This window comes from Oscillibacter valericigenes (assembly GCF_021531915.1).
GTDB classification, from domain to species: Bacteria; Bacillota; Clostridia; order Oscillospirales; family Oscillospiraceae; genus Oscillibacter; species Oscillibacter valericigenes_A.
In genome coordinates, this window is record NZ_JAFBIV010000011.1 from 1 (window position 1) to 56412 (window position 56412).

Annotated in this window: 56 protein-coding genes, 1 other RNA gene and 2 other annotated features (1 of these 59 only partly in view); of the genes, 30 read left to right on the forward strand and 27 right to left on the reverse strand. The window is 60.1% G+C overall.

Translation table 11 applies throughout. From position 1 onward, the window contains the following. Positions 1 to 123: 123 nt before the first annotated feature. A complete protein-coding gene (rpoD, locus tag JQM66_RS08410; protein ID WP_407946013.1) occupies positions 124 to 1356 on the reverse strand; it encodes an RNA polymerase sigma factor RpoD in 1233 nt (410 codons plus the stop codon). Between the two features lie 211 nt (positions 1357 to 1567). Further along, positions 1568 to 3352 (reverse strand): DNA primase, encoded by a 1785-nt coding sequence (dnaG, locus tag JQM66_RS08415; RefSeq protein ID WP_235229431.1) that lies wholly within the window; start codon positions 3350 to 3352, stop codon positions 1568 to 1570. A gap of 225 nt (positions 3353 to 3577) precedes the next feature. Here dnaG and JQM66_RS08420 point away from each other — a divergent pair, with 225 nt between their 5' ends. Beyond that, positions 3578 to 4171: a 4'-phosphopantetheinyl transferase family protein gene (locus JQM66_RS08420; protein ID WP_235229432.1), complete on the forward strand. Its 594-nt coding sequence runs from the start codon at positions 3578 to 3580 to the stop codon at positions 4169 to 4171. 130 nt (positions 4172 to 4301) lie between these two features. Here JQM66_RS08420 and gdhA read toward each other — a convergent pair whose 3' ends face one another. Next, a complete protein-coding gene (gdhA, locus tag JQM66_RS08425; RefSeq protein ID WP_235229433.1) occupies positions 4302 to 5651 on the reverse strand; it encodes an NADP-specific glutamate dehydrogenase in 1350 nt (449 codons plus the stop codon). A gap of 298 nt (positions 5652 to 5949) precedes the next feature. On the opposite strand from gdhA, the gene JQM66_RS08430 reads away from it, so the two are divergent. Both JQM66_RS08430 and JQM66_RS08435 read left to right on the forward strand, forming a co-directional pair. Further along, positions 5950 to 6510: a phosphoribosyltransferase family protein gene (locus JQM66_RS08430; RefSeq protein WP_235229434.1), complete on the forward strand. Its 561-nt coding sequence runs from the start codon at positions 5950 to 5952 to the stop codon at positions 6508 to 6510. A 79-nt stretch (positions 6511 to 6589) separates the two neighbouring features. Next, positions 6590 to 8008 carry a hypothetical protein gene (locus JQM66_RS08435; RefSeq protein WP_235229435.1) on the forward strand — a complete coding sequence of 473 codons (1419 nt, stop codon included), beginning with the start codon at positions 6590 to 6592 and terminating at the stop codon, positions 8006 to 8008. Positions 8009 to 8054: 46 nt separating this feature from the next. Here the strand turns inward: JQM66_RS08435 and JQM66_RS08440 are convergent, their stop codons facing one another. From JQM66_RS08440 to ruvX, 3 genes are read right to left on the reverse strand one after another with little or no spacing between them, the layout of a single operon-like run. Then, positions 8055 to 8588 carry a chromate transporter gene (locus JQM66_RS08440; RefSeq protein ID WP_235229436.1) on the reverse strand — a complete coding sequence of 178 codons (534 nt, stop codon included), beginning with the start codon at positions 8586 to 8588 and terminating at the stop codon, positions 8055 to 8057. Further along, the gene (locus JQM66_RS08445; RefSeq protein WP_235229437.1) at positions 8575 to 9174 is read right to left on the reverse strand and encodes a chromate transporter; all 600 of its coding nucleotides are present in this window, start codon (positions 9172 to 9174) and stop codon (positions 8575 to 8577) included. Before JQM66_RS08445 ends, JQM66_RS08440 begins: the two co-directional genes overlap by 14 nt. Before the next feature lie 10 nt (positions 9175 to 9184). After that, positions 9185 to 9601, reverse strand: a complete 417-nt coding sequence (gene ruvX / locus JQM66_RS08450) for a Holliday junction resolvase RuvX (protein WP_235229438.1) — start codon at positions 9599 to 9601, stop codon at positions 9185 to 9187. 286 nt (positions 9602 to 9887) lie between these two features. Here ruvX and rpmG point away from each other — a divergent pair, with 286 nt between their 5' ends. From rpmG to rplL, 7 genes are all read left to right on the forward strand, one after another. Next, positions 9888 to 10037 (forward strand): 50S ribosomal protein L33, encoded by a 150-nt coding sequence (gene rpmG / locus JQM66_RS08455; protein WP_021747855.1) that lies wholly within the window; start codon positions 9888 to 9890, stop codon positions 10035 to 10037. 32 nt (positions 10038 to 10069) lie between these two features. Continuing rightward, positions 10070 to 10285, forward strand: a complete 216-nt coding sequence (secE, locus tag JQM66_RS08460; protein ID WP_235229439.1) for a preprotein translocase subunit SecE — start codon at positions 10070 to 10072, stop codon at positions 10283 to 10285. 12 nt (positions 10286 to 10297) lie between these two features. Continuing rightward, positions 10298 to 10822: a transcription termination/antitermination protein NusG gene (gene nusG, locus JQM66_RS08465; RefSeq protein WP_235229440.1), complete on the forward strand. Its 525-nt coding sequence runs from the start codon at positions 10298 to 10300 to the stop codon at positions 10820 to 10822. Between the two features lie 109 nt (positions 10823 to 10931). Next, on the forward strand, positions 10932 to 11357 hold the full coding sequence (gene rplK / locus JQM66_RS08470) for a 50S ribosomal protein L11 (protein ID WP_235229441.1): 426 nt from the start codon (positions 10932 to 10934) through the stop codon (positions 11355 to 11357). Between the two features lie 93 nt (positions 11358 to 11450). After that, the gene (rplA, locus tag JQM66_RS08475) at positions 11451 to 12143 is read left to right on the forward strand and encodes a 50S ribosomal protein L1 (protein ID WP_235229442.1); all 693 of its coding nucleotides are present in this window, start codon (positions 11451 to 11453) and stop codon (positions 12141 to 12143) included. Between the two features lie 80 nt (positions 12144 to 12223). Then, positions 12224 to 12354 (forward strand) — a sequence feature (ribosomal protein L10 leader region). A 33-nt stretch (positions 12355 to 12387) separates the two neighbouring features. Then, complete coding sequence (gene rplJ, locus JQM66_RS08480; protein ID WP_235229443.1) at positions 12388 to 12921, forward strand: 50S ribosomal protein L10; 534 nt, start codon at positions 12388 to 12390, stop codon at positions 12919 to 12921. A 49-nt stretch (positions 12922 to 12970) separates the two neighbouring features. After that, positions 12971 to 13342 (forward strand): 50S ribosomal protein L7/L12, encoded by a 372-nt coding sequence (rplL, locus tag JQM66_RS08485; RefSeq protein ID WP_235229444.1) that lies wholly within the window; start codon positions 12971 to 12973, stop codon positions 13340 to 13342. A 91-nt stretch (positions 13343 to 13433) separates the two neighbouring features. Here rplL and JQM66_RS08490 read toward each other — a convergent pair whose 3' ends face one another. From JQM66_RS08490 to JQM66_RS08510, 5 genes are all read right to left on the reverse strand, one after another. Then, positions 13434 to 14168, reverse strand: a complete 735-nt coding sequence (locus JQM66_RS08490) for a DUF554 domain-containing protein (protein ID WP_235229500.1) — start codon at positions 14166 to 14168, stop codon at positions 13434 to 13436. Further along, positions 14165 to 14899, reverse strand: coding sequence for a tRNA threonylcarbamoyladenosine dehydratase (locus tag JQM66_RS08495; protein ID WP_235229445.1), 735 nt, complete (start codon positions 14897 to 14899; stop codon positions 14165 to 14167). The genes JQM66_RS08490 and JQM66_RS08495 overlap by 4 nt, the downstream gene beginning before the upstream one ends. A gap of 66 nt (positions 14900 to 14965) precedes the next feature. After that, positions 14966 to 16531, reverse strand: coding sequence for a peptidylprolyl isomerase (locus JQM66_RS08500; RefSeq protein WP_235229446.1), 1566 nt, complete (start codon positions 16529 to 16531; stop codon positions 14966 to 14968). A gap of 339 nt (positions 16532 to 16870) precedes the next feature. Then, a non-coding RNA gene (ssrS, locus tag JQM66_RS08505) (6S RNA) lies at positions 16871 to 17071 on the reverse strand. Between the two features lie 22 nt (positions 17072 to 17093). Continuing rightward, on the reverse strand, positions 17094 to 17378 hold the full coding sequence (locus JQM66_RS08510; protein WP_235229447.1) for a DUF1292 domain-containing protein: 285 nt from the start codon (positions 17376 to 17378) through the stop codon (positions 17094 to 17096). A 292-nt stretch (positions 17379 to 17670) separates the two neighbouring features. Between JQM66_RS08510 and JQM66_RS08515 the strand changes: the two genes are divergently transcribed. The 4 genes from JQM66_RS08515 (at position 17671) to selD (ending at position 23088) form a co-directional block, all read left to right on the forward strand. Then, positions 17671 to 20349 carry a transglycosylase domain-containing protein gene (locus JQM66_RS08515; protein WP_235229448.1) on the forward strand — a complete coding sequence of 893 codons (2679 nt, stop codon included), beginning with the start codon at positions 17671 to 17673 and terminating at the stop codon, positions 20347 to 20349. 116 nt (positions 20350 to 20465) lie between these two features. Further along, complete coding sequence (yqeC, locus tag JQM66_RS08520) at positions 20466 to 21131, forward strand: selenium cofactor biosynthesis protein YqeC (protein WP_235229449.1); 666 nt, start codon at positions 20466 to 20468, stop codon at positions 21129 to 21131. Continuing rightward, on the forward strand, positions 21125 to 21919 hold the full coding sequence (gene yqeB, locus JQM66_RS08525; protein WP_235229450.1) for a selenium-dependent molybdenum cofactor biosynthesis protein YqeB: 795 nt from the start codon (positions 21125 to 21127) through the stop codon (positions 21917 to 21919). The genes yqeC and yqeB overlap by 7 nt, the downstream gene beginning before the upstream one ends. A gap of 128 nt (positions 21920 to 22047) precedes the next feature. Continuing rightward, positions 22048 to 23088, forward strand: coding sequence for a selenide, water dikinase SelD (gene selD, locus JQM66_RS08530; RefSeq protein ID WP_235229451.1), 1041 nt, complete (start codon positions 22048 to 22050; stop codon positions 23086 to 23088). A gap of 41 nt (positions 23089 to 23129) precedes the next feature. Here selD and JQM66_RS08535 read toward each other — a convergent pair whose 3' ends face one another. Continuing rightward, positions 23130 to 24356, reverse strand: a complete 1227-nt coding sequence (locus JQM66_RS08535; protein WP_235229452.1) for a serpin family protein — start codon at positions 24354 to 24356, stop codon at positions 23130 to 23132. 172 nt (positions 24357 to 24528) lie between these two features. Between JQM66_RS08535 and JQM66_RS08540 the strand changes: the two genes are divergently transcribed. Next, the gene (locus JQM66_RS08540) at positions 24529 to 25380 is read left to right on the forward strand and encodes a polysaccharide deacetylase family protein (RefSeq protein WP_235229453.1); all 852 of its coding nucleotides are present in this window, start codon (positions 24529 to 24531) and stop codon (positions 25378 to 25380) included. Between the two features lie 76 nt (positions 25381 to 25456). On the opposite strand, the gene JQM66_RS08545 is transcribed toward JQM66_RS08540, so the two are convergent. Together JQM66_RS08545 and JQM66_RS08550 are read right to left on the reverse strand one after the other, a co-directional pair. Further along, the gene (locus JQM66_RS08545) at positions 25457 to 26374 is read right to left on the reverse strand and encodes a ketopantoate reductase family protein (protein WP_235229454.1); all 918 of its coding nucleotides are present in this window, start codon (positions 26372 to 26374) and stop codon (positions 25457 to 25459) included. 53 nt (positions 26375 to 26427) lie between these two features. Next, positions 26428 to 27273: a 4Fe-4S cluster-binding domain-containing protein gene (locus JQM66_RS08550; protein ID WP_235229455.1), complete on the reverse strand. Its 846-nt coding sequence runs from the start codon at positions 27271 to 27273 to the stop codon at positions 26428 to 26430. A gap of 266 nt (positions 27274 to 27539) precedes the next feature. On the opposite strand from JQM66_RS08550, the gene JQM66_RS08555 reads away from it, so the two are divergent. After that, positions 27540 to 29360 carry an FtsW/RodA/SpoVE family cell cycle protein gene (locus tag JQM66_RS08555; protein WP_235229456.1) on the forward strand — a complete coding sequence of 607 codons (1821 nt, stop codon included), beginning with the start codon at positions 27540 to 27542 and terminating at the stop codon, positions 29358 to 29360. After that, a complete protein-coding gene (locus JQM66_RS08560; RefSeq protein ID WP_235229457.1) occupies positions 29347 to 30714 on the forward strand; it encodes a penicillin-binding transpeptidase domain-containing protein in 1368 nt (455 codons plus the stop codon). Before JQM66_RS08555 ends, JQM66_RS08560 begins: the two co-directional genes overlap by 14 nt. Before the next feature lie 287 nt (positions 30715 to 31001). On the opposite strand, the gene JQM66_RS08565 is transcribed toward JQM66_RS08560, so the two are convergent. From JQM66_RS08565 to JQM66_RS08575, 3 genes are all read right to left on the reverse strand, one after another. Further along, complete coding sequence (locus tag JQM66_RS08565; RefSeq protein ID WP_235229458.1) at positions 31002 to 31838, reverse strand: MetQ/NlpA family ABC transporter substrate-binding protein; 837 nt, start codon at positions 31836 to 31838, stop codon at positions 31002 to 31004. A gap of 89 nt (positions 31839 to 31927) precedes the next feature. Beyond that, entirely contained in the window at positions 31928 to 32671 is a 744-nt protein-coding gene (locus JQM66_RS08570) for a methionine ABC transporter permease (protein ID WP_235229459.1), read from the reverse strand. Then, entirely contained in the window at positions 32664 to 33704 is a 1041-nt protein-coding gene (locus JQM66_RS08575; protein WP_235229501.1) for a methionine ABC transporter ATP-binding protein, read from the reverse strand. The genes JQM66_RS08570 and JQM66_RS08575 overlap by 8 nt, the downstream gene beginning before the upstream one ends. 70 nt (positions 33705 to 33774) lie before the next feature. After that, positions 33775 to 34015, reverse strand: a binding site (T-box leader). 238 nt (positions 34016 to 34253) lie between these two features. Between JQM66_RS08575 and JQM66_RS08580 the strand changes: the two genes are divergently transcribed. After that, positions 34254 to 35090, forward strand: a complete 837-nt coding sequence (locus JQM66_RS08580; protein WP_235229460.1) for a DUF368 domain-containing protein — start codon at positions 34254 to 34256, stop codon at positions 35088 to 35090. A gap of 26 nt (positions 35091 to 35116) precedes the next feature. Here JQM66_RS08580 and JQM66_RS08585 read toward each other — a convergent pair whose 3' ends face one another. Continuing rightward, positions 35117 to 36406, reverse strand: coding sequence for a methionine gamma-lyase family protein (locus tag JQM66_RS08585; RefSeq protein ID WP_235229461.1), 1290 nt, complete (start codon positions 36404 to 36406; stop codon positions 35117 to 35119). A 154-nt stretch (positions 36407 to 36560) separates the two neighbouring features. Between JQM66_RS08585 and JQM66_RS08590 the strand changes: the two genes are divergently transcribed. Continuing rightward, positions 36561 to 37199 carry a CatA-like O-acetyltransferase gene (locus JQM66_RS08590; RefSeq protein ID WP_235229462.1) on the forward strand — a complete coding sequence of 213 codons (639 nt, stop codon included), beginning with the start codon at positions 36561 to 36563 and terminating at the stop codon, positions 37197 to 37199. Positions 37200 to 37241: 42 nt separating this feature from the next. Here the strand turns inward: JQM66_RS08590 and JQM66_RS08595 are convergent, their stop codons facing one another. The 7 genes from JQM66_RS08595 to JQM66_RS08625 all read right to left on the reverse strand — a co-directional run bounded on the left by JQM66_RS08595 (position 37242) and on the right by JQM66_RS08625 (position 44567). After that, positions 37242 to 38153, reverse strand: a complete 912-nt coding sequence (locus JQM66_RS08595) for a C40 family peptidase (protein ID WP_235229463.1) — start codon at positions 38151 to 38153, stop codon at positions 37242 to 37244. Positions 38154 to 38185: 32 nt separating this feature from the next. Then, positions 38186 to 38488: a hypothetical protein gene (locus tag JQM66_RS08600; protein ID WP_235229464.1), complete on the reverse strand. Its 303-nt coding sequence runs from the start codon at positions 38486 to 38488 to the stop codon at positions 38186 to 38188. Positions 38489 to 38639: 151 nt separating this feature from the next. Next, on the reverse strand, positions 38640 to 38894 hold the full coding sequence (locus JQM66_RS08605) for an IreB family regulatory phosphoprotein (protein WP_235229465.1): 255 nt from the start codon (positions 38892 to 38894) through the stop codon (positions 38640 to 38642). Between the two features lie 141 nt (positions 38895 to 39035). Then, positions 39036 to 39182 (reverse strand): hypothetical protein, encoded by a 147-nt coding sequence (locus JQM66_RS08610; RefSeq protein ID WP_235229466.1) that lies wholly within the window; start codon positions 39180 to 39182, stop codon positions 39036 to 39038. Between the two features lie 44 nt (positions 39183 to 39226). Then, complete coding sequence (gene pheT / locus JQM66_RS08615) at positions 39227 to 41917, reverse strand: phenylalanine--tRNA ligase subunit beta (protein WP_235229467.1); 2691 nt, start codon at positions 41915 to 41917, stop codon at positions 39227 to 39229. Positions 41918 to 42282: 365 nt separating this feature from the next. Next, a complete protein-coding gene (gene pheS / locus JQM66_RS08620; RefSeq protein WP_235229468.1) occupies positions 42283 to 43308 on the reverse strand; it encodes a phenylalanine--tRNA ligase subunit alpha in 1026 nt (341 codons plus the stop codon). 362 nt (positions 43309 to 43670) lie between these two features. Then, positions 43671 to 44567: a helix-turn-helix domain-containing protein gene (locus JQM66_RS08625; RefSeq protein WP_235229469.1), complete on the reverse strand. Its 897-nt coding sequence runs from the start codon at positions 44565 to 44567 to the stop codon at positions 43671 to 43673. A gap of 210 nt (positions 44568 to 44777) precedes the next feature. Between JQM66_RS08625 and JQM66_RS08630 the strand changes: the two genes are divergently transcribed. The 7 genes from JQM66_RS08630 (at position 44778) to nrdR (ending at position 51151) form a co-directional block, all read left to right on the forward strand. Beyond that, entirely contained in the window at positions 44778 to 46319 is a 1542-nt protein-coding gene (locus tag JQM66_RS08630) for an NAD(P)H-hydrate dehydratase (RefSeq protein ID WP_235229470.1), read from the forward strand. A 22-nt stretch (positions 46320 to 46341) separates the two neighbouring features. Beyond that, complete coding sequence (locus JQM66_RS08635; protein WP_235229471.1) at positions 46342 to 46944, forward strand: hypothetical protein; 603 nt, start codon at positions 46342 to 46344, stop codon at positions 46942 to 46944. 34 nt (positions 46945 to 46978) lie between these two features. Next, the gene (alr, locus tag JQM66_RS08640) at positions 46979 to 48145 is read left to right on the forward strand and encodes an alanine racemase (RefSeq protein ID WP_235229472.1); all 1167 of its coding nucleotides are present in this window, start codon (positions 46979 to 46981) and stop codon (positions 48143 to 48145) included. A gap of 542 nt (positions 48146 to 48687) precedes the next feature. Continuing rightward, complete coding sequence (locus JQM66_RS08645) at positions 48688 to 49056, forward strand: type II toxin-antitoxin system PemK/MazF family toxin (protein ID WP_235229473.1); 369 nt, start codon at positions 48688 to 48690, stop codon at positions 49054 to 49056. A 403-nt stretch (positions 49057 to 49459) separates the two neighbouring features. After that, complete coding sequence (locus JQM66_RS08650) at positions 49460 to 49966, forward strand: hypothetical protein (RefSeq protein WP_235229474.1); 507 nt, start codon at positions 49460 to 49462, stop codon at positions 49964 to 49966. A gap of 73 nt (positions 49967 to 50039) precedes the next feature. Further along, the gene (locus JQM66_RS08655) at positions 50040 to 50570 is read left to right on the forward strand and encodes a hypothetical protein (protein ID WP_235229475.1); all 531 of its coding nucleotides are present in this window, start codon (positions 50040 to 50042) and stop codon (positions 50568 to 50570) included. Positions 50571 to 50695: 125 nt separating this feature from the next. Further along, the gene (nrdR, locus tag JQM66_RS08660) at positions 50696 to 51151 is read left to right on the forward strand and encodes a transcriptional regulator NrdR (protein WP_235229476.1); all 456 of its coding nucleotides are present in this window, start codon (positions 50696 to 50698) and stop codon (positions 51149 to 51151) included. A gap of 7 nt (positions 51152 to 51158) precedes the next feature. Here nrdR and JQM66_RS08665 read toward each other — a convergent pair whose 3' ends face one another. Then, positions 51159 to 51542, reverse strand: a complete 384-nt coding sequence (locus JQM66_RS08665) for a DUF4363 family protein (protein ID WP_235229477.1) — start codon at positions 51540 to 51542, stop codon at positions 51159 to 51161. Beyond that, on the reverse strand, positions 51539 to 52222 hold the full coding sequence (locus JQM66_RS08670) for a DUF421 domain-containing protein (protein WP_235229478.1): 684 nt from the start codon (positions 52220 to 52222) through the stop codon (positions 51539 to 51541). Before JQM66_RS08670 ends, JQM66_RS08665 begins: the two co-directional genes overlap by 4 nt. 383 nt (positions 52223 to 52605) lie before the next feature. Here JQM66_RS08670 and glmS point away from each other — a divergent pair, with 383 nt between their 5' ends. The 4 genes from glmS to JQM66_RS08690 all read left to right on the forward strand — a co-directional run. Beyond that, positions 52606 to 54444 carry a glutamine--fructose-6-phosphate transaminase (isomerizing) gene (gene glmS, locus JQM66_RS08675; protein WP_235229479.1) on the forward strand — a complete coding sequence of 613 codons (1839 nt, stop codon included), beginning with the start codon at positions 52606 to 52608 and terminating at the stop codon, positions 54442 to 54444. A gap of 122 nt (positions 54445 to 54566) precedes the next feature. After that, entirely contained in the window at positions 54567 to 55382 is an 816-nt protein-coding gene (locus tag JQM66_RS08680) for a MerR family transcriptional regulator (RefSeq protein ID WP_235229480.1), read from the forward strand. Positions 55383 to 55475: 93 nt separating this feature from the next. Then, entirely contained in the window at positions 55476 to 55817 is a 342-nt protein-coding gene (locus JQM66_RS08685) for a PadR family transcriptional regulator (RefSeq protein WP_235229481.1), read from the forward strand. Continuing rightward, a protein-coding gene (locus JQM66_RS08690) for a permease prefix domain 1-containing protein (RefSeq protein WP_235229482.1) crosses the window boundary here: on the forward strand, positions 55810 to 56412 show its 5' end (the start). Its footprint extends 834 nt past the window's final position; only the first 603 of its 1437 coding nucleotides appear in the window; the start codon lies at positions 55810 to 55812; its stop codon lies off the right edge, out of view. Before JQM66_RS08685 ends, JQM66_RS08690 begins: the two co-directional genes overlap by 8 nt.

Genomic DNA, 56412 nt, shown 5'->3' on the forward strand with positions numbered 1-56412 from the left:
TCTTGAGACGCGTGCCGGTATTAAGCCCTTATAGGGCTTACTCAAGCCTCCGGCTTAGCCGGAGGTTTTGACTGCTTTACACTTGACTTGAAAAGTCGAGTTTCAAATTTTCCGGCTATGGGCCTAGTTTAGAAAATCTTTCAGCTTTTTGCTTCTGGAGGGGTGCCGCAGCTTTCTCAGGGCCTTGGCCTCGATCTGACGGATGCGCTCACGGGTGACGTTGAACTCCTTGCCCACTTCCTCCAGGGTGCGGGTGCGGCCGTCCTCGATGCCGAAGCGCAGCTTCAGCACCTTTTCCTCACGGGGCGTCAGGGTGGACAGCACGTCCATCAGCTGCTCCTTCAGCAGGGTGAAGCTGGCGGCCTCGCTGGGCTCACTGGCGCCCTCGTCGGGGATGAAGTCGCCCAGATGGGAATCCTCCTCCTCGCCGATGGGGGTCTCCAGGGAGACGGGCTCCTGGGCGATCTTCAAAATTTCCCGGACCTTCTCCACGGGCATGTTCATTTCGGCGGCGATCTCGTTGGGGGAGGGATCGTGGCCCAGTTCCTGCAGCAGCTGGCGGCTGACCCGGATGACCTTGTTGATGGTCTCCACCATGTGGACGGGGATGCGGATGGTACGGGCCTGGTCGGCGATGGCACGGGTGATGGCCTGCCGGATCCACCAGGTGGCGTAGGTGGAGAACTTGAAGCCCTTGGTGTAGTCGAACTTTTCCACGGCCTTGATCAGGCCCAGGTTGCCCTCCTGAATCAGGTCCAGGAACAGCATGCCGCGGCCAACGTAGCGCTTGGCGATGGAGACCACCAGACGGAGGTTGGCCTCGGCCAGCTTCTGCTTGGCCTTCTCACCGGATTTCAGGTCCTTTCGCCAGGCGGCCTCCTGCTCGGCGGTCACGTCGTCGGTAGACTCTCCGGCCTCACGGCGGTTCTCCAGATCCGCCAGCTTTTCAGTGGCGATGTTGCCGGCGGTCAGGGCCTGGGCCAGGACGATCTCCTCATCAGGAGACAGCAGGGGGACCTTGCCGATCTCCTTCAGATACATGCGGACGGGATCGTCGATGGAGAAGTTGTTCACCAGGGAGTTGGGATCTACCAGCTCCTCTTCCTCTACGTCGGCGATCTCCTCGGCGGCGGGCTCAGCGTCGCCCAGGTCCGGCAGCAGTAGGTCCTCGCCGGTGCTGATGTCGATGTTCAGGGCCTCCAGGGAGTCATACAGCTGGTCCATCTGCTCGCCTTCCAGGTTCAGGTCGTCCACGACTTCCATCAGCTCAGAGGACTCCAGTTTGCCTTTCTTCTTTCCCTTGGCCAGAAGCTCCCGCAGCTTTTCCTGGTTGATGAGCCAGCTGGCGGCAGGCAGGGCGGCGACCTGCTTGTCATCCAGACGGACGATGCCGGCCTTCTTGGCCTCCTCATCGGTCATAATGTGGGGGGCCTCCGGTTCCGCTGCGGCGGCCTTCTTGCCAGACTTTTTGGAGGGCTTGGCAGATGCCTCCTTTTCCTTCGCCTCTGCGGCGGCCAGCAGAGCGTCTGCCTGCTGCTCCAGCTCCTCAGGAGTCAAATCTTTTTTCTTAGCCATACTGCTTTCCTCCAGTACCCTTCTTGTCTTTGTATTTTTCTGTGGCAGCCAGCAGGGGGTCGATATCTTTGCCGGCACGTTTTTTTGCTTCGGTTTTCACAATGTGTATGTAATCCGCCAGAGCCCGCTGTGCGTTCTGGGACGATTCGGGCTGTTGACAGATCGCGGCGATGTGACTGGCCTCCTCGGTGCCCAAGGCACCGGACAGAAGCCCGGGCGACATGGGGCGCCCTTCCTGATGGGCTGCCCACAGCAGGGCAAAAGCCCGGCCCAGCAGGGGAGAGGAGAACTCCTCTTCCTTTAGAGGCGATTCCTCCGGAAACAGGCTGTCATCCATCATCAGAAGCCGCAGGATGCCCTCCTCCGCACGGGCGGAACGAAGGTTATCATAGCGCAGGGACCGCTCCTTGGGCTGCAATTGCGCCGCCGGGTTCAGATCCTTCCGCAGCTCAGCCCGTTTCTCCCGGGCCATCCGCCGCTTGAAGGCCCGCTGGACCTCCAGCTTCATGGCCTCCGGCGTGATCCTGGCCAACTCGGCGGCGCGGGCGGAATAGATCTCCCTCTCCACCGCATTTGGCAGGGAGGACAGCAGTCCGCTGATCTCCTCACAATAGGTCACCCGGGCTTCGTCACTGGCGAGGTCGTATTTCCCGGCCACCTGGGCCATGCGGAACTCGATGCCGTTCTCACTGCCGGTCAGCAGCCGCTCAAAGGCGTCAGCCCCCTGGAATTTGATGAAGTCATCGGCGTCCTGCTTTACGTATTCTCCGTCCACCAGCCGCCGGGGCAGCTGCAGAACCTTTACGGAGAACTCGGAATTGTTCAGAATCTGCAAAGCCCGCTCCGTGGCGATCTTGCCGGCGTTGTCGTTGTCGTAGCACAGCACCAGCTCTTTCGTAAAACGGCTCAATAGCCGGGTCTGTTCCACCGTCAGGGCGGTGCCCATGGAGGCCACGGCGTTGTCGAATCCCGCCTGGTGGAGGGTGACAATATCCAGGTTGCCCTCGCAGAGGATGATGTTGGGCCGCTTGGTCTTCTTGGCCAGATTCAGACCGTACAGCACCCGCCGCTTGGAGTATACCGGCGTCTCCGAGGAGTTCATATACTTGGGCTCGGATTTGTCCAGCACCCGGCTGCCGAAGGCCACCACGTCGCCCCGGGTGTCGATCACCGGCAGCATGAGGCGGTTGCGGAACTTGTCGTAGAAGCCGCCGTTCTTGTTCTGGACGATCAGGCCCGCCGCCAGCAGCTCTGCCTTGGTGTAGCCCTTTTTGGTCATGGCGTTCAGCAGCGTATCCCAGGAATCCAGGGAGGCACCCATGCCGAATTTCACGGCGGTGGACTTTTTGATCTGGCGCTTGTCCAGATAGGCCTGCACCGCCCGGCCCTCCGGCTGCTGGAGCAGCTGGTAGTAAAAGCGGGCGGCGTCCCGGTTCAGGTCCAGCAGACGCTGCCTGCGGCGGCTGGCCTCCCGGTCACCCTCTTCCTCGGGGACCTCCATGCCGGCCCGCTTGGCCAGGAAGCGGATGGCGTCGGGGTAGGTGAGGTTTTCCTCTTCCATAATGAAGTTGACCACGCCGCCGCCCTTTTTGCAGCCGAAGCAATAATAGATCTGCTTGTCCGGGGACACGGAGAAGGAGCCGGTCTTTTCACTGTGAAAGGGGCACAGGCCGAAGAGGTTGGCGCCCTTGCGGGTCAGCTGCACATAACTGCCCACCACGTCCACGATGTCACTGCGAGCCATCAGCTCGTCCAGAAATTGTTGGGGGAATGCCATGGACGCGGGCCTCCTTTCGGTCAGTTTAGCCAAGATTCCCGTTTCCCATACAAGAAAAAAGGGCCTTGGACGGGTCCTTCGGGTGAACGATATTTAGTTATACCCCGCAGATTTTGAAAATCCTCTTTTTTTTCACAAAAATTTTGAAAAAATTTTGTCAGGATGATTCATTTACAGGATCAGGAACATCTCATACAATAAAATTTTACGAGAGGGGGGAGCAGAATGGCCGTCAACTTGTGGGCTGCACACTTCAACCGGACCATGGGACCGGGGGAGATGCAGCGCTTACTGCCCTTGCTGCCGCCGGAGCGGCGGGAGCGGCTGCTGCGTCTCCCGGCGGAGAAACGGCGGGAGCCGCTGTGTGCCTGGCTGCTACTGCGGCTGGCCCTGCGGGAATCATTCGGCTGGACGGAGCTGCCCCCTGTGGCTCTGACGGACCGGGGCAAGCCCTTTTTCCCGGACCATCCGCAGGTGCAGTTCAACTTGAGCCATACGGAGGGCGCCGTGCTGGCTGGAGTTTCGGATTGTCCCATCGGAGTGGACATCGAACGGATTCGCCCTGTAGCTCCCCGGCTCATGGAACAGATGGGAGCCGATACGGAAGAAGCATTTTTTAGGACCTGGGTCCGGCGGGAGGCCCGGACCAAGTGTAGCGGCTGGGGCATCGGCGCCATGCTGCGGCAGGAGCCGCCTCTGGAGTCGGGAGAGTGCTGCCGGGAACTGGATATTTTTTCGGGCTATGCCGCCTGCGCGGCCAGCCGGGGCGGGCCGATCCCCGAAACCGTGCGCATCTGCTCTGTAGAGGAGCTGCTGTGAGCACATACCGCCGCAGATATGCAGTGCAAGTCCGGTACAGGACGAAACGGACAGAAAGCCACCGGGCGGGATATTTCCCGCCCGGTGGCTGGATTCATATAGGTGGTTGAATTTATAAAAAGTGAAGGGATCAGAAGATGCCCTGGGCCATCATGGCGTCGGCTACCCGCTGGAAGCCTGCGATATTGGCTCCGGCCACCAGGTCGTAGCCCAGACCGTACCGTTCTGCCGCCTCCACGCTCTGCTGGTAGATGGTGTTCATAATGCGGTGCAGCTGGGTGTCCACCTCCTCGGCGGTCCAGACCAGCCGCTCACTGTTCTGGGCCATCTCCAGGGCGGAGGTGGCCACGCCGCCGGCGTTGACGGCCTTGCTGGGGGCCACGGTGATGTGGGGCTGGGCCATAAGGAATTTCAAGGCGTCGTTGGTGGTGGGCATATTGGCAACTTCAATGTAGTATCTGGCGCCGCTGGCCGCGATCTGCTTGGCCTGCTCCATGTGAACGTCGTTCTGCATGGCGGAGGGCATGCAGATGTCCACCGGCACCGCCCAGGGCTTCTGACCGGGGAAGAACTCCACGCCGAACTTATCCGCGTAGTCCTGGACCCGGTCACGGCCGCTGGAGCGCATTTTCAGCAGGTATGCGATCTTTTCTTCCGTCGCCACGCCGTCAGGGTCATAGATATAGCCGTCGGGACCGGAGAGGGTCACGACCTTGGCGCCCAGCTGGGCGGCCTTTTTGCAGATGCCCCAGGTGACGTTGCCGAAGCCTGCGCAGGCAATGCGTTTGCCTGCGATGTCCTCCCCATCGTGGCGCAGGACGTTCTGCAGATAGTAGACGGCGCCGTAGCCCGTGGCCTCGGGCCGGATACGGGAACCGCCAGAGGCAAAGTCCTTGCCGGTGAGCACGCCGTTCTCCCAAACGCCCTTCAGGTGGCGGTATTCGCCGAAGAGGTAGCTGATTTCCCGGATACCGACGCCCACATCCCCGGCGGGCACGTCCACATCGGGACCGATGTAGCGGTAGAGGGACCGCATGAAGCTCTGGCAGAAGCGCATGATCTCGGCGTCGGATCTGCCGGTGGGGTCGAAGTCGCTGCCGCCCTTGCCGCCGCCGATGGGCAGACCGGTGAGGGCGTTTTTGAAGGTCTGCTCGAAGGCCAGGAATTTCATGCTGCCAAGGTCTACGCTCCGGTGGAAACGCAGGCCGCCCTTATAGGGGCCGATGGCGCCGTTGAACTGGCAGCGGTAGCCGGTGTTGGTGTGCCAGGAGCCGTCGTCCGCCATCCAGCAGACGCGGAAAACAAAGGTCCGTTCCGGCTCCACCATGCGATTGAGAAGGTCTGCTTGTTCATACTCGGGATGCTGTGCAATGACGGGTTCCAGGGAAGAAAATACCTCTTCAACGGTCTGAACGAATTCAGGCTCGTGGGCGCTGCGCGCTTTGACGCTTTCGATCACACTGGCAAGGTACGCGTTCATCATCCATCCTCCTTGTTATGAAGTTGTCAGACAGTCTGGGTCCGGTGGTGGTTCCTCCTGATTTGATTGTAGCATTTGTCCATATGGGAAACAACAGAAAACGGAGAAATGTCCACTTTCCACTCTCAGAAAAAAGGGCGACCTTTTTGTGCAGTTCGACGGAAAAGGTTGACCTTTTTTGCGGGGCGCCAAAAAAGGGGAAGCGGGGCACGGATGATTGACTTTATCGTCAGAATCGGTATAATGTTTTTGGAATCATTAGCCCCTGATGGGCTTATATTTAAGGGAGGCGTTTTATATGCATACCTATTCGATGAACATTGCCGGTCTGGAACGGGAACTTCCCATCTGCAAGGTCACCGATGACCTGTACATCGGCGCGTTCATTTGCTTCGGCGACGCAGAGCTGACGGTGGCCTGTGCCCGGGAGCTTTTAAAGCTGGTCCCGGCAGACAGCTATGACTATCTCTTTACGGCGGAGGCCAAGAGCATTCCCCTGATCCACGAGATGGCCCGCCAGTCCGGTGCCAAGAAGTACTTCATCGCCCGGAAGGGTCCCAAGGCCTATATGCCCGACCCCATCCATGTGGAGGACCAGTCCATCACCACCGCGGGAGTCCAGAAGCTGTATCTGGGCCGGGACGACGCGGACCTGATCCGCGGCAAGCGCATCCTCATCATGGACGACGTGATCTCCACCGGCGGCTCTCTGCTGGCTATGGAGGCCCTGGTGAAGCAGGCCGGCGGCATTGTGACCGGCAAGGTGGCGGTCCTGGCGGAGGGCGACGCCCAGAAGCGGGACGACATCAAGTTCCTGGCTCCGCTGCCCCTGTTCAACGCGGACGGAACTGTAAAGTAATTATACATAACAGTGAAAAAACGGCGCATCCCTGACCGGGCGCGCCGTTTTTTATCCGGTTGTTTTAGGAGAGGGAGTTATGAAAAAGAAAACGGTATATTGGGTGCCAAAGATCGGCGTCCTGACGGTCCTGGCAGCGTTGTTCATGGCGGCCTCCGCCGTGCTGCGCCTGATTTGGGCCGGGGGAGAGACCGGGGTGACCAGGGGACTGTTCTGGTTCCAGATCGTGCTGCCCCTGCTGGCCAACGTGAGCTTTGAGATCATTCTGTTCCGGGATGGCCGGGACCGCCTGTACCGCACCGCTGTTCCGGTATGGCTGGGCTGTGTGTTCTTTGCTGTAAAGGCACTGGGCTTTCCGTCCATGATCCACACCATCCTGTGCCTGTGCCTCTATGCCCTGGTGGCCTTCCTGTTTACCGCCACGGTGACCGGGTATGTGGGGACCCAGAAGCTGCTGTGGCCCCTGTTCGGCCTGCCCATGCTGTACCATATTTTTGTGGAGGACACCCAGAAGGTGGGCTGGCCTCTCCATGACTGGCTGCCGGAGCTCAGTGTGCTGTGCTGCATGGCGGCGCTGCTGTGCCTGTCCCTGGCTATGAAAAAGAAGCCGGTGGAGGAAGGGGAATACCTGAAGCGCTTCGGTGACCGGAACGATGGTCGCCGCCTGCGGGGCTTGTCTCCCATCTTCGCCGTGTCTCCCTACCTGATGAAGACCCGCAACACCTCCCAGAATTTCATCGAGGACCATATGGAGATCTCGGCGGTGGAGCGATATATCGTGGAAAAGCGGAAGGCCGGCATGAAGTATTTCGGCATCCTCCACGTGCTGCTGGCGGCCTACGTCCGCACCTGCGCCCGGTATCCGGGGCTGAACCGATTTATCGCGGGCCAGAAGATCTTCACCCGGGACCGGGAGATCGAGGTCAATATGACCATTAAAAAGGAGATGTCCACGGATTCTCCCGACACGGTCATCAAAGTGACCTTTGATCCCGCCGATACCCCGGAGGCGGTCTATGAGCGCTTCAACGAAAAGGTGCGGGAGGTAAAGGACGCTCCGGCGGATACCGGCTTCGACAAGCTGGCGGGGGGCTTCAATCTGATCCCCGGCCTGCTGCTGAAGTTCTTCGTGTTCCTGCTGCAGGCGATGGACTATTTCGGCCTGCTGCCCCGGTTCCTGACCAAGCTGTCCCCCTTCCACGGGTCCCTGTACATCACCTCTATGGCGTCCCTGGGCATCCCGCCTATCTACCACCACCTGTACGATTTCGGCAATGTGCCGGTGTTCTGCTCCTTCGGCAAGAAGCGCCGGGTGTGGGAGATGAAGCGGGACGGCAGCCCGGTGCTGCGGAAGTACATCGACTGCAACTTCGTCACCGACGAGCGCATCGTGGACGGCTTTTACTTTGCGTCTGCTCTGCGGTATCTCCACAATCTGATGGATGACCCCTGGCAGCTGGATGAACCGGCTGCGGAGATCGTTCGGGATGAAAACTGAAACAAGGACCGTTCTCCGATGTGGAGAACGGTCCTTTTGATATGGTTCAGCGGATCAGCACCAGGCCCAGCAGGGCGGAGGCTGCGATGACGATGGGGATGCTGACCTTCCATTTCAGCAGCGCTGCCAGGGCAGCGGTGCCGATGACCAGGGCGGGCAGGCTGACACCGCCGGCAGGGGCGGCGTAGTTGGTCATGGACAGGGAACACACAACCGCTAGGATCAGACCCAGGCAGATGGGCCGGATACCGGACATGGCCTTCTGCATGAAGGAGGAGTCCCGGAACTTCTCAAAGGCCACGGCGGCCGCGGCGCAGAGCAGGAAGGTGGGGGAGAGGACCCCCAGGCTGGCGGAGAGCGCGCCCAGGAAGCCGGCCACCCGGGTGCCGGCAAAGGTGGCGCAGTTCAGCCCCAGGGGGCCGGGGGTCATCTCCGCGATGGCCACGATGTCGCTGACCTCGGAGAGGCTCATCCAACCGTGGGAGAGCATCTCGTGATTGATGAGAGGTACCATGCTGAGCCCGCCGAAGCTGGTAAAGCCAATCTTGCAGAAGGACCAGAACAGTTCAAGGAGTACCATCAAAGGACCCTCCTTTCCGCCGCTCCCGCCAGGTGCTCCACAGGAAGCCCAGCAGGCCGCCCAGCAGGACGATGGTGATGCAGTTCATACCGAAGAACAGATACAGCACAAAGCCCAGCAGCAAAACGACATAGCCGAAGCGGTCCGTCAGGGCGGCCTTCCGCAGACCCAGGGCTGCGGAGGCGATGATGGGGGCCACCGCCGCCCGGACGCCCACCATGGCCCGGCTGACGTAAACGTTGTCCTTTACCTGGGCATAGCACCAGGTGACGACCGTCAGGATCAGCAGGGGCGGGATGCACATACCCGCCACACAGGCAAGGGCGCCGGGGAAGCCCGCCGCATGATAGCCGAACAGGTAGGACACGTTGCCGATCATCAGGCCCGGCAGGCTGCGGCCCACGCTGGTGATGTCCAGCAGCTCCTCCTCCGTAAGCCACTCCCGTTTCTGCACATATTCCTTCTGTATCTGGGCCACAATGGGCCAGCCGCCGCCGAAGGTATAGCAACCGAATTTGAAAAATTGCCAGAACAGGCCGGGGACCCGGCCCTTCCGGTGAGCCTTTGTCTCTTGTGGTGTTTCCATGATATGCCTTTCAGTGGTTCTTTTTATAGGTGAGGTATCCCTCCAGGATCAGGGAGGCCGCCACGGCGTCCACAACCTTTTTCCGCTTTTTGGCGTTTTTGCCGCTGCTGAATAAGATTTGGTGGGCATCGATGGTGGTGCGGCGCTCATCCCAGAGGACCACGGGCAGGGAGGTGGTCTCCTCCAGCAGAGTCTTCATGGCCCGGGCCTTTTCCGACCGGGGACCACGGGTGCCGTCCATGTTGATGGGGTGGCCCAGCACCAGCTCCTCCACGCCGTGCTCCTTTGCAAGGGCGGCGATGCGGTCCGCCACCACCTCGGGGCGGTAGGCGTCGATAACGGTGGTGAAGCCCGCCAGAAAGCCGGTGGGGTCGGAGATGGCGATGCCGGTGTGTGCGTCGCCGTAGTCGATAGCCATGATGCGCATAAAAATGCCCTCTCTTTTTCGTTTGTTCCCCCGCAGAATATCATATTTTGAACAGGGGTGCAAGGGCGTGAGCGGGACGCAAAAAATGTAAAAATTTTTCTGAAAAAGCGGTTGACCTTCCGTTTGACTTATGGTACAATCTCTCTTACCTGTGAAAAAGGGCTTTCTTGTTGTGCGCTTTTTTCGCTTTTCAGGCCACGGCGGAAGGAACCTTACAGAAGGCAGGGAGGCAGTCGGTATCCCCGGCGCAGCCGAGAGGATACCAATAATAAGGAGGTGCCGTTAGATGCGCGTAAAAGTGACCCTGAGATGCAACGAGTGCAAGCAGAGAAACTACAATACGATGAAGAACAAGAAGAATACCCCGGACAAGCTTGAGCTGAATAAGTATTGCCCCTTCTGCAAGAAGCACACGCTCCACACCGAGACCAAGTAATGGTCAAAACGATTAAGAAAGGCGTGTAAAGTATGGCAGAAGAAGTCAAGAAGAAGAGAGACCGCGGTCTCTGGTTCCGTGAGATGAAAAGCGAACTGAAAAAGGTCGTGTGGCCCAACAAGCAGACGGTGCTGAAGAATACCGGCACGGTGCTGCTGTGCTCCTTGGCCATCGGTGCCTGCATCTGGATCTTCGATTTCGTGGCGACCTCCGCCGTCCAGATGATCCTGAACGTGTTCGGTGCTTAAGGAGTAGCGGATATGTCAGACAGCGCGAAGTGGTATGTGATCCATACCTATTCCGGCTATGAAAATGCCGTCAAGACCAGCATTGAGAAGTTCGTCACCGGCCGCGGCATGGAGGATATGATCCTGCGGATGGAGATCCCCATGGAAACGGTCACTGAGGTCACCGATTCCGGCGCCACCAAGGAAGTGGAGCGGAAGGTGTTCCCCGGCTATGTGCTGATCAAGATGGTCATGACCGACGACACCTGGCATCTGGTGCGGAATGTCCGCGGCGTCACCGGCTTTGTCGGCAGCGCCAACAAGCCCATCCCCCTGACGGAGGAAGAGGTGCTTGCCATGGGCATGGAAAAGCACGAGATCGTGGTCAAGTACAATGTGGGCGACCATGTGAAGATCGTGGACGGCCCACTGGCCAGCTTCACCGGCGTGGTCGAGGAGATCGAGCCCGAGAAGAACCGGGTCAGCGTGATGGTCTCCATGTTCGGCCGCGAGACGCCCGTGGACCTGGAGCTGGATCAGGTCGAGGTCCAGAACTGAGTAAGCAAACGCGCCGGACGCTTCCGGCACAAGTGGGAGGGACCCTCCGGTCCCGCCAAGGACGGACCTTCGTCCGCCACCACATTTATGATTTAGGAGGTGCTACTCCGTGGCACAGAAAATTACTGGTTATGTGAAACTGCAGATCCCCGCAGGCAAGGCAACTCCCGCTCCCCCCGTTGGTCCCGCTCTGGGCCAGCACGGCGTGAACATTGCCGCCTTCACCAAGGAATTCAATGAGCGCACCAAGAACGATGTGGGCATGATCATCCCCGTCGTCATCACCGTGTACGCCGACCGTTCCTTCTCCTTCATCACCAAGACTCCCCCCGCGGCTGTCCTGATCAAGAAGGAGTGCAACATCGAGTCCGGCTCCGGTGTTCCCAACAAGACCAAGGTTGCCACCATTTCCAAGGCTTCCATCCAGAAGATCGCTGAGATCAAGATGAAGGACCTGAACGCTGCCAACCTGGAGTCCGCCATGAGCATGATCGCCGGTACCGCCCGTTCCATGGGCGTTGTCGTTGGCGACTGATCCCTGACTATCAACAGCGGAGCGGCATCCATGCCGCTTCATACAGTGGGAGGAACTTAGAGTCCGAAGAACCACTATGAGGAGGAAATAACATTGTTTAGAGGCAAGAAATATCAGGAGAGCGCCAAGCAGATCGACAAGAACACTCTGTACGAGGCTGCTGATGGCATGGCTCTCATTTGCAAGACCGCCAGCGCCAAGTTCGACGAGACCGTCGAGCTGCACGTGAAGCTGGGCGTTGACTCCCGTCACGCTGACCAGCAGGTCCGTGGCGCCATCGTGCTGCCCCACGGCACCGGCAAGACTGTTCGCGTGCTGGTGTTCGCCAAGGGCGACAAGGCCGACGCTGCCCGCGAGGCCGGTGCCGACTATGTTGGCGATATGGATCTGGTTGAGAAGATCCAGAAGGAAAACTGGTTTGAGTTCGACGTGGTCGTCGCCAGCCCCGACATGATGGGCGTGGTCGGCCGCCTCGGTAAGGTCCTGGGCCCCAAGGGTCTGATGCCCTCTCCCAAGGCCGGTACCGTGACTCCCGATGTTGCCAAGGCTGTGAAGGAAGTCAAGGCCGGTAAGATCGAGTACCGTCTGGACAAGACCAACATCATCCACTGCCCCATCGGCAAGGTGTCCTTCGGCCCCGAGAAGCTGACCGAGAACTACAACGCTCTGATCGGCGCCATCTTGAAGGCCAAGCCCGCCGCCACCAAGGGCCAGTATATCCGCAGCTGCGTCGCCGCCTCCACCATGGGCCCCGGCGTGAAGTTCAGCACCGCTAAATTGGTCTGATGACCAGCCCCTTTCCCGGATTTGCGGGAATTCGGGCGAAAAATGTATATAAAAGTGTTGACATTTTTCCAATACTTTTATATAATACCAGATGCGTTCCAAAGACAGCAGGTGAGGGGAGACTCTCGTAAGTCCTGCCGAGGGCGGCAAAGTTGATTTGCTATCCGTCCTTGTGTGTCTTTGCGCACAAGGACGGTTTCCTTTTTTGAACGCACCTACAAATTTCCTGGAGGTGAAACCTAGAATGCCTAACGCAAAGGTCTTATCTGAAAAGCAGGCAATCGTTGCCCAGCTGACTGAGAAGATCCAGAATGCCACCGCCGGCGTCCTCGTCGACTACAAGGGCATCACCGTTGAGGAAGACACTGCTCTGCGTAAGGAGTGCCGCGAGAACGACGTGGATTACGCCGTTGTCAAGAACACCCTGCTGCGCTTTGCCCTCAACAACACTGGTCTCAGCGAGCTGGACGACCTGCTGAACGGCACCACTTCTCTGGCTCTGTGCTCTGACCCCGTGGCTCCCGCCCGTGTCATGGCCGACTACGCCAAGAAGCTCAACGGCAAATTCGAGATCAAGGGTGGTTTCATGGACGGCAAGGCTGTCGACCTGAACACCATCAACTCTCTGGCTTCCATTCCCCCGCTGCCTATCCTGCAGGCTCAGGTCCTGGGCACCATGCTGGCCCCCATCACCGGTCTGGCTGTTGTCCTGAAGCAGATCGCCGAGAAGAACGGCGCTTCTGCCGAGGCTGCCGAAGAGGCTCCCGCCGCCGAATAATCAGACGGCAACACACTTATTTAAATTTAACAATTAGGAGGCAAATACAATGTCTGAGAAGATTACCGCTATGATCGAAGAGATCAAGGGCCTGACCGTTCTGGAGCTGTCCGAGCTGGTCCACGCTCTGGAGGAAGAGTTTGGCGTTTCCGCCGCCGCTATGGCCGCTCCCGCTGCTGGCGCTGCTGCTCCCGCTGCTGAGGAGAAGACCGAGTTTGACGTGGTCCTGACCGGCTTCGACGCCGCTGCCAAGATCAAGGTCATCAAGGCTGTCCGTGAGATCACCGGCCAGGGTCTGGCCGAGGCCAAGGCTACCGTCGAGGGTGCTCCTTCCACTCTGAAGGAAGGCATCTCCAAGGACGACGCCGAGGCTCTGAAGAAGCAGCTGGAAGAGGCTGGCGCCAAGGTCGAGTTGAAGTAATTTACTTCATCTGTCTGAAAAATCCCTGTCCGTTCTGGACAGGGATTTTTTTATACGAATGAAAAAGAGCCGCTTTCGCGGCTCTTTTTATTCACATGAACATGCACAGCAAAATGGGCAGGAAGATAGCCGGGACCAGGTTCATGACCTTGATCTTGGTCAGGTCCAGCATGTTCAGGCCCAGGGCCACGATCAGCAGCGAACCCACGCAGGTCATCTCCGCAATGACCGCATCCCCCAAGAAGGGGGAGAGGAAGGAGGCTGCCAGGGCGATGACGCCCTGGTACAGAAACACTGCCACAGCGGAAAAGGCTACGCCGACGCCCAGAGAGGCGGCAAAGACGATGGAACTGATACCGTCCAGCAGGGACTTGGCGAAAAGGGTGGCGTGGTCGCCGGTAAGGCCGTCCTGCAAAGCACCTACGATGGCCATGGCGCCTACACAGAACAGCAGGCTTGCCGTAACAAAGCCATCAGAGATGGAGGGACCGGCGCTGCCGTTTTTTACAAGATGCTCCGTCTTTTTCTGGACCCAGTCGCCCAGGTGGCGCATCCGCTTGTCCAGGTCCAGCAGCTCGCCGATAATGGCGCCGATGACCATGGATAGAATGGCGATCAGGGTGTTGCTGCCCTTGAAGCTGCCGCTGATGCCGATATACAGCACGCACAGGGCTACGCCCTGCATGATGATGGTTTGGAGCCGCTGGCCCAGGGAGGCGCTTCCGGCGGGGAGGCGGCTGGAGAAGCGGCCGGCCAGCCACTTCAGCAGCAATCCTGCCGCGGAGCCTGCCAGAACGGCCAGGGCGTTGACGATGGTACCTGTCAGCATAAAGGTGTTCTCTCTTTCTCAAGGATATCGCGGACCACGGCGCTGCCCAGCAGCAGTCCCGCCGTGGCGGGGACCCAGGGATTGCTGGCCGGGACACTACGGCGGCCCGGGGGAGGAGTTTCCAGCTGGATAGTGGGTGCGGGCTCCTCGGGGCTGAATACCACCTTCTGATGGTGGATACCCCGGTTTCGAAGTTCCTTCCGCATAACCCGCGCCAGAGGGCATCCGTAGGTCTCAGAGATGTCCGCCAGCCGCAGTTGGGTGGGGTCCAGCTTGTTGCCGGTGCCCAGGGCCATGATCAGGGGAATGTTCAGCCGCTGGGCGGTGTCCAGCAGGTCCAGCTTGCAGCTCACCAGGTCAATAGCGTCCACAATATAGTCGTAATGGCAGCCATTGGGGAAAAACCGGTCCCGGTGGTCGGCGTCGTACAGCTCCTGAATGGGATGCAGCACGGCATCGGGGTTGATGTCCCGGATACGGGCTGCCACGGCGTCGGCCTTTGCCATTCCCACCGTGGAGGTGGTGGCCTCCAGCTGGCGGTTGATATTGGTGACGGATACGGTATCACTGTCTACCAGGGTCAGTTCACCGATGCCGGAGCGGGCCAGGCATTCCGCTGTGTAGCTGCCTACGCCCCCCAGTCCGAACAGGATCACGTGGGAAGCAGCTAGTCGCTCCTGGCCCTCCTGGCCCCACAACATTTCGTTGCGCAGAAATCGCTGGTCCATAGAGTCCTCCTGGGAGAAAAGGAGGCGGCCTGAAAGCCGCCTCCCTTGGTATGATAATTGGGGGGATCAGCCCACGAACTTCATGCCGAAGTCATGGCGCTCAATAGTGCTGTCAGCGGAGATGCCCTCCAGCCACTCGCTGTAATCAGCGTCCCGCAGGTCGGCGACCACGTTGGACTTCCAGACGGGGAGCTGCTCGCCCACGAAGTACATGACGTGGGCGCCGTATTCGCTCTCCACCACGCCGGTGTCGCCGGGCTTGCGGCTGGCGTCCAGGCACCAGTTCTTGAAGGACTCCACCAGGCTGGAATCCGGGGTGATGCTGTCGATCAGGCCGCCGGTGTACTTGGAGCCGTCGGCGGATTCCTGCATGGCCAGGGCGGAGAAGGAAGCCTCAGTGGCCTCGCCGGCCTGCCACTGGGCCAGGATATCCTCGGCCTTGGCCTTGGCGTCAGCCTTCAGCTGGGCCTGCTCGGCCTCGTAGCCCTCGTCGCCCTCACTGAGCGTGCCAACCGCAGGCTGGATCAGAATGTGGCGGACGTCAATCTCGGGGGTCTCGTCCCGGAAACGATCCAGGAACACGGCCACATAGTAAGTGGAATTGTAATCCAGAACGGCGGAATCGCCTGCCTTGCGGGCGTTGTCGAACAGCCACTCAGTGACCACATCGCCGGAGTAGGCACCGTTGTCCTTCTTGGTGTAGACATAGGACTCGTCGGCCTTGGACAGAGTTTCCAGCTTCTGGCCGGCGCGGTAGTCAGCCAGCATCTGGTCGGCGGACTTCTTGGCCTGCTCCAGTGCGGCGGCGGATTCCTCCTCGGTGGGCTCCACCTCGTTGCCATCGGCATCGGTGGTACTCTCAGCGGTGCCGGGGATGCCAACGATCTCGTAGGACACCAGGTCGTACTTATTGGTATCAGCCTTGTAGGTATCGTTGATCTTGCTGTCGTCGTAAGTCAGGCTGTCGTAGTGGCTGCTGGCGTAATCGTCGTACTGCAGCATCCGCATCAGCTGAGTAGCGTAGACCTTCTCGGTCATCTGGGCACCCATGTTGTTCTTCAGAAGCTGGGAGACGGAAACGCTGTTGGCCTCGGCAGACTTCTTCAGGGCGGCCATGGAGTCATCATACTGGGCCTGGACGCCGGCGGAGTAGGTGTAACCCTCTGCCTTGGCGGTGTTCAGGACGGACTGGACAGTAGCCATTTGGTCCAGGGCCTGGCCCAGGAAGTAATCTTTCCAAGTCTGACCGGCTTCGGCGCCGATCCAGGAGGCGGCAGTCTCGTTGACGGTCTGGCTGTCCAGGGAGGCATTGGTGTTCAGGCCCATGTAGGACAGCAGATAGGAATAGTTGCTGACAAAATTCTGGTAGACATTCTGATAATAGAAGCTCACTTCAGCTGCGGTGTACTTCTCTCCGTCGATGGTGGCGGCGGTGGCGTTCTTGGGGATTACGTTGGAACGCCAGATGCCGGCGGCGATGACGGCGATGAGGAACAGGGCGGCGATGGTGCCGTACAGGATGTTGCTGCGCTTTTCCTTTTTGCACTGCTCCTGTTCACGGACAACCTTGGGGTCCACCCAGCCGGAGCTGGCCTGTTCCTGACGGATCTGCTTTTCTCTTGATGCGCTCATTTGTAATTTCAGTCCTCTCAAGTATTTCATGCTGGAATCCACAAAGCATCAGGATCACGCTGACGCTTCCGTCGCTATATATGCGTTGGATTCCCGGTATGCGGCAGCCGGAACGGCTCTGCTGTCATTTTACGCACTTTGATATTATACCGAACATCGGCATATTGTGCAAGGGGTAAATCGGAAAAGCCTGTTGGAAATTCCTGATTTTTCAGCCGTCACGGAGGAACCGTACCTCAGCTGCCGCGGTGCGGCGGATACGATCCATGATACAGAAAACAGCTGAAAAGAAACTGAAAGCAGGAGGAAGATCCCTCTGCTTTCAGGATATGGGCAAAAACGTGCCCCGCGATGGCCGTGTAGACCTCGTTATAACCTGCACCTTTACGGACAGGTGGGTCGCCTCCAGATCGCTTTACCGCTTCCAACTTCCAACCGCAGGGTGGCAGTCGGGAGGCCTGCGAACCACGAACTGATCCGGCATCCCGTATAACGAAATGTGGGTTAAAAAAAGATCTATCACGAACCCCGCAGGGCATTTCATTTTTTGATAAGAGACGGATCATTCCTCTTCGTCGCTGAACAGAAGCTCCATAAACTGCTCGTAGACTGCCTCCAGCTCCTCGTCGGAGTCCAGGGTGGACAGCAGGTCCTCGCCGTCTTCGTGGATGGTCTTCAGGATCACCAGACCAGCGTCGGGGTCTTCCTCCTCACCCTCTGTCTCCGCGGGGAAAAAGGCCTGGTACATCTGGCCGTTGTACTCCAGGGCGTCTACAAATTCCAGGACGATCTCCTTGCCGTCCTCGTCCGTGACAGTGATGAAAGTGGGGCCGAAATCTTCACTCATGGGAGAGGTCTCCTTTCTTTGGCTAATCGTATTTTACACGAAGACGAAGGCGATTGCAAGGGAAGAAGAAGTCAAAAAGGCGAAAAGATCGTCTCCCAGGAGGTGTATATCTTGCCCGAAAAGAAAAATATCATGCAAACAGAGAACTTTTTTTCAAGGAAATACGACATTTTCAGTGTTGACAGGGGATGATACAATAGTAAGTATTCTGGTGTACTATGTACTGATGGAAAGAAGCGGATATCCCGCTGCTTTCTGAACCCTATTCAAAAGAAAGAAGGAGGTGTCTCCTGTGGAACGAGATAACAGACAGCCCGCCCAGCGGCAGCCCGGGCGGGAGAAGCGAAGACGGGGCAGCGTGGTCGGAAAGATTTTCTTCTGCCTCTTTACGCTGATACTGATCGGCGTTCTGACCTGCGGCATGATCGCCGGTATTTTTATGAAATATGCAGAGACCAATATCATGCCTGTGGTGCAGGTCAAAGCGGAAGATTACACCATGAACCTCAGTTCTATCGTCTATTATCACGATGATCAGGTGGCGGAAAATGACGGTTGGGTGGAATACCAGACCATCCACGGTACGGAGAACCGCATCTGGGTGGATATCGAAGAGATGCCGGATGCCCTGTGGCAGGCCGTGGTGGCCATCGAGGACCAGCGGTTCTTCCAGCACAACGGCGTGGACTGGAAGCGTACCGGCGGCGCCGTGCTGAATATGTTCATCGGTATGCGCAATACCTTTGGCGGTTCCACCATCACCCAGCAGGTATTGAAGAACATGACGGAGGACAACGCCGGCACCGTCAACCGCAAGGTGCGGGAGATCTTCCGGGCGCTGGAGTTTGAGAAAAACTACACCAAGGCCCAGATCCTGGAGTTGTACCTGAACACCATCTATCTGGGTCAGGGCTGCTACGGCGTCCAGACGGCGGCGCAGTTCTATTTTGGTAAGGATGTGTCGGAGCTGACCGTTGCGGAGTGCGCCAGCCTCATCGCCATTACCAACAACCCGTCGCTGTACGGTCCCATGTATAACATTACCTACACCCGGGAGGATGGCACTACCGTGACGCCCCGGGAGTTGAACAAGCAGCGGCAGGCAAACATCCTGAACAAGATGTGCGACGCGGATGACGAGGGCGTGGTAGGCCCTGCCACCCTGGCCGACATCGGCAGCGATCCCAAGACCTGGGGCCCCTATCTCACAAAGGAGGAGGCCGAGGCTGCCAAGGCAGAGGTCCTGCAGTTCACCGACGGCTCCACCTCCGCGGACGATATCGCGGCGGCTGCCTCCGGCGGCATCAAGATCAACAACTGGTTCGTGGACCAGGTGATCTGGGATGTCTCCAAGGACCTGGCCTCCAAGATGGAGATCTCCGAGAAGGAAGCTCGTATCCTCATCAACAACAGCGGCTACCGCATCTATACCACCATGGACCTGCGGATCCAGGAGATCGCCGAGTCGGTCTATGAGGACCGCAGCAATCTGGACCTGACCAGCCGGGACGGCCAGCCTATCCGCTCCGGTATCACCATCATCGCCCCCTACACCGGCAACGTGGTGGCCACGGTGGGCGATCTGGGGGAGAAGGAGGGCAACCTGCTGACCAGCTATGCCATGGACAAGCGGCAGCCCGGCTCCTCCATCAAGCCTCTGACGACCTATGCCCCGGCCATTGACTCCGGCAAGGTAACGCCCGCCACCACCTTTGATGATTATCCCGTTCAGCTTTTGAACGAGAACCCCTGGCCCAAGAACTCCCCCAACAAGTACCGCGGCTGGACCACTGTACGGACCGGCGTCCAGCACTCCATCAACACCATCGCCGTGCAGACGCTGCAGGCTGTGGGTGTTGCGGATGCTTACGCCTTTGCCACGGAGAACCTGAACCTGAGCTTGGTGCCTGATGATATGGGCCTCAGCCCCCTGGGCATGGGCGGCCTGACCTACGGCCTGAACACCCGGGAGATGGCGGCGGCCTATGCCTCCTTCGCCAACATGGGCGTCTACAATTCCCCCAGGACCTACCTGCGGGTGGAGGACGCCAACGGCAACGTCATTCTGGAGAACGAGGGCGAGAGCCACGCGGCCATGAAGGAGACCACGGCCTACCTGATGAATGAGATGCTGAAGAACGCAGTGAATGCCGGTACCGGCACCTCCGCCAAGTTCAGCGGCATGACCATCGCCGGCAAGACCGGTACCACCAGTGACAACTACGACCGCTACTTCGTGGGCTACACCCCCTACTATGTAGCGGCGGTGTGGACAGGCTATAAGTACAACGCCAAGATCAGCTACAGCGGCAACCCGGCCATCACACTGTGGAAGAAGGTCATGCAGCAGGTCCACGAGGGCCTTGAGAACAAGGACTTCCAGAAGCCCTCCAGCGGGTTGGAGACCATCACTGTCTGCGCGGACAGCGGTCTGCTCTGTACCGACGCCTGCCACGCGGACCTGCGGGGCGACCGGGCCATCACCATGACGGTGGCCAAGGGCACAGGTCCCACCGAGACCTGCACCATGCATGTGTTCCGGGATTACTGCACGGAGGGCAAGTGCCTGGCCACCGCCACCTGCCCCGAGGGTACTGTGACCCAGGTGGGCGTGCTGGACTATGTCCGTGAGAACTACGGACCTTCCATTGCGGCGGAAGACAGCGCCTACACCGTCCAAAAGATGGAGCAGGCCATCGGTCTGCAGCCTATCATCGCCGAGGATGGATCGGAGGTCTATCCGGATATCGTGGGCTGTCCCGTCCATGTGGGCGGCTTTGTTGACCCGGACCTGCCCATCGTGGACCCGGATGATCCCAACTATATTCCGCCCGGCCCCGGCGGTGAGGAACCCGAGACTCCCACGCACCCTGTGGAGCCACCTCCCACAACACCCACCACACCCGCGGAACCTGAGGTTCCCACAGAGCCGGAGGACCCAACCGGCGATATAGACTGGAGTATTGGATAAGCCTTACAGAAAGCGCCCGGATCTCCGGGCGCTTTTCTTGATCCGGTTGAGCCGGGCCTTGACGCGGAAGTACGTCAGTGTTATTCTATAAAAAATAGAACGAAAGGGGGCGCACCATGCTGGCAGACCTGTTGGAGATCCGAACGGGTGTGACAGCGGTCATCGGCGGCGGCGGAAAGACCACTCTGCTGCGAACCTTGGGCGGCGAGCTGTCCCGGGACCATACCGTGCTGCTGTGCACCACCACGAAAATATTCCCCTTTCCGGATCTGCCGTGTGCCGGGACGGAAGAGGAGCTGGCGCGTCTGCGGAAAAGATGCCGTCTGCTGTGCGCCGGACAGGAGGTGCCCGGCACCGGCGGAAAGCTGACGGCGCCCCCGGTGCCCATGGCCCGGCTGGCGGAGTGGTTCGATTATGTGCTGGTGGAGGCGGACGGCTCCGCCCACAGGCCCATGAAGGCCCACGCGCCCCATGAGCCGGTGATCCCGCCGGAGGCAAACCAGACCATCTGTGTAGTGGGGGCCTCCGGGTTTGGACGGCCCATCCGGGACGCCGCCCACCGGCCGGAGCTGTATGCCCGGCTGGCAGAGGTGGATGAAAGAGCACCTATCACACCGGAAACGGAGGCTGCCGTGCTGAAAGCCGAGAGCCTGCACCACCGCCTGTTTGTCAATCAGGTAGACACCCCAGAGAACATGAAAACCGTAAAACAGCTGGCGACCCTGATGGATGGTCCCATCCTGGCTGGGAGCCTGCAAAAAGGAGCGTATTTCAAATGCTAGTCGTGATTCGAGGCGCCGGAGATATTGCCACCGGCATTGCCCTGCGGCTGTGGCGGGCCCACATGCAGATCGTGATGACGGAAATCGAACGGCCCACGGCCATCCGCCGTACCGTCTGCTTTTCCCAGGCTGTGGTCCACGGAGAGACTGAGGTGGAGGGCGTGACGGCCAAGCGGGCGGAGAGCCCTGCGGAGGCCCTGCGTATTCTGGAAAGCGGCTGCATCCCTGTGCTGCCGGACCCGGAGGGAGCCTGTGTTTTGGCGCTGAAGCCCGATGCAGTGGTGGATGCCATTCTGGCCAAGAGAAACTTGGGCACCAGGATCACCGACGCCCCGGTGGTCATCGGGGTAGGCCCTGGCTTTACGGCGGGGGTGGACTGCCATGCGGTGGTGGAGACCATGCGGGGCCACTATCTGGGCCGCGTCATCCATGAGGGGACTGCCATCCCCAATACCGGCATCCCCGGTCTCATCGGCGGCTTTGCCGGGGAGCGGGTGCTGAGGGCCCCTGCCGACGGCGTGTTCCACCAGCTTCTGGAAATCGGCGCCCAAGTGAAGATGGGCGATGTGGCGGCCACCGTCAACGGAGAGCCTATGGTATGCACCCTGGATGGTGTCCTGCGGGGCATCCTGGCCGACGGTACGCCGGTGTTCAAGGGCATGAAGTCCGGTGACATCGACCCCCGGTGCAAAATCGAACACTGCTACTGCGCCAGCGACAAGGCCCTGGCAGTTGGCGGCGGTGTGCTGGAAGCGATACTGGACCTGACTGGAGCGCTGAAAAAATGATGTACCGTCCGCCCAATGATGTGATCTTCCACAGCTTGAAATACCAGAACTTATGAGATGCGACAGGAGAGAGTGCTTGGCGCAGCGCTTTAGAAGCGCAACTGTCGTGTATGAAAAGGAGAAACACCATGCCTGAAAATGAAGTAAAGCTGACGAAACTGGCCAAGTGCGCCGGCTGTGGTGCCAAGGTGGGCGCCGGTGTCCTGGCCCAACTGCTGGACGGCATCAAGGTCCATCAGGACCCCAACCTGCTGGTGGGCTTTGACAAGAGCGACGACGCCAGCGTCTACAAGGTCTCCGAGGACCTGGCCCTGGTGCAGACGGTGGATTTCTTCCCGCCTATTGCCGACGACCCCTATCTCTTCGGCCAGATCGCGGCCACCAACGCCCTCAGCGACGTGTACGCCATGGGCGGCGAGCCCAAGCTGTGCCTGAACATCATGGCCATCCCGGCGGATATGCCCAAGGACGCTGTCCACCAGCTGCTGCGGGGAGGCTATGACAAGGTCTACGAGGCCGGAGCCCTCATTACCGGCGGCCACAGCATCCTGGACGAGGAGCCTAAGTACGGCCTGGCGGTGACGGGCTTCGTTCACCCGGACAAGGTGCTGACCAACTCCGGGGCCAAGCCGGGGGATGTGCTGCTGTTCACCAAGCCCATCGGCATCGGCGTCATCACCACAGCTGCCAAGGCAGATATGGCTTCCCAGGAGAGCATTGAATTTGCACAGAAGATGATGACTACCCTGAACAAGTCCGCACGGGACGCCATGGTGAAGTACCGCATCCACGCTTGCACGGATGTGACGGGCTTCGGCATGCTGGGCCATACCTTCGAGATGGCCCAGGGCAGCGATGTGGAGATCGAGCTCCATGTGGACCGGATCGACTTCATCCCCGAGGCCCTGGAACTGGCCCGCATCGGCATCCTGCCGGAGGGCATGTACCGCAACCGCACCTTTGCGGAGGCTGGCGTGGACGCGGGGGAGACGGAGCTCTGCAAACAGGATCTCCTTTACGACCCCCAGACAGCAGGCGGTCTGCTGATGGCCGTGGACCCGGCGGACGCGGACGCCCTGCTGAAGGAGCTGGAGGGCTGTGTCCCCAGCGCCCGTCGCATCGGTGTGGTCCGGGACTACCGGGGCGGCAAACGCATTTTCCTGCGATGAAGATCAAACCCCTCGGCGCGGACAGCGCCGAGGGGTTTTGCTCATTCCAGAGTGGTTATGGTGCCGATGAAGACGGGGAACTGTTCCCGGCAGTCGATCAGCAGGTAGAGGAAGGGGCGGTTCAGGAGGACTTCCTTTGGATCCGATGGCGCTTCGGCTGGCTCTTCTACCACCGCTGTGGCGGCTCCGGCCTTGGTGCCCTTTTCATCCACCGCGATGCGGGCCTTGTGGAGAACCTGGCTGATGGTGAGGTTCCCCTCCGTGGAGCTGCCGATGCCGGAGAAGTCCGCCAGCTGTCCGTCGAAGGCGTCCGTCATACCCAGGGCTTCCAAAGTATCGCAAAGATTTGTTTCGTATGTGCTCTCGAATTTGGGGATGCCGGCCCAGACCTCCACTGACTCCGGGCTTGCCAGCAGGTCATGAAGCTGCTCCCCGGTGAGAGAATCAACGAAGTCCGCCAGGGAAATACCCTCCTTGGGCAGCAGGGCCGCAAAGGCGCAGTTTCCTCCGGCATAGGATTTCAGAAAGCCTGTGGCGGTCCCGGTCTCCAGATAGCGGTATTCCTTGGAGTACATCATGGGCACGGTCTGCTGCTGTCCATCCTCCGTGGTGAACACGCCGTCCCGGATGCTGGCTTCCTGGTAGATGGTTTGCCATTCCGCCTCAAAGGACAGGGCGTTGATGAGATACATGGCGGCATCCGGTGATATCTCCTGGAGAATTTCCGGGATCATGCCGCCGGTCTTCTTGCGCACCCAATCGTTGATGGCCTTGCAGGCGGCGCTGTTAAAGGGAAGCTGATAGAGGTCTGCGTCATACCAGGCGGCGTTGGTTTGCAGAAAATCCTTCTCCACCGTGAGGGAGCCGTCATCCCGGAACCAGATGGAATTGGCCAGGGAGACCTGGCACTTTTTTTCGTCAGGGAGGGTCTTTCGGCAGGCCAGCAGATAGGCGTTCAGGGATTCCACCGGCAGCCCCAGGACCTGCTCCATCTGGGCAAGGGTCTCGCCTCTGGCGCCGTTGGCCGTCATGGACAGGGCGCAGAGAATGGACAGGGGGGACAGCAGGACATTTTCTCCATCTTCCATCTCCTGCCGCAGCAGCCGGAGGGACAGCCCGGAGGCTACCCCGGCTCCATCGGCGGGGGCGGCTATGTCGGAGACAACGGCGGGGGTGACGCCCTGCATCAGGTCCCGTTTCCCGCCGCAGCCGGAGAGGGTCCCTGCCAGCAAGCAGACGCAGAGAAACAGTGGCAGCAGCTTTTTCATAGGGCAGCCTCCTTTTTTGTCGATATACGAAAAGGCGTTGGGAAGGTTGTCATCATTTGTTCCCATTATACACTTTTTTGACACCATTTGTATCCGAAAATGCCACGACATTCCGGAAAAATTTTCATAGGATGGTCTCAGAGAAAAATCCTTGGAGGGTGGAGAAAGTCCTATGAAAAAAATACTCTTGGCGCTGCTGATGCTTGTGTCGCTCAATCTCCGGGGCACGGTGATCCCGGCCCGGTCCGTTCAGATGGACCCGCAGCCGGCAGAAACGGCACCCACTGTTACCGTCCTGCCCAATCCCTTCCAGCCGGAAGCGGCAGGACCGGAGGAGACCGGAAAAGTGACCGAGTCTCCGGTCCGGACCGTGGACCCCAGCTGCCCCATGGTGGCCCTGACCTTTGATGACGGTCCCCATCCGGTCTACACGGACCAGCTTCTGGACATCCTGGAGGAAAACGGGGCTGTGGCTACCTTCTTTGAAGTGGGACAGAAACTGTCCGGTGCCCCGGAGGTTGTCCGTCGGGCCGAAAAGCTGGGCTGTGAGATCGGCAGCCATTCCAATCGTCACGCCAACCTGGGGAAGCTGGACCCCGAGGCCCTGGAGGCGGACCTGACGGCAGCGGATGCCGCCTTTGAAGAAGTGCTGGGCGCCGCACCCACTCTGCTGCGTCCGCCCTACGGTGCCACCAGCAAGGCACTCAAAGAGGAATCCGGCCGCAGCATCGTCACCTGGTCCGTGGACCCCCAGGACTGGAAGTCCCGGGACGCGGAGCAGGTAGTGGCCCATATACAGGGGGCCGGTGATCTGGATGGACAGGTGATTTTGCTTCACAGCCCCTATGAGAGCTCCGTGGAGGCCGCCCGGACCCTGGTCCCCTGGCTGCAGGCGCAGGGCTACCAGCTGGTGACGGTGTCGGAGCTCATCACGCTCCGGTTCGGGGATACCCTGGAGCCCAACCGGCTCTACAATTATGATTACTTCCGCCGCCCGCCGGCCCTGCCGGAGTCCGCAGCATGAAGTCTCTTGTTCATAGAGACGGAATCCGGACAAAAAGGTTCCCGTGAAAATGAAGCATTTTCACGGGAACCTTCTGTCAATATGCAGCCTCCATGGCCTGGATCTGTTCATAGAGCCAATCGTTGACGGGGACGGCGATATTGTGCTTTGCCGCCAGGCGGCGGACGGTGCCCGCGAACAGCTCCACCTCGCTTTTCCGGTGGGCCAGGCTGTCCTGCCGCATGGAGGTCATTCCATCCGGTGGGAAGCTGTCGATGATGGACACCCAGCTCTCCACATCCCGCTCCGACAGGGGGATGCCCTCGGCGTTGGCGACAGCCAGCACCTCCCGCATGGCGCCCAGCATGGTATCCCGGGCTTTGCCGGGAACCTGCAGGCCGCCGTAGCCGCACTGGAACACCATGGTAGTCTGGTTGCAGCCGGTGTTGCACAGCAGCTTGCTCCAGAGGTGGGTGCGGATGTCGGCGGGCAGGGAATAGGGAAAGCGGATGCGGTCGAAGAAGGCCGTCAGCCGCTCCAGGTGGGCCGGGTCCGTTCCGGTAGGGACACCCAGAGCCAACTCACCCAGGGGATCTGCTTCCGCATGATTGCCCTCCTTGCGGGCGGACATTTTCTGGGCCACGCACCAGACCACCTGCTCCGGGGAGAAAGCCTCTCCCAGTCTGGGTTCGCTGGCAATGCCGTTGAGGACCGAGATCAGGGTGGTCTCCGGCCCCACCAGATGGCGGCAGGAGGCGATGGCGTTCTCCAGTCCGCCGAATTTCACGGCAAACAGCAGCAGGTCCACCGGCTCCGTCACGGAGGCGGCGTCGGTATAGTTGAAGTCACAGAGCTGGCCGTTGAAGGTGATACCCTCCCGGCGGTAGCGCTCCACCCGGTCCCGGTCCGCCAGTACCAGCACGTGTTCCCGGCCCAGGCCCTCTGTCAGCAGATGGGCATACAGGGTGCCCAGGGCACCCAGGCCGATGACACCCACGGTTTTGATTTCTTTCATAATAAGCCTCCTGATGAAAAAAGCGGCGGAATGCTCCGCCGCTTTTCAAAAAATCAGACTCTTTCCAGCCACTTCAGGTCGTAGGGCTCGAAAACGACCTTTTCGTAGGCGTCCACATCCATCATCACGCCGGTCCAGTCGGAGTGGATATCGCCGTTCTGCTTGATAAGGATATCGTACAGAATGTCGTAGGTCACGCCGTCCTTAGGGTCCGTCTCCACGATGGTGGAATAGGGCAGGGTCTTGTGGTAGGTCAGCTCCATGCCTTTGTAATCAAAGTGGAAGCCGCAGCGCATCCGGCAGCCATCCAGGCCGGTATACCGGGCCACCTGCTTCAGATCGTGGAGGATCTTGTCTCCCTCCTCGTCGTAGAGGTTCTCGGGAGTGGTGGCGGTGTAGTCAAACCGGAACTGGATGGAGGCGCCGGGGAGCTTCAAAAACCGCTCCATATAGGGCACCAGGCCCTCGGCGGGGTAGTTCTTGTACAGCACGCAGTTGACCCGGAAGGGCACCGGCAGCCGGGCCAGCAGGTCGTCGTTGGACTCCACCACGTACTTCTGCATGTGGCGGGAGACGTTGATGCAGGTGATCTTATGCTTGTTGCGCTCGGCAAAGGCTAGGATGTCCTCCTCAGACTGGTTGGCGGATACCGGCAGGGTGGTGTTGATGTAGACCTTGTGGGTGGTGGGGATCTGGTCCAGCATGGTCTGGAGCTTTTCAATGTCGGCAAAAGGCTCGCCGCCGGTAAACACAAAATCGCAGTAAGGGGTGATGGCGTCCATCCGGCGGATGCTCTGGCAGATCTTTTCCAGAGAGAAGCCCGTCAGGTCCGCGTACTCGCCTTTGTTGATGCAGAAGGGGCAGTGGTTATTGCAGTCATACGGGACAAAAACAGTCACCGTAGCGCCGCCTTCACGCGTCTTGTAGGGATGTTTCATGATGATCGATCGGCCTTTCGTAATATATATGGGGAGACGGTGCGCTGCACCGCCTGCGATATTGCACACCTAATTAGTTTAATGGATTTTGTACGGCAGGTCAAGAGAAAAAGTGAAATTTCGCCGCACTTTTGTGCCACTTTTTGTATATAGATGGCGGAACACTGTACACAGAGAGGAAAAAGTGCTATACTAACTCTAATTTTTGAAAAAAGGAGGCTGTGGGTATGGAACTGATCACGGCGCCTTTGCAGGCGGCGCTGGATACCGTGACGGCATGGCTGGCAGCCAATCCCCTAGCGGGCGCCTGGTATACGGCCATCGTCCGTTTTTTGTTCCCGGTGCTGGCTGTGCTGATCCTGTACCGGGCCGTGCGGTCCCTGCTGCGGATGCCCCACACGCCGGAGACCTGGGGGCAGCTGAGCCTGCCCAACGGTGCGCCGCTGCTGCTGACCCACTGGGAGAATATCATCGGACGGGGAAAGACGGCGGACGTCTATCTGAATTACCCCAGCGTTTCCCGGCAGCACGCCGCTCTATGTCGGGGAGAGAACGGAGAGTGGACGGTGTATGACCTGGGCTCCAAGGGCGGCACTTTGGTGAATGGGGAGGCCGTGGAGGGCTCCGCTCAGGTGAAGCTGGGAGACACCATCACCCTGGGGGGCGTCCCCCTGGTGTTCCTGCCCCAGACGGTGGCGGAGCGGGAGGAGCTGGAGAAGAAGCGAAAGGCGGAGCGGCCCGCCGCCATGTGGCCCTCTTTCCTGTGGCTGACAGTGTTTCAGGTACTGACCTGCCTGCAGCTGGTCATTGCGGAGGGGACAGAGGCCAGCGTGTGGGTGCCGCTGTCCTTCCTGGGCCTGACGGCGGTCATGTGGCTGTACGCCATCATTCTGCGGTGCACCCGCTGCGTGGGCTTTGAGATGGAGACCATCGCTTTTTTCCTCTCCACCCTGTCCCTGGCGGTGACGGCCTCCAGCGCGCCGGGGAGTTTGCTCAAGCAGTTCGCCGCCATCGTACTGGGGCTGGTGCTGTTTCTGGTGCTGGGCCTGTTCCTGCGGGACCTGGGTCGGGTGCGGAAGAGCCGCTGGTGGATGGCGGCCGCCGCTATCGGCCTGCTGGGCATCACGCTGGTGCTGGGTAATGCCAAATACGGCGCCGTCAACTGGATCTCCATTGGGGGACTGTCCTTTCAGCCCTCGGAGATTGCCAAGATCTGCTATATCTTTGCCGGCTCTGCCACCCTGGAGCGGCTGTTTCACAAGCGCAACATCACCCTGTTCATCCTGCTGACCGGCGTGTGCATCGGCCTGCTGGGGCTCATGAGCGACTTCGGCACAGCAGCTATCTTTTTCGTGACCTTCCTGGTGATCGCCTACCTGCGGTCCGGGGACTGGGCCACCCTGACCCTGATCTGCGGCGGCGCGGTGTTCGGTGCGGGCATCATCGTGACCTTCAAACCCTATATTCTCAGCCGCTTTGCCTCCTGGGGCCACGCCTGGGAGGCGGCTTCCACCACCGGCTACCAGCAGACCCGCACCATGTCCGCGGCGGCTTCCGGCGGCCTGCTGGGCATGGGCGGCGGCAACGGCTGGCTCCACCGCATCCCCGCAGCGGACACGGACCTGGTGTTTGGCATGCTGTGTGAGGAGTGGGGACTGCTGATCGCCGTGCTGGCGGTAGTGAGCATCATCACCCTGGCAGTCTTCGCGGTGCGGGCCTGCCGGGTGGGCCGCAGCAGCTATTACATCATTGCCGCCTGTGCGGCAGGGTCCCTGCTGGTGTTCCAGACCTGCCTGAATGTGTTCGGCTCCGTGGATCTGCTGCCACTGACCGGCGTGACCTTCCCCTTTGTGTCCAACGGCGGCTCCGCCATGATGTCCGCCTGGGGCCTGCTGGCCTTCCTGAAGGCCACGGATACCCGGGAGAACGCCAGCTTCGCCATCCAGCGGAAGCCTCAGCGGCAGCTGACGGAGCAGGCCCGCCATATGGCAGAGGCCGTGGACGATCCTTTCGGAGGAGAAGAGGAGGTGGACCATGAAAAAGATTGAGCGGCGGGCGGTGGTCTGCGCCGTGCTGGCTTTGCTGCTGGCGGCAGGCCTGGGATGCTTCCTGGTGAGGTATTTCCTGGACGGCGGCAGTTGGGCCTCCTCTGCCTTCAACCGGCACCTTTACGATACCAACGGCGTCCTGGCGGCGGGGACCGTGCTGGACCGGGATGGAGATGTGCTGTCCGAGGTGAAGAACGGCAAGCGCACCTACTATGAGAACGAGACCGTCCGGAAGGCCACCCTCCATGCGGTGGGCGACCTACAGGGCAGCATCGGCACCGGCGCCCTCAACGCCTTTGCCGACAAGCTGACGGGATACAGTCTGTTGAACGGCACCTTCGGTGCGGAGCGGGGCTCGGAGCTGTACCTTACCATCGACGCCCGGTACAATTACGAGGCATATCAGGCCCTGAACGGTCACGCGGGCACCGTGGCGGTGTACAACTACAAGACCGGCGAGGTCCTGTGCATGGTCTCCGCCCCCAGCTACGACCCGCTGCACGTTCCGGCGGATATCGAGATCAACGACCGCTACGAGGGCGCCTATCTGAACCGATTTTTGTCCTCCAGCTTCACTCCCGGCTCCGTCTATAAGACCGTGACTCTGGAGGCGGCGCTGCAGGAGATCCCGGACATCCAGGACCGCACCTGGACCTGCCAGGGCAGCGTCCAGATCGGGGATGAGACCATCATCTGCTCCGGCACCCACGGGGAGCAGCATATCGGCGACGCCTTTGCCAATTCCTGCAATGTGGCCTTTGCCCAGATCGCCGTGGAGCTGGGGGCGGATACCATGAAGAAATATACGGAAAAAGCCGGACTGACGGACAGCTATTCCGTGGATGGCCTGCCCACCGCCAAAGGCTCCTTCTCCTGGGAGAATATCACGGACGGCTCTCTGGGTTGGGCCGGCGTGGGTCAGTATAAGGACCAGGTGAATCCCTGCGCCTTGATGGTCTACATGGGTGCCATTGCAAACGGCGGCAGGGCGGCGGAGCCGTATCTGATCGGAAAGACCGTCAATTCTCTGGGACTGCCGTCTTTGCCCCATCTGACCCGAAAGACCGGGACGTTGATCTCGGGTAAGATCGCCGACACCCTGGCGGACATGATGGCGGACAACGTGGAGAAGACTTACGGCACCAAGCGGTTCCCCAATATGGAACTCTGCGCCAAGTCCGGCACCGCCGAGGTGGGGGAGGGTAAGACGCCCCACGCCTGGTTTGCCGGGTTCCTGCGGAACGAGGACGCCCCCTACGCCTTTGTGGTGCTGGTGGAAAACGGCGGCGGCGGAAGCTCCGTGGCCGGCACCGTGGCGGGCCGTGTCCTGGATATCATGGTCAATGGCTATTAAAAAACAGCCGCTGCGCACAGGACGCAGCGGCTTTGCACAAAAAATCTCAAACATTTTCGTCGCGGACACAGTGCGTCTCCTCGCGGCATAGCCGCTGTGGCCTTCGCTAAAAAACATGCCACTGGCATGTTTTTTAACGCTGCGGCGTGGCGAAAATACCCTGACTCAGCCGCCTGGGGCGGCGGCACCAGTCCGCAGACTGGTGGGGGGTTCAGCCCAAAAGAGAGAGGAGCCATCTGGCCCCTCTCTCTTTTGGGTGTCTAAGGGGGATGAAATCCCCCTTGGAGTTAAAATGCGGGCACCACGGCACCGGCGTACTTCTCGTTGATGAAGTCGCGGACGTCCTCAGAGTGCAGGGCTTCCACCAGAGCCTGAACGGCGGGGTTGTTCTCGTTGCCTTCCTTGACCACCAGGATGTTCACATAGGGAGAGTCAGCATCCTCGATGGCCAGGGCGTCCTCCACGGGGTTGAAGCCGGCTTCCAGTGCGTAGTTGACGTTGATGACAGCGATGTCGACCTCGGTCAGGGCGTTGGGGACCATGGCAGCCTCCAGCTCGGTGAAGGTCAGGTTCTTGGGGTTCTCCACGATGTCATTGGGCGTGGCGTCCAGACCGGCGTCATCGCTGAGCTTGATCAGACCCTGGGCCTCCAACAGCAGCAGGGCGCGGGCCTCGTTGGTCACGTCGTTGGGGACGGCCACGGAAGCGCCGTCAGCCAGCTCCTCCAGAGAGGCGGTCTTACCGGCGTAGATACCCATGGGCTCAATGTGGACGCCGGCCACGCTCACCAGGTGGGTGCCGTTCTCAGCGTTGAAGTTGTCCAGATAGGGGACATGCTGGAAGTAGTTGGCGTCCTCGGCGCCCTCTTCCACGGCGGTGTTGGGGACCACATAGTCGCCGTAGACGTTGATCTTCAGGTCGATGCCCTGCTCGGCCAGGATGGGAACGCAGACTTCCAGGATCTCGGCGTGGGGGGTTGCGGAAGCGGCCACGTTCAGGACAGTGGTCTCGGCGGGGGTCTCAGCGGGCTTCTCGGTCTGAGCGGGGGTCTCCTTGGAGCCGCCGCAGGCGGCCAGGGACAGGCACAGCACCAGGGCCAGTGCCAGAGTCAGCAGTTTCTTCATGTTCTTTTCCTCCAATACTTTTCGGGATTTTTTATTTCATACGGCTGTCCAAGATTCCGAAGACAGGCGGTGAAACCGGTAAAATGAAATTACTTGGTGTGAGTGAACCGGGCCCACAATTCCAGGGGGGCAAAGCCCTTCTTGTGTCCGCTGTCCAGCCGCTTGTCGATGCGGGCCGACACATGGCTGAAAACGGATTGAATGAGCTGCACCAAGACGACCAGGAAAATGACCGTTACCAGCAGCATGGGGGGATAGCGGCGCTGGTAGCCGTACCGGATGGCCAGGTCGCCCAGGCCGCCCGCGCCAATGGCACCGGCGATAGCGGTGTAGGCCAGGATGGTGACGATGGAGATGGCACCACCCAGCACCAGGGAGGGCTTCGCCTCCGGCAGATAGACCTTCCAGACGATCTGGAAGGTGGACGCGCCCATGGACTGGGCCGCCTCCACCACGCCGGCATCCACCTCCGAAAGGGAGGTCTCCACCATGCGGGCGATGAAGGGAGCCGCGGAGACCACCAGGGGGACAATGGCGCCCCGGACGCCGATCTTGGTGCCCACGATCAGCTTGGTGAAGTCCATGATGGCCACCATCAGGATGATGAAGGGGAGGGACCGGCCCACGTTGATGATCCAGCCCAGGACCTTGTAGATCACGTTATTGGGGCGGATACCGTGGGGCTGGGTCAGGATGAGAGCCACGCCCAGAGGCAGACCCAGCAGGTAGGCGAACACCGTGGAGATACCGGTCATGACCAGGGTGTCGATGGTGCCCTCCAGCAGCAAGGGACCGTATTTGGCCCAGAATTCGGCGGTGATCAGATCAACCATGGTATTCCACCTCCTCGGCAGTGACGTTGGGCTGGGAGCGGATGTAGCTCAGGGCCTTGGCGGCCTCGTTGGGGTCGTCGGGGAGCCCCAGCAGCATGGTGCCGAAGGCCTTGCCGTCGATGTTGCGGGTGTCGGCGCCCAGAATGTTCACCTTCACGCCGCAGTCAATGGCGAGAGAGGCAATCAGGGGCTGGTAGGCAGTGCCGCCGTTGAAGGCCACCCGGACCGCGTGAGTGCCGACGGGGTACTGCTGGACGCTGGCGCCGCCGGGATACACCAGACGGCGGGCCGCGTCGGTCTTGGGATTGGAGAAAATCTCCTCCACATCGCCCTGCTCCGCCACTACGCCGCCGTCCAGAATGGCGACCCGGGAGCAGATCTCCTCAATGACGCTCATCTGGTGGGTGATGACCACCACGGTCACCCCCAGCTTCTGGTTCAGGTCCTTCAGCAGGGCCAGAATGGAAGCGGTGGTGGTGGGGTCCAGGGCGGAGGTAGCCTCGTCGCACAGGAGCACCTTGGGATCCGTGGCCAGGGCCCGGGCAATGGCAACACGCTGCTTCTGGCCGCCGGAGAGCTGGGAGGGATAGGCGTCCGCCTTGTCGGCCAGACCCACGATCTCCAGCAGCTCCAAAGCCCGCTTTCTGGCCTGGGCGGCGGGGGTGCCGCACAGCTCCATGGGGAAGCAGACGTTTTTCAGGCAGGTGCGCTGCATCAGCAGGTTGAAGCTCTGGAAAATCATGGTGATGTTCCGGCGGGCCAGCCGCAGCTCCTTTTCACTGACCTGGACCGGGTTTTCTTTTTCACCGTCCTGCTCCATCCAGGCCAGACGCTGACCGTCTACGATGACGGTGCCGGAGGTAGGCCGCTCCAGCAGGTTCATGCACCGGACCAGGGTGCTTTTGCCTGCGCCGGACAGGCCAATGATGCCGAAGATCTCACCCTGTTTGATATCCAGATTGATGTCCTCCAGGGCGTGAACGGCGGTGTCGCCGCTGCCAAAGGTCTTGTTCAGATGCTGGATTTGAATGATCGATTCGCTCACAGTATCAAAACTCCTTTTCGGATAAATTAAGCAACAAAAAAGCCCTTGAAGCCAATGCTCCAAGGACGAGTCGGAAACCCGTGGTACCACCTTGATTTGCGCACTTTCTCACGAAAGCGGCCTTGCGGAGTGCCAGCACACTCCTGCGCTGTGACGTGCGCACACGTCGTGACCTATGCGTCCGCGGTCGGCCACGCAACTCCAAGACCATGTTCGGCAAGCCCTTCCGTGCCTCTTTCCACCAGTCAAGGCTCTCTGTGACGTATCTGCCTGCGTACTCTTCTCTTCATCGTCTTTGCGGTATGAACTTGTTTGGTTATCTATATTGCAGTTTACACGTTATCGGTTTTTGTGTCAACAGATAAAAAGGCCAGAGAACAGCGAATTTGAAACGCAGAATTTGTGTGATTTTGACAACTCCTGTAAAAATGCTGATAAAAATTTACATATTGAGCTCCGGTATGGGATTGTAAGGCCGGGGCAAAACTGCTATTATATGTGGAATGTGAAAGGGAAAACCGGAAGGAAGGCGGACAGATGGCAGTACGTCGGGATCAAAATTTCATCATTCGCTGGCTGCGAGACCTGCTGTGCGGCTTCCTGATCGGCGCGGGAGCTATTTTGCCCGGTGTCTCCGGTGGCGTGCTGGCGGTGGTGTTTGACATCTACCGTCCCTTCATGGAGGTTCTCACCCGGCCCCGGACTGCCATCCCCAAGTACTGGAGGTGGTTCCTGCCCATTGCCCTGGGCTGGTGCGTGGGCTTTCTGGGCTTCGCCAAGGGCATTGCGGCGGCCATCAGTCTCTCCAATACCGTGACCACCTGGCTGTTTATCGGCCTGATCGTGGGAACGGTGCCCTCCCTGTTCCGAGAGGCCGGGAAGGAGGGGCGGACCGCCGCCTCCTGGGGGAGCCTGCTGCTGTGCGCGGGTGCGGTGTTCGCGGGGCTTTTTTATGTGAGCCGCATTGCGGAGGTCACCGTGGAGCCAAACTTCTGGTGGTATAATTTCTGCGGTGTCCTCTGGGGCATGAGCATCGTGATCCCCGGTATGACCTCGTCTTCCGTCATGATGGCCCTGGGACTGTATCAGCCCATGCTGGAGGGACTGGCCCGGCTGGACCTGCTGGTACTGTCCGCCAGCCTGCCGGGGATGGTGCTGGCCATTGCCCTGCTGGCCCGGCTGGTGAGCTGGTTCTTCCGGCGCCATTACGCCGTGGCCTTCCACGGTATCCTGGGCTTTGTACTGGCATCCACCTTGGTCATTATCCCCACGGAATACGGGCCCGGAGAGCCGTTGCTGTCAGCCCTCTGCTGTGTCGGCGGCTTTTTGCTGGCGTTCCTGTTAGCCCGTCTGGACAAAAAAATTCAAACATAAAAGGAGCTCTTTCGAGCTCCTTTTTCTTATGTCTCGGGCAGGGTGGCAAGGTCGGCTTCCACCAGCTTCTGCAGACTCATGAGGATGCCCAGCTTGGCGTGATACCAGGTGAGCCCGCCCTGGAAATAGACAGCGTAGGGCTCCCGGATGGGACCGTCAGCGGACAGCTCGATGCTGCTGCCCTGGACGAAGGCACCTGCCGCCATGATGACGTCGCTGTCGTAACCCGGCATGGCCCAGGGCTCCGGGGTCACGTAGCTGTCCACAGGGGCCGCCGCCTGAATGCCCCGGCAGAAGGCCACCATGGCCTCCCGACTGCCCAAGGTGACGGCCTGAATGATATCGTGACGGCTCTCCGTGGCATTGGGTACGCAGGCAAAGCCCAGCTTTTCATAGATGTTGGCGGCAAAGACCGCGCCCTTCAGGGCTCCGGCCACCACCGTGGGGGACAGGAACAGGCCCTGATAGAAGGCGGGCATCAACCCCAGGTTGGCGCCCACCTCCTGGCCCAGACCGGGGGCAGAGAGCCGGTAGGCGCACCGCTCCACACACTCACGGGTGCCGCAGATGTAGCCGCCGATGGGGGCCAGGCCGCCGCCGGGGTTTTTGATGAGACTGCCCACCACCATGTCGGCTCCCATGTCGGAGGGCTCCAGCCGCTCCACGAACTCGCCGTAGCAGTTGTCCACCATCACCTTCACGTCGGGCTTCACAGATTTACAGAAGGCGATCAGCTCACCGATCTGGGCCACGGAGAAGGAGGGACGCGTGGCATAGCCTTTGGACCGCTGGATGGTGATGAGCTTGGTGCGGTCGTTGACTTTCTCCCGGATAGCGTCGTAGTCAAAGGAGCCGTCGGGCTTCAAATCGGCCTGGGCGTAGGTGACACCGTACTCCTTCAGGGAGCACTTGCTCTCCCGGATGCCGATGACCTCCTCCAGGGTGTCGTAGGGAGCGCCCACGGGGGACAGCAGCTCGTCGCCGGGCAGCAGGTTGGCGGAGAGGGCCACTGTCAGGGCGTGGGTGCCGCAGGTGATCTGGGGCCGCACCAGGGCGGCCTCCGTGTGGAACACATCGGCGTAGACCCGTTCCAGGTTGTCCCGGCCCTCGTCATCGTAGCCATAGCCGGTGGTGGCGGCGAAGTGGGTGGCGTTGACCCGATTTTTCTGCATGGCAGCCAGGACCTTGCCCTGGTTGTACTCTGCCGTCTGGTCAATGGCGTTAAACCGCTCCCGCAGGTCCCGCAGCACCGCTTCACCGTATTCATAGACAGCCCGGCTGACGCCCAGCTGTTCATACATCTTCTCAATTTCCATGGTTTTCATCCTTTTTACGTATTTCTTGCACAAGTGCTGATTATAGCAGGCAAGGAGAAAAATAGCAAGTAAAACTGCCCAGTTGGGATGGAATATTGCAATTAGCAGGGAAAACCGCTACAATGAGGGCAAAAAGCGGAGAGGGTGGAATACAATGAACTGTCGTGTGATCAATATGGAACAGGATCCCCGGAAGGAACAGTACGCCTATTTCCGGAACTTCGCCAACCCCTATGTGGGGCTGACGGTGAATGTAGACATCACCGGCTTGATGACCAGAAAGGTGCGGGGGGAGAGCTTGTTCCTCCTGACGCTTTATGCCGTATCCCGGGCGGCCAACAGCGTGCCGGAACTGCGGCGGCGCATCCGGGGAGACCAGGTGGTGGAGTATGATTGGTGTCCTACCTCTCACACGGAAGCCCTGGACAACGGCGCTTACTGCTATTGCCGCCTGTCGGCGGATATGCCCCTGGAGGACTTCCTTCCTTATGCCAAAGCGGCCCAGGAGGGGGTAAAGGAAGCTCCCTCCCTGGATGATGGGGAGGAGGGGGAGAGCCTGTTCTTCGTCTCCTGCGTACCCTGGGTCAGCTATACGGCCATGGTCCAGCCGGTGCCCTCTCCGGCGGACAGCAATCCCCGCATCACATGGGGAAGGTATTTTCAACAGGAGGGGAGGACCCTGCTGCCAGTAACCCTGCTGGCCAACCACGCACTGGTGGACGGCCTTCATATTGCCCGGTTTTATGAGGCCCTGGACCGGGAATTGGCGGCTATCGGGACGGAAGAAACGTAAAAAAGCGGCACGCTTGCGCGTGCCGCTTTTGCTATGTAGCGCTCAGACGTGGATACCGCCCACGAAATAGGTGTTGTAATAGCCGCTGGTCAGGTCACTGATGATGACGCCGTTGCTGCGGGAGGAAGAGGAATGGATATGCTGACCATTGCCGATGTAGATGCCCACGTGGGAGCAGGCCTTGCCGGCGTTGCGGCTGGGATCATTGAAAAGCACTAAATCACCGGGCTGCAGCTCGGAAATGGAATAGACCCGGGTGCCGATGCCGCTCTGCCACTGACCGGTGGCGGTGTGGGGCAGGGAGTAGCCGAACTGCTTGTAGATATACATGGTGAAGCCGGAGCAGTCAAAGCCGCTGGGGGAAGCGCCGCCGTAAACATAGTGGGTACCCAGGAACTGCTTGGCGGTCTCCACAATGGAATTGCCGGTGGCGGAGGTAGTGGTGGCGGTATTGGAAGCGGTCAGATCCAGGAAATCACTGCGGATATAGCCTTCCGTGCCGTATTTGCAGGTGACATCATACCAGCCGTCTTCGAAGCCGTTGACGGTGACGATGGTGCCGCTGTTCACGCTGGCCAGGACCTCGGATTCCGTGGAGGGGCCGGAGCGAACGTTGATGCCGTCGCCATTGGCGCGGCCATAGGTGGTGAAAATGTTGTCCTGATCAATGACCAGGTAGTCGGCGGAGACATAGCCGGTCTTGCCGTTGTAAGCGATCCGGTACCAACCGTCGATGCTGTTGTCCAGCACAGCCACAGCCACACCCTTGTCCAGGGTGGTGACAATAGAGGCAGAAGTGGAGGGCTCTTCCCGAAGTCTCAGAGAGGAGCCGGTGGTGGCGCCCACGGCAACGGCCTGTTCAGACTCAGCCGCCGCAGCAAAGCCCGCCAGCAACAGTACCGTGATGGCAGAGAGCAGGAGCACGCGGGTCATCTTACCTGCGAAGTGTGTCATGGGTGTACATCCTTTCGTTGATCTTTGGCGGCTTACTTCTCTTTCAGAGCCCGCTCCAGCCAGATGGCGGCAATGTCCATCGCGGCGTAGAGGCTGTCCTTTTCACTCTTTTTCACTACGCGGTCACGGGATTTCAGGTCAGGGTCCGTCAGCTGCAGCTGAATGGAGACCTTGGTGGCCACGTCCAGGTCCTGGTCCTTTTTGGTCTCCAGAATCTGCATCATGATGATATATTTCTCGGCCATCGTTCCGTAATAGATCAGATTGTCGATCCGGCGGAGAGGGTGGCCTTTGTACATCAGGCCTTCCGCTTTCGCGGTCTTGGGTTCTGCCATGGAAACACTCCTTTGAAAAATTGTAACCAAATTGTAACACATTTTTTCCGGATTGTCAACATTCCCGGAAAAGAGGTGGGAAAGGCAATTTATACCAAGGCTGAAGTGCAAAAAAAGCCCCCGGGGACCGTGGCCCTCGGGGGAAAAATCCTTATTGTCCCAGATACCGGCGGACCAGGACCTGCAGCAGCTCGTCGCGGTCAATCTTGCGGATCAGGGTTCGGGCGTTGTTGTGGTTGGTGATATAGGTGGGGTCCTCGGAAAGGATGTAGCCCACGATCTGGTTGATGGGGTTGTAGCCTTTCTCCTCCAATGCCTGATAGACGGCGGTGAGGATCTGATGGATCTCCGCATCCTTATCTGTGGCGATTTTAAACTTCCGGGTATAATTATCCAAGCTGCCCATACAGACACCACCTTTCCTCAATATTTATATAGTATACTCGATTTTTGGAAAACTGTAAAGCCCTCGGCCGAGAAAAATGCGAAAGATTTTTACTGGGCGGAGCCAAAGTTATGCTTCGGCTCCGCCCAGTATGGTTTTCCTTTAACGCAGGACCGCGCCCAGCTCGGAAGCCAGCAGGTCCAGGATGCTCTTCACGTCCTCGTCAGCTGCCTCCCATTTGATGCAGGCATCAAATGGGGCCCCAAGGGCATTGAAATGCTCGGCGGAAATGAATTCCGCCTGCGCCAAGGTTTTGCTCCGCAAAACGCTTGTACGCGCTGAAGCGCGCCAGCTTACCGCAAGACCGCACCCAGCTCGGAAGCCAGCAGGTCCAGGATGCTCTTCACGTCCTCATCAGCTTCCTGGGCAGTGAGGCTGCGGTCGTCAGCCCGGAGGGTCAGGTTGAAGGCCACGCTCTTCTTGCCCTCGGGGATGCCGGTGCCGGTATAGATGTCGAACAGTGCCACATCTTTCAGCAGGCCCTTGGCGCCCCGACGGATGCAGTCCTCCAGAGCGCCCACGGTGACGGCCTTGTCACAGACCACGGCGATATCCCGGGTGACGGCGGGGAACTTGGGCAGGGGCTGGTAGACGGGGTCCTCTCCACGGGCGGCAAACAGGGCGTTGAAGTCCAGCTCGGCGCAGTAGAAGTCCGCATCCACATCGTAATTCCGGGCCACCAGGGGATGGATCTGGCCGAACACGCCGATGCGGGTGTCGCCGCACCAGACGGTGGCGCAGCGGCCGGGATGATAAGAGGGATCGTCGCCGCAGGCCACAAAGCGGACATCCTTGGCGCGGATCTCGCCCAGAATGGCCTCAATGACGCCCTTCATGGCGAAGAAGTCCATGTCGGGACCGTAGGCGCCGATGGACAGCACCTTGTTCTCCACAGCCAGACCGTCCTCGCCGCCCAGCTGATAGGTGCGGCCGATCTCATAGAGCTTGGCGGACTTGTTGCGGAAGTTGTAGTTCCGGGTCAGGATCTCCAGCATGGAAGGCAGGACCGTAGTCCGCATGATGGAGGTGTCCTCGCCCAGGGGGTTCAGAATCTTGAAGGACTCCCGGCGGGGATCATCCGCGGCCCAGCGGATCTTGTCGTAATAGGTGGGGGAGATGAAGGAGTAGGTGATGATCTCATCGTAACCGCAGGTGCGGCACACGGAGCCCAGCAGCTGCTCCAGCTTCTGCTCGGGGGAGTAACCGCCCTGAGTGGTCTCACCGGACACCAGGGTGCAGGGGATGTTGTTGTAGCCGTGGAACCGGGCCACTTCCTCCGCCAGGTCCGCCATCCGCAGCACGTCGCCGCGCCAGGAGGGGACCGTCACCTGGTCGCCGTCCACCTGGAAGTCCAGCTTCTTCAGGATGCGGACCATCTCGTCGGCGTCCACGTCGGTGCCCAGCAGGGCGTTGATCTTCTCAGGTTCCAGCTTCAGGACGGTGGGCTGGGGCACATAGTTGAGAATGTCGATGACGCCGTCCACCACTTCGCCGGCGCCCAGCAGTTCCACCAGCTCGCAGGCGCGGTTGACAGCGGGCAGGGTGTTGAGGATATCCAGGCCTTTCTCAAATTTGGCAGAGGCCTCGGTGCGCATACCCAGGGACAGGGCGCCCTTGCGGATGCAGGTGCCATTGAAGTTGGCGGACTCGAACACCACGTCCACGGTGTCCGCCACGATCTCGCTGTTCAGACCGCCCATGATGCCCGCCAGGCCCACGGCGCGGGTGTCGTCGGCAATGACCAGGTGGTCGTGGGTCAGCTTGCGGACGTTGCCGTCCAGAGTGGTCAGCTCCTCGCCTTCCTCGGCGCGGCGGACGATGATCTTGCCGCCCTTCACATAGCGGTAGTCAAAGGCGTGCATGGGCTGGCCATATTCCAGCATGACGTAGTTGGTGATGTCCACGATGTTGTTGATGGGGCGGACGCCCATGGCCCGCAGCCGCTCCCGCATCCACTTGGGGGAGGGAGCGATCTTCACGTTCCGCACCATGCGGGCGGTGTACCGGGGGCACAGGTCGGCGGCGGGAGTCTCCACGTCCAGCAGTTCCATCAGGTTGCCTTCCGCGCCGCCCTTCACCACGGGCTCGTGGAGCCGCAGGTCGGCGTCAAAGGTAGCGGCGGCCTCTCGGGCCAGACCGATGATGCTCAGGCAGTCGGGGCGGTTGGGAGTGATCTCAAACTCCACCACGTGGTCATCGGCGCCGATGACGGGCTTGATGTCCTGGCCCAGGGTCAGGCCTTCCTCATGCAGGATGAAGATGCCGTCGGGGATGCAGTGGGGGAATTCGGCCTTCTCCGCGTGGAGGTCGGCCAGGGTGCAGATGGTGCCGGACTTGGTGTTAAAGGCCACCAGGTCTTCCGCATGGAGGTTCTGGCAGGGAGTGACCACCTCGGTGACGGCCTTGCCGTCATCCAGAGCGCACTTCCACAGATTGACGCCGGCGTTTTCCACAGCGGTGACCTTGGCGGCCACCACGGGACCGTAGATCTTGTGGCCCGGCTGGATGTCAGCGGGGATGGAGGGCTTCTCGGGGTCCAGAGGCTTGTAGTCTCCCAGAATGGCAGCGGCCACCACCGCGGCGTAGGGGAAGTCCCGCTCGTCCAGATTCAGCTCGTACAGGCCGCACAGCATGCCGTTGGATACCACGCCACGCAGCTTGCCCTTTTCGATCTTCTTGCCGCCGGGCAGGGTGGACTTGTGCTTGGCCACGGGGACCAGATCGCCCTCGTGGATGTTCCATGCACCGGTGCAGATCTGCAGCAGCTCCTCGCCGCCCACGTCGATCTGGCAGATCCACATGTGGTCGGAGTTGGGATGGCGCTCCAGAGAGACGATCTTGCCCACCACCACGTTGGAGATCTCGGCGCCCAGGTCCTCGGTGGTCTCCACCTTGGAGCCGGACAGGGTCATAGCCTCGGCAAATTCTTTATCATTGACCTCAACGGTGACAAATTCGTTGAGCCATTTTCTGCTTAAATTCATAGAATGATCCTCCTATTTTGATTAGGAAAGCGAAACAAACGTCCCGCAGAATTTCCGCCTCCGACGGAAACATGTCAAATTATTTTTGTCAGGACAGAAGGTGAATTGCCGCAAAGCGGCAAGAGAGGCCGCCCTGGGGCGTGTGCCTGACAAAAATACCCCGACCCAGCCGCCTTGGGCGGCGTTCACCAGTGACCGACCCAAGAGGTCCCCGCCGAAGCCCAGCGAAGCGGATTCGGTGGGGAAAGGAAGAACAAGCGGAGCGGTGTGAGCTTTCTCCGAAGACGGAAGCGAATGAAGCGCAGCTTGCTCTGACGCGGTGGTGGGGGATTCTCAAGGGGGAGCCTGCTCCCCCTTGACCTCTGTCAGAACTGCTCCAGGAACCGCACATCGTTCTCAAAGATCAGCCGCAGGTCGGCGATCTTGAAGCGGCGCATAGCGGTGCGCTCCAGGCCCATACCGAAGGCCCAGCCGGAGTAGACCTCCGGATCGATGCCGGCCATCTCCAGCACCTTGGGATGCACCATGCCGGCGCCCAGCAGCTCGATCCAGCCCTCGCCCTTGCAGGTGGGGCAGCCCACGCCGCCGCACTTGTGGCACTGGACGTCCATCTCGCAGGAGGGCTCGGTGAAGGGGAAGTGATGGGGGCGGAAACGGGTCTTGGTGCCCTCGCCGTACAGCTTTTCCACCACGGTGTTCAACGTGCCCTTCAGGTCGGCCATGGTGACGTTCTTGTCGATGACCATGCCCTCCACCTGATGGAACATGGGGGAGTGGGTGGCGTCCACCTCATCCTTGCGGTACACCCGGCCCGGGGCGATGATGCGGATGGGCAGCTCCATGGTCTCCATGGCCCGGACCTGCATGGGGCTGGTCTGGGAGCGCAGCATCACGCGGCTGTCCTCGTCGAAATAGAAGGTATCGGACCAGTCACGGGAGGGATGGCCCTCCTCGGCGTTCAGCTTGTCGAAGTTGTAGGTGGCCAGTTCCACCTCGGGGCCGTCCAGCACGGTGAAGCCCATGCCCACGAAGATGTCCTTGATTTCATCCAGAGCCAGGTACATGGGGTGCTTGTGGCCGATCTTCACTTCCTTGCCGGGGATGGTCACATCCAGGGTCTCGGCGGCCAGCTTGTCAGCCAGAGCCTTTTCCGCCAGAACAGCGGACTGGGACTCAATGGCGCTCTCCAGAGCGGCCCGGACTTCGTTGGCCATCTGGCCCATGACGGGGCGCTCCTCGGGGCTGAGCTTGCCCATCTGCTTCAGAACGGCGGTCAGCTCGCCCTTCTTGCCCAGATACTGGACCCGGACGGCGTCCAGCTCCGCTGTGGTCTGAGTGCCGTTGATGGCATCCAGCGCAGCGCTGCGAATAGCTTCCAGTTGTGCTTTCATAGTCATGCTCCTTATATAAATGTTCTTTTGAGGCAAATAAAAAAGCCCCTCGCCCCTTGATTGGGACGAAAGGCCGGTCCTTCCGCGGTACCACCCAAATTCACGCCGGTATGGCGTGCGCTTGAAGCCCCTGTAACGGAGGGCATCCGGCCATGTCTCCATGGCGGCTCCCGGGCGAACCAAACCGGGCGTCCGCAGTCTGGCTTGCAGCCGGTGACCAGACCTCTCTTGGCGGCGTGTCGCGGTTATTTTCCCGTTCATCGCTGATAACAACTAACATTTATACCATATAAAATAAAGAAATGCAAGAGGGAAAAGCCCCTTTCCCACCGAATTTCGGTGGGAAAGGGGAGGGAAATCGGTCAGTCCTCGCCCTTGTAGGGGTCCAGCGCCACGCTCGCCACGCCGCAGAGGATGCCGCCCACCGCGAAGACCCACCAGGCAGTGCCCCAGGTGTTCCGGGTGAGCCCCAGGCCCACGTAGATGGCAGTAGCCAGCAGCATGATGACGCCGCAGGCGGCGCCGATGAGGTTCAGCCGCTTTTTGGCCTCCGGGTCCGGGTTGTTGTCCCGGTTGTACTTCCAGATCTTGTACTTGTCCTCCTGCATGCCGCCGTAAATGAAGGAGAATACCGCCCCGGCGATCAGCAGCAGGAAGCAGGCGGCTGCGAAGGACTCGTAGGGCTCCCGCTCCGGCAGGAAAGCAAAGGTCAGGATCAGCAGCACCAAGCCGAAGAGGATGGCACCCACACCGCCGGCGATGTACCACACGAATTTCTGATGGAAAGCATCCTTTTCCTCCTCGGTATAAAAGTCCTGGATGACGGGATGTTTTTTGCGGAAGTTGTCGTGCTGGATGCCGCCGGCCACCATGACCACCACGGAGATGGTGAGGATCAGCATAAACACCGCCGTGGACAGCATCTCGGGCAGGCCCAGAGTGTTCAGCAGGATCATCAGGGCAATACCGGCGATGATAGAAAAGACTGGCAGGGCAATCTGCAGGGTGAAGCGGTTCATGTGATCGTCATACCGGGCGGTATCGCTGACCCGGCTCTCCTCCACGCTGCCCCGCAGCAGGGTGTCCATATTGACGTCATAGAGATCGCAGATGCGCAGCAGGGTGTCCATTTCCGGGAAGCTGGCGCCGCTCTCCCACTTGCTGACAGACTGACGGGAAACCTCCAGCTGTTCCGCCAGCTGCTCCTGGGTAACGCCTGCCTGGGCACGGATGTATTGCAGATTATTTGAAAAAGCCATGGTAAAAACCTCCTGTGTTTGATGGCCTCATCCTACCGGAGCAGGCGTGTCAATGCCAGCGATTTGGTGTTGCGTTTGAAGAAAATGATGTAACGTTTCGGTTGCGAAGCCTATTATACCAGGGTTTTCCGGACTTTGGAAGAAAAATCGAATTGCATTGGAGCGGTGTACCTCTTATAATGAGGAAAAACGACACGGGAGGCATGGACCATGAAGCTGGCGACAGCCGCGCAGATGCGGGAACTGGACAGACAGGCCATCCAGGAGCGGAAGATCCCCTCCATCGACCTGATGGAGCGGGCGGCGGAAGGAGTGGCGGAAACGGCGCTGGAGCTGCTGCCCCTGCGGCCAGGGAAGTGTCGGGCGGCGGTGTTCTGCGGCTCCGGCAACAACGGTGGAGACGGCATCGCGGCGGCCCGGCTGCTGTTTTTGAAGGGCGTCCGGGTACGGGTGTTCCTGGTGGGCAGCTATGAAAAGATGACGCCAGATGCCCTGGAGGAGACCCGGCGGCTCAGCGAGTGCGGCGTGGAGCTGGAGCGGTTCGACCCGGAGGATCTGACACAGAGCACCTGGGCCAGAGGCAGCCACGTGCTGATCGACGCCGTGTTCGGCGTGGGGCTTTCCCGGGAAATTACCCCGGACTCGGTCTATGCGGCCGCTATCCACCTGATAAACGAATGCTCCGGCGCCGTGGTGGCGGCGGATATCGCCAGCGGCGTGGAAGCGGATACCGGTCGGGTCCTGGGTTATGCGGTCGAGGCTGACAAGACCATTACCTTTACATTCAAAAAGTTGGGGCAGGCCGTTGGGAACGGCGCATTGCTGTCCGGAGATGTGACTGTCTGGGACATCGGGATACCGGAGGACCTGCAAAACGGCATAGTCTGTGCCGCACAGACGGTGGAGCGGGACTTTGCCAAGATTGCCCTGCCGCCCCGGAAAGTGGACGGCCACAAGGGGACCTTCGGAAAGCTGCTGGTAGTAGGCGGTTCCGTGGGTTTCACCGGGGCGCCCTACCTGACAGCAACTGCTGCGGTGCGCTCCGGCTGCGGGCTGGTGTACCTGGGGGTGCCCCAGGAGATCTGGGCTGTGGAGGCCGCCAAATGTGTCTCCGCCATGCCCTTTCCGTTGGCGGATAAAAACGGCCTGTTAAGCTATAAGGCTTTACAGACTATTAAAGAAAAGCTGGCGTGCTGTGATGTGCTGGCCCTGGGGCCGGGACTGGGCCGGAGCCCTCACACAGAGCGGCTGGTGTGCGAACTGCTGGAGCGGACGGAACAGCCGGTGGTGCTGGACGCCGACGGCATAAACGCGCTGGCGGGACATATAGATGTGTTGGACCGGCGGAAGGGCCGGGTCACCATACTGACGCCCCATGACGGGGAATTTGCCCGCATCGGCGGCGATTTGTCCCATGGCGACCGTGTCCGTGCTGCCCGGGAGTTTGCGGTGCAGCATGGCTGTGTGCTGGTACTGAAGGGGCACCGGACCGTGACGGCCACACCCGAGGGGAATGTGATGGTGAACACCACGGGGAATTCCGGCCTTGCCAAGGGCGGCAGCGGCGATGTGCTGACCGGCATTATCGCGGCGCTGCTGGCCCAGGGCTGTACGGCGGCCCGGGCCGCGGCCCTGGGCGTCTGGCTCCATGGGCGGGCTGGGGACCTGGCTGCGGAGCGGCTGACGGAGTACGCCATGACGCCGGAGGATGTGATGGGTGCCCTGCTGGGTGCCTTCCGGGAACTGATATAAAATTATAAGGAGGAACCATTGGGTGCGTAAAGGAGTTTGCGTACCAACGATAGCCCTGTGCCTGCTGCTGACAGCCTGCGGCGGCGCGGGAGAGGAGCCGGCCAATAATCTGCGGGATCTGTATCATGACATGACCGGCTGTACCATGGAGGCCACGGTCACCTGCGATCAGGAGGACCTGGAGTGGGAGGCGACCCTGCGGTGCGACTATGTCCCGGAGGGGGAGACCGTGGTGGAGGTGCTGGCCCCGGAGACCATTGCCGGGGTGAAGGCGGTAGTGCGCGGATCGGACTGGCAGCTGGAGTATGAGGGAGAGCGCCTCAACGCCGGTGCCCTCAGTCAGGAGGAGATCAGCCCGGCTCTGTGCCTGCCCCGGCTGATGGACGCCCTGCGGGACGGTTGGCTTCTGGAGGAGAATCAGGAGAAATGGAACGATATTCCCTGCCTGCGGCTCTGCGTGGACCAAACTGGCCTCCAGGATGGCAAGATTATCTCTACCGTCTGGCTGCGGCAGGAGGATGGCACGCCTGTGCGGGGAGAGATCGCCGTGGATGGAGAAATAATTTTGACGGCGGAGTTTACGAGTTTTGCCTTTTGTGATACAATAAAATCTCAGGAAAACTGACGGCTGTTTCTGCGAAAGAAGGAGACCCATGGAAATGGAAGATACGATCCTGCGGCGCACCTGGGCGGAGATCGACCTGGACGCGCTGGCGCATAACTATCAGCAGGCCCGGCGGCTCACCGGCCCGTCGGTGAAGTACCTGGGAGTGGTGAAAGCGGATGCCTACGGTCATGGTGCGGTCCAGGTCTCCCGGAAGCTGGAGGCTCTGGGGGCCGACTACCTGGCGGTGTCCAGCCTGGACGAGGCCCGGGAGCTGCGGCACGGCGGCATCCAGGCCCCCATCCTGATCCTGGGCCACACGCCGCCGGACATGGTGCCGGAGCTGATCCGGTACCACATTACCCAGACGGTCTCCGCAAAAGCCAAGGCGGAGGAGTACAGCGCCGCCGCCTCCGGCTGCGGCGGGACCCTGAAGGTTCACATCAAGGTGGATACCGGCATGTCACGACTGGGCTTTCTGGTGCGGGACGGCCATTTTGAAGGCGGCGTGGAGGCCATCGTCCAGTCCTGCGCCCTGCCCAATCTGGAGGCGGAGGGCATCTTCACCCACTTTGCCGTTTCTGACGAGGACGACGAGCCCAGCGAGGCCTATACCCGGCAGCAGTTTGGTGTGTTTACCCGGGTGATCGATGCCCTGAAAGAGCGGGGGATAACCTTTGCTATCCGCCATTGCGCCAACAGCGGCGCCCTGGCCCGCTATCCGGAGATGTATCTGGATATGGTGCGTCCCGGCATTGCCCTTTACGGCGCCGGGGATGACGCGGAGCGTCTGGGGCTGCGGCCGGTGATGACCTTGAAGTCCTGCGTGTCCACCATCAAGGTCTTTGACCCCGAGACGGATATCAGCTACGGACGGACCTTCCACACGGCAGCCCGGACCCGGGTGGGCGTGCTGCCCATCGGCTATGCGGATGGCCTGTTCCGGGGACTTTCCAACCATATTGCGGTCCAGACGGACCAGGGTCCGGCGCCCATCCGCGGGCGCATCTGCATGGATATGACCATGGTGGATCTGACGGACAAGCCGGAGGTCCATGTGGGGGATGCCGTGGAGCTGTTCGGACCCCGCCAGAGCGTGGATGCACTGGCAAAGATCCTGGACACAATTCCCTATGAGCTGACCTGCGCGGTCAGTAAGCGGGTGCCGAGATTGTACATGGAGAACGGCGAAGTCGTGGAGCGAAGCCTGCGGCTGCTGTGACAGCGCAGGTCAGCTCGCCGCCGCACATGCGGCGTTCAAGCGTTTTGCGAAGCAAAACCTTGAAATCGGCGGGATTCATTCCCGACGATTTGAGTGAGATCGAGGGGCCCCCGCTGTGACACAAGCGAAGCGGGTCACAGTGGGGAGACTGACCTGCGCGGTCAGCAAACGTGTGCCGAGGTTGTATATGGAGAACGGCAAGGTGGTGGAGCGGAGTCTGCGGCTGCTGTGACAGCATTTCGAACGCAAAGCGTGAGCCGCCGCGAAAGCGGCACCAAGTGTTTTGACGGAGTCAAAACCTTGAAACAGGCGGACTTTGCCTGCCTGTTTGAGTGAAATGAAGGGGTCCCCGCTGTGTCGCTAAGACACAGTGGGGGGAAAATTGGTTCACATCATCCTGTCCGCCGCATAGGATAGTGCGGGGCGGAGACGCCGGAATTTTGCGCGGAGCGTATAAATTCCGGAACTGCGTGGGAGAATGAAAGTGGCCTCACCGAAGGTGCTTCGGTGACGGGTACTTCTTTCGGCGGAGTGTGAACTTTGTGGATACGAGTGTCAAGCGCGGTGATATTTACTATGCCGATCTCTCCCCGGTGGTGGGCAGCGAGCAGGGCGGCGTCCGGCCGGTTCTGATCATCCAGAACGACACCGGAAACCGTTACAGCCCCACCGTGATCGCGGCGGCCATTACCTCTCAGACGGGAAAGGCCCGGCTGCCCACACATATCGACCTTCCCGTGGACCAGAGCTGCGGCCTGAGCCGGGATTCCGTGGTCCTGCTGGAGCAGGTGCGGACTCTGGACAAAAAGCGCCTGCGGGAGCGGATGGGCCATGTGGAGGAGCATGTGATGAACAAGGTGGATACAGCCATAGCGGTGAGCTTTGGGCTGCCCCACGACCAGTTGGTTTGAATGAATCCCCCCGGAAGGGTGACCTTCCGGGGGACAGCCATGGGAAATGAGCGGCGATTTGAGTCAAAAGAAAAGGGCTCCCGCAGGGACAGCAAAGCTGTCGCTGTGGGGCGAGGGCAGGGCCGAGCCGCCGCGGAAGCGGCGCCAAGCATTTTGCGGAGCAAAATCTTGAAATCGACGGAATTCATTTCCGGCGATTTGAGTCAAAAGAAAAGGGCTCCCGCAGGGACAGCGAAGCTGGCACTGTGGGGCGAGGGCAGGGCCGAGCCGCCGCGGAAGCGGCGCCAAGCATTTTGCGGAGCAAAATCTTGAAATCGACGGAATTCATTTCCGGCGATTTGAGTCAAAAGAAAAGGGCTCCCGCAGGGACAGCAAAGCTGTCGCTGTGGGAAAGGAGGTACATATGAAAAAGAACAGATGGTTTCTGCGTATGATGGTATTGCTGCTGCTCAGCGGCATTCTGAGCATGACGATCGCCCTGGCGGCAGAGCCGGGCTCCGACGGGGACCCGCTGGTGACGCTGAGTTATCTGAACGACACCTTTATGAAGAGCGTGATGGACAAGGTGGACCAGAAGATCTCTGCCCGGAACAGCCAGCTGGCCCAGCAGCTGGGCGGTCAGATCAGCGGCGGTACCGGCACGGCTGCCACCTTCACTGTGGTGACCCTCTCCAATGGACAGGTTTTGAAGGGGGATATCGGCTGTGAGGTGATGCTGCGGGTTGGCACGGCTGTCTGCGTGTCTCCCTCCAATCCGGGCCTGATCGACGAGAGCAGCGCTGCCACCCTGAACAACGGCGGGGCGCTGGCGCAGAATCACCTGTACATGATGACCATTGAGGGCCGGGGTGTGAAAGCCACTGCGGCAACCACCAAGCTGCTGGTGCGGGGAACCTACACTGTGGCCTGAGAAGCGGGTATGAAACAACCCGCCTGCGCATAGGATTGCGCAGGCGGGTTGTTTTTTTGAGGAGGCATGGTGTATGGACAAGTTTCCGCTGCTGTGGAAGAAAAACTCCCTGGGAGAACTGACAACGGAGCGGGAGGCGCTGTACACCTGGTTCACAGCCCGCTGCCGCCTGCCCGGAAAGGGGCTCTGGTGCGCTTGGGCAGTAGGGGCGCAGGGAGAACTGCGCATTGGGGTGCTGGAACCAGTGGGAGACCAAGCGGTCATCCGCCGAAGATTTTCTGACCGCATGACAGCACCTTTGGGAAAGCTCCTGCGAGGCGAGCTTCGGCCTGCTTCCTGTGAAGCTGTTGCCTGGGAGCCGGTTCCTGAGCCAGCGCGGCTGTTTCATACACCATGGCTTCAAAAACAGCTGCGGGGGGCGGAGGGCCCCCTGCTGCGGCGGGAGGGAGTGCGCCGCTCTTTGGCACTTCCGTTTGACAAGGAAAAGCCTTTTCCATTGAGTGCCCTGTTTTGCTTCGCACAGATCATCAGCATCAGGGGGCAGCTCTATGCCGTCTACAGTTTTGACGAAAAGGAATGGCCGGTATTCCCCAGCGAGGCTTAGACCGGAGCTGACATAAAGAAAAACTTTGAAATTCGAAAAATTTTGATACCATATTTAGCGGTCCTGTGTTATAATGACCACAAGTATACCCGCCGGAGTCCCGGTGGAAAACGGGAGGAAACTTTATGAAGTGTCCGTTTTGCGGTTATGGCGAGAGCAAGGTCATTGATTCCCGTCCGGCGGAGGAGGGCACCAGCATCCGCCGCAGAAGAGAGTGCCTCTCCTGCGGAAAGCGCTTCACCACCTACGAGACGGTGGAGAGCCTGCCCATGGTGGTGGTGAAGAAGGACGGCAGCCGGCAGAGCTTTGACCGGCAGAAGGTGCTGGGCGGCATGATCCGTGCCTGTGAGAAGCGGCCGGTGCCTCTGGCTGATTTGGAGAAGATCGCCGAGGAGATCGAGCAGGATCTGCAGAATTCCATGGAGCGGGAGATCAGCACCGAGGACATTGGCGAGAAGGTCATGGACCGACTGCGGACCGTGGACCAGGTGGCCTACGTCCGCTTCGCCTCCGTATACCGCCAGTTCAAGGATATCGACACCTTCATGGCAGAGCTGAACAAGCTGCTGGCTGAGAAGTAAAACACCTTTACAGCACGTTTTTGATGCTGAACCGCTCCATTTCCGCCAGCAGCCGCAGCTGGTCCCGCAGGTCCGCCAGCTCGGCCCGCAGCTCGCTGGATTCCCGGGCGGCGGCAAAAGCCATGGCCCGACGGTACATGGCCTCGGCATCGTCCACGGCATCGTGCTCGGAGACGATGTGGAGCCAGGTTTGGTGTTGGGACCAGTCCTCGTAGCTCTTTGTCAGAGCGGCCACCGTGTCCGGCCAGTTTTCAGCCTGCATCAGTGCATCCGCCTGCTGCAGCTGGCTCCGCCAGCGATCGGTGCCGGCGGTCATGGCATGGCTGTTCCACAGGGAAAAAGCAAGGATGGCGGCCAGCACGGCGATGGGCGGCAGAAAGATTTTTTTCATGGGGCGGACTCCTTTTTGACGCAGAATACCTGGCCCTGCTCATCCAGGGTCAGAAGAAATGCGTCCTGGGGGGAGGACAGGCCCTCCCGTTTCAGTGTCTTCCGGAGCCAGGTGTCATCTTTTCCGCAGATCTTGAGGTTTTTATGAAGGACCCGCCCGTCATTGATCAGGATGACGGGCAGCGTGACATCGTCCTCCAGGTCCAGCCCCATTTGGGCGGCGGTGGGCGGCTGCTGGCGGGTCCAGGGGAGGACTGAAAGCTGCCCCGAGTTTTCCAGAACGGCGTATTTTACATCAGCGATGCCGGAAAAACCCTGTGTCCGCAGCTCCTCCAGCAGCTCGTCCAGAGTATAGCGGTTTTTGCGCATGGTCTCCTGCTGCAGCTGGCCGTTCCGGATCAGGACGGCGGGTTTGCCGCAGACCAGCTCCCGGAAGCGGAGGTTATACAGCGACAGCTGGCTCAGCAGCATGGACAGGGCCAGCAGCGTCAGAATGGGGATGACGCCCGCCAGCAGCGGGATGCCGAAGTCCTGCATGGGCACCGTGGCCAGGTCGGAGATCATCATGGTCAGCACCAGCTCACTGGGCTCCAGCTCGCCGATCTGCCGTTTGCCCATGAGCCGGAGCCCCAGCATAATGAGAAAATAGAGGATCACGGTGCGGGCGGAAGCGGTCATCATAAGCATCCCTCCGTTGAAACAGTGTTTGACGGCGCGGGATTTTTTATGCGGATACGACTCCCCAGGGGGAGTTTTATCATATACTAACGCAGTAACAGAAATCGCAGAGGTGAAAGGAGGATCATGGGCCAGGACCCATCATAAGCGCCAGTGCCCGGGAGCGGACGACTCTCCGGGACGACGAGGAGAGGGGAGCGTCAGAGCGAATCTGCTCTGCGATCGAAGATTTCGGCGGATGCCCCTCCGTGTCCGTGGGCATGTGACACAGTCAGCAAATACGCGGGCGACCGCGGAACAGAGGGACTGTGACCACGGGGAAAGCGGCAAATGACTGCGCATTTGTCCTTTTGAATGGAAATCAATTCAGGAGGATTATCATCGCTATGTGCGGAATTATCGGTTTTGTGGGCCGTGAAGAGGCGGCCCCTATTTTGCTGGACGGATTGGAGCGGATGGAGTACCGGGGCTATGACTCCGCCGGTATCGCCGTGCGCTCTGAGACAAAAGGCCTGCAGGTCAAAAAGTGCAAGGGTCGGCTGAGGGTGCTGTCCGACCTGACCCACGGCGGCGCCGATCTGGAGGGAACTCTGGGCATCGGCCACACCCGCTGGGCCACCCACGGAGAGCCCAACGACATCAACGCCCACCCCCACGTCAGCGAGAACGGGCAGATCGCCCTGGTCCACAACGGCATCATTGAAAACTATCTGGAGATCAAGGAGCACCTGATGAAGCTGGGTGTCACCTTTACCTCCGACACGGACTCTGAGGTGGTGGCCCAGCTGCTGGCGTTCCACTACAACGAGTGCCACAACATGCTGGAGGCCGTGGGCCGGGTCCTGCGCCGCATTGAGGGTTCCTATGCGTTGGGCATTGTCTGCTCGGACTATCCCAATGCCCTGATTGCCGCCCGGAAGGACAGCCCGCTGATCATTGGCTACGGCGAGAACGGCAATTTCATCGCCTCCGACGTGACGGCCATCATCAAGCACACCCGGGACGTGGTCTATATGGGCGACGGCGAGATCGCTGTGCTGACGGCGGACAGCGTGGATGTGTTCGACGACGAAATGCTGCCTTTGGAAAAGCAGCACAGCACGGTGGACTGGGATGTGTCCGCCGCGGAGAAGGGCGGCTACGCCCACTTCATGTTCAAGGAGATCATGGAACAGCCGGAGGCCATCCGCAAGACCGTCTCTCCCCGCATCCGGGAGGGCCGTGTGGTGCTGGACGATGTCTCCATGACGGCGGAGTATGTGCGGGACATCTCCCGCATCTTCATCGTTGCCTGCGGTTCCAGCTACCATGTGGGTATGGTCAGCAAGTACAACTGGGAGCGGCTGCTGCGCCGGCCCGTACAGGTGGACCTGGCCTCGGAGTTCCGGTACAGCGACCCGCTGGTGGATGAACACAGCCTGGTGGTGGTCATCAGCCAGTCCGGCGAGACCCTGGACACCATGGCCGCCATGCGGGAGGCCAAGCGCCGGGGCGCCCGGACACTGGCCATCGTCAACGTGGTGGGCAGCTCCATCGCCCGGGAGGCCGACGACGTGCTGTACACCTGGGCCGGCCCCGAGATTGCTGTGGCCACCACCAAGGCCTACTCCACCCAGCTGGTGCTGATGGACCTGATCGGCCTGTATCTGGCGGACCTGCTGGGCACGGTGGAAAAGAGCGAGTACGACGCCATCCTGGCGGAGATCCAGGCGCTGCCGGAGAAGCTGCAGCGCTTCCTGGACCACTTTGAGGACGTCCAGTACTTTGCCTCCCGGTATTTCAACCATAACTCCATCTTCTTCATTGGCCGGAACCTGGACTACGCCATGGGCCTGGAGGGCTCTCTGAAGCTGAAGGAGATCAGCTATATCCATTCCGAGGCTTACGCTTCCGGCGAGCTGAAGCACGGCACCATCTCCCTGATCGAGCCGGGGACCCTGGTGGTGGCCCTGGGCACCTATGCGGCGCTGTTTGACAAGGCCATGAGCAACGTGGTGGAGGTGAAGGCCCGGGGGGCCGAGGTTCTGGCCGTCACCACGGAGAGCTTCCGGGAGAAGATGGAAAAGACCGCCGACGCCACCATCGTGGTGCCGGATACCCATCCCATGCTCCAGCCCTCTCTGGGCGTGGTGCCCCTGCAGCTGTTCGCCTACTACGTGGCGCTGCAAAGAGGCTGCGACATTGATAAGCCCCGGAATCTGGCGAAATCCGTCACTGTGGAGTAAAGCACGACCTCCCGCACCGAAAGGCGCGGGAGGTTTTTCAAAATTCCCCCTTGACTCTCCCATAGTGGCAGGGCGTATGCTGTACCTGAGCTCAAGATCACATCGATGTGGAGGAACCGACTATGCTGAAGATCGGCGAATTTTCAAAACTGTCCAGGATCAGCATCCGTATGCTGCGCTATTACGATGAAATGGGCCTTCTGACCCCGGAGACCATCGACCCCTTCACCGGATACCGCTATTACAGTGAATCCCAGCTCTTCACGGCGGGACGCATCACCGCCCTGAAGGACATGGGCTTCAAGCTCTGCGACACGGCGGAGCTGCTGAAACGCTGGGAGGACCGGGAGATACTGGAGCAGCGTTTGCTGGCTCAGCAGGAAGCAGCCCGGCTTCAGGCGGAGGAATCGGCGCGGCGGCTGCGGCTCCTGGATACAGCCATCGAACGGCTGAGAAAGGACGAACTTATGAATTACGATGTGACTGTCAAGACCATCCCGGAGCGGCGGGTTGCCAGCGTCCGGCAGATCATTCCCTGCTATGAGCGGGAGGGGGATCTTTGGGGCATTCTGATGCAGGAAACTGCCAGGATGCATATTCAGGACGGAGATCCCTGCCTGTGCTCCGCCACCTTCCATGACGGAGAGTACAAGGAATCCAATGTGGATGTGGAGGTTCAGAAGACCGTGCGGGGTGATTATCCCGACACGGAGCACGTGAAGTTCAAGACCATGCCGGCTGTCCAGGTGGCCTCCGCCGTCTGCAAGGGCAGCTATGACCAGCTGAATGAGGCAACCGCTGCTGTGGTTTCCTGGGTAGAGTCCAACGGCTACGTTTTCGACGCCCCCTCCTTCTTCATCTACCATGTCAGTCCCCATGAGACCAACGACCCTGAGAAATTTGTGACCGAGCTTTGCTATCCGGTGCGGAAAAAGTAAACAGGCGGGCGGGGGAGACCCCGCCCATTTCCCTCTTGACATATATAGATTACCGATATATTATATAGACAATCTATATATGGAGGCACTGACATGGAGATCGACAAGAGCCTGGTCAGCGGCAGCATGGCGCTGCTGGTGCTGAAGCTGCTGGAGGACGGGGACAAGTACGGCTACCAGATGATCGAGGAGCTGAAGCGGCGCAGCGACGACACCTTTCATTTGAAAGCGGGGACTCTGTATCCCTTGCTGCACGGCCTGGAAGAGAAGGGCTTCGTCACCGCCTATGAGCGGGAGGCCGCGGCGGGAAAGCCCCGGCGGTATTATCATCTGACAAAAGAGGGAAGCACCGCCCTGCGGGAGAAAGAGGAATCCTGGAACGCCTATGCCTATGCCGTGGGCCGGGTGCTGAAAGGGGGCGCCTGCTTTGGCTGATACCATCCGGGAATATCTGGATACGGTGCAGGAGCAGATCCGGTGGAAGCGGGCCCGCCCGGTGGTGGTCCGGGAACTGGAGCAGCACTTAACCGACCAGCGGGACGCTTTTCTGGAAGAGGGGAATACCCCGGAGACGGCGGAGCGCCTGGCCGTGGAGGAGATGGGCGACCCGGTGACTATCGGCACGGAGCTGGACCGGGTACACCGGCCAAAGCCACAGTGGGGACTGTTGGCGGCTACTGTGGCTCTTGCACTGCTGGGCGGCTTTCTGCGGGTGTGGCTGACCGCCTCCGGGGCGGATATGTACGAGAATATTTCTCCGTTCCGCACAGCCATTGCCTTGGCTTTGGGCACCGTCTGCCTGTTGGGGGCTTACTTCCTGGACTATACCTGGCTGACCCGTCATGCCCGGTGGGTATACATCGGTGCGCTGGTGCTGGGTGTCCTGTCCCTGTGGCTGTCGCCGCTTCGGAACCATGCCCCCTATTTTACCCGTTATGTGGTACTGCTGTATCCGACGGTATATGCCATTTGGCTGTATCGCTGCCATGGAAAAGGATGGAAAGGTATTTTCCTTGCCATATTTGGAGCC

Coding starts and splice junctions, on each gene's coding strand:
- dnaG (WP_235229431.1), bottom strand. CDS start 3,352: ATGGCATTCCCCCAACAATTTCTGGACGAGCTGATGGCTCGCAGTGAC.
- JQM66_RS08420 (WP_235229432.1), top strand. CDS start 3,578: ATGGCCGTCAACTTGTGGGCTGCACACTTCAACCGGACCATGGGACCG.
- gdhA (WP_235229433.1), bottom strand. CDS start 5,651: ATGAACGCGTACCTTGCCAGTGTGATCGAAAGCGTCAAAGCGCGCAGC.
- JQM66_RS08430 (WP_235229434.1), top strand. CDS start 5,950: ATGCATACCTATTCGATGAACATTGCCGGTCTGGAACGGGAACTTCCC.
- JQM66_RS08435 (WP_235229435.1), top strand. CDS start 6,590: ATGAAAAAGAAAACGGTATATTGGGTGCCAAAGATCGGCGTCCTGACG.
- JQM66_RS08440 (WP_235229436.1), bottom strand. CDS start 8,588: ATGGTACTCCTTGAACTGTTCTGGTCCTTCTGCAAGATTGGCTTTACC.
- JQM66_RS08445 (WP_235229437.1), bottom strand. CDS start 9,174: ATGGAAACACCACAAGAGACAAAGGCTCACCGGAAGGGCCGGGTCCCC.
- ruvX (WP_235229438.1), bottom strand. CDS start 9,601: ATGCGCATCATGGCTATCGACTACGGCGACGCACACACCGGCATCGCC.
- rpmG (WP_021747855.1), top strand. CDS start 9,888: ATGCGCGTAAAAGTGACCCTGAGATGCAACGAGTGCAAGCAGAGAAAC.
- secE (WP_235229439.1), top strand. CDS start 10,070: ATGGCAGAAGAAGTCAAGAAGAAGAGAGACCGCGGTCTCTGGTTCCGT.
- nusG (WP_235229440.1), top strand. CDS start 10,298: ATGTCAGACAGCGCGAAGTGGTATGTGATCCATACCTATTCCGGCTAT.
- rplJ (WP_235229443.1), top strand. CDS start 12,388: ATGCCTAACGCAAAGGTCTTATCTGAAAAGCAGGCAATCGTTGCCCAG.
- rplL (WP_235229444.1), top strand. CDS start 12,971: ATGTCTGAGAAGATTACCGCTATGATCGAAGAGATCAAGGGCCTGACC.
- JQM66_RS08495 (WP_235229445.1), bottom strand. CDS start 14,899: ATGGACCAGCGATTTCTGCGCAACGAAATGTTGTGGGGCCAGGAGGGC.
- JQM66_RS08500 (WP_235229446.1), bottom strand. CDS start 16,531: ATGAGCGCATCAAGAGAAAAGCAGATCCGTCAGGAACAGGCCAGCTCC.
- JQM66_RS08510 (WP_235229447.1), bottom strand. CDS start 17,378: ATGAGTGAAGATTTCGGCCCCACTTTCATCACTGTCACGGACGAGGAC.
- yqeC (WP_235229449.1), top strand. CDS start 20,466: ATGCTGGCAGACCTGTTGGAGATCCGAACGGGTGTGACAGCGGTCATC.
- yqeB (WP_235229450.1), top strand. CDS start 21,125: ATGCTAGTCGTGATTCGAGGCGCCGGAGATATTGCCACCGGCATTGCC.
- selD (WP_235229451.1), top strand. CDS start 22,048: ATGCCTGAAAATGAAGTAAAGCTGACGAAACTGGCCAAGTGCGCCGGC.
- JQM66_RS08535 (WP_235229452.1), bottom strand. CDS start 24,356: ATGAAAAAGCTGCTGCCACTGTTTCTCTGCGTCTGCTTGCTGGCAGGG.
- JQM66_RS08540 (WP_235229453.1), top strand. CDS start 24,529: ATGAAAAAAATACTCTTGGCGCTGCTGATGCTTGTGTCGCTCAATCTC.
- JQM66_RS08545 (WP_235229454.1), bottom strand. CDS start 26,374: ATGAAAGAAATCAAAACCGTGGGTGTCATCGGCCTGGGTGCCCTGGGC.
- JQM66_RS08555 (WP_235229456.1), top strand. CDS start 27,540: ATGGAACTGATCACGGCGCCTTTGCAGGCGGCGCTGGATACCGTGACG.
- JQM66_RS08560 (WP_235229457.1), top strand. CDS start 29,347: ATGAAAAAGATTGAGCGGCGGGCGGTGGTCTGCGCCGTGCTGGCTTTG.
- JQM66_RS08565 (WP_235229458.1), bottom strand. CDS start 31,838: ATGAAGAAACTGCTGACTCTGGCACTGGCCCTGGTGCTGTGCCTGTCC.
- JQM66_RS08570 (WP_235229459.1), bottom strand. CDS start 32,671: ATGGTTGATCTGATCACCGCCGAATTCTGGGCCAAATACGGTCCCTTG.
- JQM66_RS08580 (WP_235229460.1), top strand. CDS start 34,254: ATGGCAGTACGTCGGGATCAAAATTTCATCATTCGCTGGCTGCGAGAC.
- JQM66_RS08585 (WP_235229461.1), bottom strand. CDS start 36,406: ATGGAAATTGAGAAGATGTATGAACAGCTGGGCGTCAGCCGGGCTGTC.
- JQM66_RS08590 (WP_235229462.1), top strand. CDS start 36,561: ATGAACTGTCGTGTGATCAATATGGAACAGGATCCCCGGAAGGAACAG.
- JQM66_RS08595 (WP_235229463.1), bottom strand. CDS start 38,153: ATGACACACTTCGCAGGTAAGATGACCCGCGTGCTCCTGCTCTCTGCC.
- JQM66_RS08600 (WP_235229464.1), bottom strand. CDS start 38,488: ATGGCAGAACCCAAGACCGCGAAAGCGGAAGGCCTGATGTACAAAGGC.
- JQM66_RS08605 (WP_235229465.1), bottom strand. CDS start 38,894: ATGGGCAGCTTGGATAATTATACCCGGAAGTTTAAAATCGCCACAGAT.
- pheT (WP_235229467.1), bottom strand. CDS start 41,917: ATGAATTTAAGCAGAAAATGGCTCAACGAATTTGTCACCGTTGAGGTC.
- pheS (WP_235229468.1), bottom strand. CDS start 43,308: ATGAAAGCACAACTGGAAGCTATTCGCAGCGCTGCGCTGGATGCCATC.
- JQM66_RS08625 (WP_235229469.1), bottom strand. CDS start 44,567: ATGGCTTTTTCAAATAATCTGCAATACATCCGTGCCCAGGCAGGCGTT.
- JQM66_RS08630 (WP_235229470.1), top strand. CDS start 44,778: ATGAAGCTGGCGACAGCCGCGCAGATGCGGGAACTGGACAGACAGGCC.
- alr (WP_235229472.1), top strand. CDS start 46,979: ATGGAAGATACGATCCTGCGGCGCACCTGGGCGGAGATCGACCTGGAC.
- JQM66_RS08650 (WP_235229474.1), top strand. CDS start 49,460: ATGAAAAAGAACAGATGGTTTCTGCGTATGATGGTATTGCTGCTGCTC.
- JQM66_RS08655 (WP_235229475.1), top strand. CDS start 50,040: ATGGACAAGTTTCCGCTGCTGTGGAAGAAAAACTCCCTGGGAGAACTG.
- nrdR (WP_235229476.1), top strand. CDS start 50,696: ATGAAGTGTCCGTTTTGCGGTTATGGCGAGAGCAAGGTCATTGATTCC.
- JQM66_RS08665 (WP_235229477.1), bottom strand. CDS start 51,542: ATGAAAAAAATCTTTCTGCCGCCCATCGCCGTGCTGGCCGCCATCCTT.
- JQM66_RS08670 (WP_235229478.1), bottom strand. CDS start 52,222: ATGATGACCGCTTCCGCCCGCACCGTGATCCTCTATTTTCTCATTATG.
- glmS (WP_235229479.1), top strand. CDS start 52,606: ATGTGCGGAATTATCGGTTTTGTGGGCCGTGAAGAGGCGGCCCCTATT.
- JQM66_RS08680 (WP_235229480.1), top strand. CDS start 54,567: ATGCTGAAGATCGGCGAATTTTCAAAACTGTCCAGGATCAGCATCCGT.
- JQM66_RS08685 (WP_235229481.1), top strand. CDS start 55,476: ATGGAGATCGACAAGAGCCTGGTCAGCGGCAGCATGGCGCTGCTGGTG.